This is a genomic window from Ectopseudomonas oleovorans, assembly GCF_029845265.1.
GTDB classification, from domain to species: Bacteria; Pseudomonadota; Gammaproteobacteria; order Pseudomonadales; family Pseudomonadaceae; genus Aquipseudomonas; species Aquipseudomonas oleovorans.
Map to the genome: position 1 here is coordinate 55,832 of NZ_JAOCLK010000001.1, position 54,111 is coordinate 109,942.

59 protein-coding genes, 2 pseudogenes and 1 CRISPR repeat array (1 of these 62 running past the window's edge) are annotated in these 54,111 nt (G+C 63.9%); of the genes and pseudogenes, 30 read left to right on the forward strand and 31 right to left on the reverse strand.

Going from position 1 to position 54,111, the window contains the following annotated elements:
* The first annotated feature begins 38 nt into the window (after positions 1 to 38).
* Positions 39 to 842: a SirB1 family protein gene (locus N5J71_RS00280; protein WP_147811803.1), complete on the forward strand. Its 804-nt coding sequence runs from the start codon at positions 39 to 41 to the stop codon at positions 840 to 842.
* 13 nt (positions 843 to 855) lie between these two features.
* Here N5J71_RS00280 and N5J71_RS00285 read toward each other — a convergent pair whose 3' ends face one another.
* The 3 genes from N5J71_RS00285 to N5J71_RS00295 form a co-directional block, all read right to left on the reverse strand.
* The gene (locus tag N5J71_RS00285; protein ID WP_279532474.1) at positions 856 to 1,212 is read right to left on the reverse strand and encodes a PilZ domain-containing protein; all 357 of its coding nucleotides are present in this window, start codon (positions 1,210 to 1,212) and stop codon (positions 856 to 858) included.
* A 203-nt stretch (positions 1,213 to 1,415) separates the two neighbouring features.
* On the reverse strand, positions 1,416 to 1,838 hold the full coding sequence (locus N5J71_RS00290) for a DUF4124 domain-containing protein (RefSeq protein ID WP_257597597.1): 423 nt from the start codon (positions 1,836 to 1,838) through the stop codon (positions 1,416 to 1,418).
* Between the two features lie 74 nt (positions 1,839 to 1,912).
* Positions 1,913 to 2,287 carry a tetratricopeptide repeat protein gene (locus tag N5J71_RS00295; protein WP_116618109.1) on the reverse strand — a complete coding sequence of 125 codons (375 nt, stop codon included), beginning with the start codon at positions 2,285 to 2,287 and terminating at the stop codon, positions 1,913 to 1,915.
* Positions 2,288 to 2,533: 246 nt separating this feature from the next.
* On the opposite strand from N5J71_RS00295, the gene N5J71_RS00300 reads away from it, so the two are divergent.
* Together N5J71_RS00300 and pyk are read left to right on the forward strand one after the other, a co-directional pair.
* Entirely contained in the window at positions 2,534 to 3,442 is a 909-nt protein-coding gene (locus tag N5J71_RS00300; RefSeq protein WP_279916041.1) for a universal stress protein, read from the forward strand.
* Between the two features lie 71 nt (positions 3,443 to 3,513).
* Entirely contained in the window at positions 3,514 to 4,965 is a 1,452-nt protein-coding gene (gene pyk / locus N5J71_RS00305; RefSeq protein ID WP_279916042.1) for a pyruvate kinase, read from the forward strand.
* Between the two features lie 63 nt (positions 4,966 to 5,028).
* Here the strand turns inward: pyk and N5J71_RS00310 are convergent, their stop codons facing one another.
* Genes N5J71_RS00310 through N5J71_RS00320 form a run of 3 tightly spaced genes read right to left on the reverse strand, consistent with a single transcriptional unit; the run spans position 5,029 to position 7,917 of the window.
* Positions 5,029 to 5,802 (reverse strand): enoyl-CoA hydratase, encoded by a 774-nt coding sequence (locus N5J71_RS00310; protein WP_279916043.1) that lies wholly within the window; start codon positions 5,800 to 5,802, stop codon positions 5,029 to 5,031.
* Positions 5,803 to 5,858: 56 nt separating this feature from the next.
* The gene (locus tag N5J71_RS00315) at positions 5,859 to 6,797 is read right to left on the reverse strand and encodes an iron-sulfur-binding ferredoxin reductase (RefSeq protein ID WP_279916044.1); all 939 of its coding nucleotides are present in this window, start codon (positions 6,795 to 6,797) and stop codon (positions 5,859 to 5,861) included.
* Entirely contained in the window at positions 6,790 to 7,917 is a 1,128-nt protein-coding gene (locus tag N5J71_RS00320) for a GGDEF domain-containing protein (protein WP_003462379.1), read from the reverse strand. Before N5J71_RS00320 ends, N5J71_RS00315 begins: the two co-directional genes overlap by 8 nt.
* A 263-nt stretch (positions 7,918 to 8,180) precedes the next feature.
* Between N5J71_RS00320 and N5J71_RS00325 the strand changes: the two genes are divergently transcribed.
* Positions 8,181 to 9,704, forward strand: a complete 1,524-nt coding sequence (locus N5J71_RS00325) for a fumarate hydratase (RefSeq protein ID WP_279916045.1) — start codon at positions 8,181 to 8,183, stop codon at positions 9,702 to 9,704.
* Positions 9,705 to 9,826: 122 nt separating this feature from the next.
* Positions 9,827 to 10,792, forward strand: coding sequence for a GlxA family transcriptional regulator (locus tag N5J71_RS00330; RefSeq protein ID WP_108234230.1), 966 nt, complete (start codon positions 9,827 to 9,829; stop codon positions 10,790 to 10,792).
* Between the two features lie 2 nt (positions 10,793 to 10,794).
* Here the strand turns inward: N5J71_RS00330 and N5J71_RS00335 are convergent, their stop codons facing one another.
* The 9 genes from N5J71_RS00335 to N5J71_RS00375 form a co-directional block, all read right to left on the reverse strand.
* Positions 10,795 to 11,751, reverse strand: a complete 957-nt coding sequence (locus N5J71_RS00335) for a dienelactone hydrolase family protein (protein WP_108234231.1) — start codon at positions 11,749 to 11,751, stop codon at positions 10,795 to 10,797.
* 33 nt (positions 11,752 to 11,784) lie between these two features.
* A complete protein-coding gene (locus N5J71_RS00340) occupies positions 11,785 to 12,018 on the reverse strand; it encodes a hypothetical protein (protein ID WP_108234232.1) in 234 nt (77 codons plus the stop codon).
* Positions 12,015 to 13,259 (reverse strand): trans-sulfuration enzyme family protein, encoded by a 1,245-nt coding sequence (locus N5J71_RS00345; protein ID WP_108234233.1) that lies wholly within the window; start codon positions 13,257 to 13,259, stop codon positions 12,015 to 12,017. Before N5J71_RS00345 ends, N5J71_RS00340 begins: the two co-directional genes overlap by 4 nt.
* A gap of 76 nt (positions 13,260 to 13,335) precedes the next feature.
* Entirely contained in the window at positions 13,336 to 14,559 is a 1,224-nt protein-coding gene (locus tag N5J71_RS00350; protein ID WP_108234234.1) for an MFS transporter, read from the reverse strand.
* 50 nt (positions 14,560 to 14,609) lie between these two features.
* Positions 14,610 to 15,335 carry an iron-containing redox enzyme family protein gene (locus tag N5J71_RS00355; RefSeq protein WP_108234235.1) on the reverse strand — a complete coding sequence of 242 codons (726 nt, stop codon included), beginning with the start codon at positions 15,333 to 15,335 and terminating at the stop codon, positions 14,610 to 14,612.
* Positions 15,336 to 15,377: 42 nt separating this feature from the next.
* Positions 15,378 to 15,971, reverse strand: a complete 594-nt coding sequence (locus N5J71_RS00360; protein ID WP_244185567.1) for a GNAT family N-acetyltransferase — start codon at positions 15,969 to 15,971, stop codon at positions 15,378 to 15,380.
* A gap of 341 nt (positions 15,972 to 16,312) precedes the next feature.
* Positions 16,313 to 16,507: a hypothetical protein gene (locus N5J71_RS00365; RefSeq protein ID WP_108234236.1), complete on the reverse strand. Its 195-nt coding sequence runs from the start codon at positions 16,505 to 16,507 to the stop codon at positions 16,313 to 16,315.
* A 467-nt stretch (positions 16,508 to 16,974) separates the two neighbouring features.
* Positions 16,975 to 19,154: direct repeats of the CRISPR family, unit length 29 nt; unit sequence GTGTTCCCCGCATACGCGGGGATGAACCG.
* Between the two features lie 57 nt (positions 19,155 to 19,211).
* Positions 19,212 to 20,081: a carbon-nitrogen hydrolase family protein gene (locus N5J71_RS00370; RefSeq protein ID WP_279916046.1), complete on the reverse strand. Its 870-nt coding sequence runs from the start codon at positions 20,079 to 20,081 to the stop codon at positions 19,212 to 19,214.
* Positions 20,078 to 20,668, reverse strand: a complete 591-nt coding sequence (locus tag N5J71_RS00375; protein WP_279916047.1) for a GNAT family N-acetyltransferase — start codon at positions 20,666 to 20,668, stop codon at positions 20,078 to 20,080. Before N5J71_RS00375 ends, N5J71_RS00370 begins: the two co-directional genes overlap by 4 nt.
* A gap of 111 nt (positions 20,669 to 20,779) precedes the next feature.
* On the opposite strand from N5J71_RS00375, the gene N5J71_RS00380 reads away from it, so the two are divergent.
* Positions 20,780 to 21,178 (forward strand): nuclear transport factor 2 family protein, encoded by a 399-nt coding sequence (locus N5J71_RS00380; RefSeq protein ID WP_104728951.1) that lies wholly within the window; start codon positions 20,780 to 20,782, stop codon positions 21,176 to 21,178.
* Positions 21,179 to 21,244: 66 nt separating this feature from the next.
* Here the strand turns inward: N5J71_RS00380 and N5J71_RS00385 are convergent, their stop codons facing one another.
* Entirely contained in the window at positions 21,245 to 22,291 is a 1,047-nt protein-coding gene (locus tag N5J71_RS00385) for a PDDEXK nuclease domain-containing protein (protein WP_279916048.1), read from the reverse strand.
* A gap of 227 nt (positions 22,292 to 22,518) precedes the next feature.
* On the opposite strand from N5J71_RS00385, the gene N5J71_RS00390 reads away from it, so the two are divergent.
* From N5J71_RS00390 to N5J71_RS00420, 7 genes are read left to right on the forward strand one after another with little or no spacing between them, the layout of a single operon-like run.
* Positions 22,519 to 23,208, forward strand: a complete 690-nt coding sequence (locus N5J71_RS00390; protein ID WP_084340580.1) for a thermostable hemolysin — start codon at positions 22,519 to 22,521, stop codon at positions 23,206 to 23,208.
* Positions 23,192 to 24,640 carry an AMP-binding protein gene (locus tag N5J71_RS00395; RefSeq protein WP_206407662.1) on the forward strand — a complete coding sequence of 483 codons (1,449 nt, stop codon included), beginning with the start codon at positions 23,192 to 23,194 and terminating at the stop codon, positions 24,638 to 24,640. Before N5J71_RS00390 ends, N5J71_RS00395 begins: the two co-directional genes overlap by 17 nt.
* The gene (locus tag N5J71_RS00400; protein WP_106734475.1) at positions 24,637 to 25,296 is read left to right on the forward strand and encodes an iron-containing redox enzyme family protein; all 660 of its coding nucleotides are present in this window, start codon (positions 24,637 to 24,639) and stop codon (positions 25,294 to 25,296) included. The genes N5J71_RS00395 and N5J71_RS00400 overlap by 4 nt, the downstream gene beginning before the upstream one ends.
* Before the next feature lie 4 nt (positions 25,297 to 25,300).
* Complete coding sequence (locus N5J71_RS00405; protein WP_206407661.1) at positions 25,301 to 26,092, forward strand: SDR family oxidoreductase; 792 nt, start codon at positions 25,301 to 25,303, stop codon at positions 26,090 to 26,092.
* Positions 26,093 to 26,103: 11 nt separating this feature from the next.
* Complete coding sequence (locus N5J71_RS00410; protein ID WP_279916049.1) at positions 26,104 to 26,754, forward strand: tetratricopeptide repeat protein; 651 nt, start codon at positions 26,104 to 26,106, stop codon at positions 26,752 to 26,754.
* 27 nt (positions 26,755 to 26,781) lie between these two features.
* Positions 26,782 to 27,438 (forward strand): response regulator transcription factor, encoded by a 657-nt coding sequence (locus tag N5J71_RS00415; protein WP_075749065.1) that lies wholly within the window; start codon positions 26,782 to 26,784, stop codon positions 27,436 to 27,438.
* The gene (locus N5J71_RS00420; protein WP_125835483.1) at positions 27,435 to 28,922 is read left to right on the forward strand and encodes an ATP-binding protein; all 1,488 of its coding nucleotides are present in this window, start codon (positions 27,435 to 27,437) and stop codon (positions 28,920 to 28,922) included. The genes N5J71_RS00415 and N5J71_RS00420 overlap by 4 nt, the downstream gene beginning before the upstream one ends.
* A 235-nt stretch (positions 28,923 to 29,157) precedes the next feature.
* Here the strand turns inward: N5J71_RS00420 and N5J71_RS00425 are convergent, their stop codons facing one another.
* The 8 genes from N5J71_RS00425 to N5J71_RS00460 form a co-directional block, all read right to left on the reverse strand.
* A complete protein-coding gene (locus N5J71_RS00425; protein ID WP_017675012.1) occupies positions 29,158 to 29,460 on the reverse strand; it encodes a ribbon-helix-helix domain-containing protein in 303 nt (100 codons plus the stop codon).
* Between the two features lie 154 nt (positions 29,461 to 29,614).
* Positions 29,615 to 30,196 (reverse strand): DJ-1/PfpI family protein, encoded by a 582-nt coding sequence (locus tag N5J71_RS00430; protein WP_125835482.1) that lies wholly within the window; start codon positions 30,194 to 30,196, stop codon positions 29,615 to 29,617.
* Between the two features lie 233 nt (positions 30,197 to 30,429).
* On the reverse strand, positions 30,430 to 31,341 hold the full coding sequence (locus N5J71_RS00435) for an SDR family oxidoreductase (protein WP_279916051.1): 912 nt from the start codon (positions 31,339 to 31,341) through the stop codon (positions 30,430 to 30,432).
* 111 nt (positions 31,342 to 31,452) lie between these two features.
* Positions 31,453 to 31,725, reverse strand: coding sequence for a hypothetical protein (locus tag N5J71_RS00440; protein ID WP_084340571.1), 273 nt, complete (start codon positions 31,723 to 31,725; stop codon positions 31,453 to 31,455).
* 106 nt (positions 31,726 to 31,831) lie between these two features.
* The gene (locus N5J71_RS00445; protein ID WP_125835480.1) at positions 31,832 to 32,362 is read right to left on the reverse strand and encodes a DUF1569 domain-containing protein; all 531 of its coding nucleotides are present in this window, start codon (positions 32,360 to 32,362) and stop codon (positions 31,832 to 31,834) included.
* A complete protein-coding gene (locus tag N5J71_RS00450; protein WP_279916052.1) occupies positions 32,355 to 33,248 on the reverse strand; it encodes an alpha/beta fold hydrolase in 894 nt (297 codons plus the stop codon). Before N5J71_RS00450 ends, N5J71_RS00445 begins: the two co-directional genes overlap by 8 nt.
* Positions 33,245 to 34,021, reverse strand: coding sequence for a class II aldolase/adducin family protein (locus N5J71_RS00455; RefSeq protein WP_003462432.1), 777 nt, complete (start codon positions 34,019 to 34,021; stop codon positions 33,245 to 33,247). The genes N5J71_RS00450 and N5J71_RS00455 overlap by 4 nt, the downstream gene beginning before the upstream one ends.
* A 187-nt stretch (positions 34,022 to 34,208) precedes the next feature.
* Positions 34,209 to 34,658: a flavodoxin gene (locus N5J71_RS00460; protein WP_003462436.1), complete on the reverse strand. Its 450-nt coding sequence runs from the start codon at positions 34,656 to 34,658 to the stop codon at positions 34,209 to 34,211.
* 102 nt (positions 34,659 to 34,760) lie between these two features.
* Between N5J71_RS00460 and N5J71_RS00465 the strand changes: the two genes are divergently transcribed.
* Both N5J71_RS00465 and N5J71_RS00470 read left to right on the forward strand, forming a co-directional pair.
* On the forward strand, positions 34,761 to 35,207 hold the full coding sequence (locus N5J71_RS00465; protein ID WP_003462439.1) for a PAS sensor domain-containing protein: 447 nt from the start codon (positions 34,761 to 34,763) through the stop codon (positions 35,205 to 35,207).
* 65 nt (positions 35,208 to 35,272) lie between these two features.
* Positions 35,273 to 35,881 (forward strand): hypothetical protein, encoded by a 609-nt coding sequence (locus N5J71_RS00470; RefSeq protein ID WP_279916053.1) that lies wholly within the window; start codon positions 35,273 to 35,275, stop codon positions 35,879 to 35,881.
* Between the two features lie 21 nt (positions 35,882 to 35,902).
* Here N5J71_RS00470 and N5J71_RS00475 read toward each other — a convergent pair whose 3' ends face one another.
* Positions 35,903 to 36,856 (reverse strand): MerR family transcriptional regulator, encoded by a 954-nt coding sequence (locus N5J71_RS00475; protein WP_075751177.1) that lies wholly within the window; start codon positions 36,854 to 36,856, stop codon positions 35,903 to 35,905.
* A gap of 367 nt (positions 36,857 to 37,223) precedes the next feature.
* Here N5J71_RS00475 and N5J71_RS00480 point away from each other — a divergent pair, with 367 nt between their 5' ends.
* The 7 genes from N5J71_RS00480 to N5J71_RS00510 all read left to right on the forward strand — a co-directional run bounded on the left by N5J71_RS00480 (position 37,224) and on the right by N5J71_RS00510 (position 41,118).
* Complete coding sequence (locus tag N5J71_RS00480) at positions 37,224 to 37,790, forward strand: antibiotic biosynthesis monooxygenase (RefSeq protein WP_075749080.1); 567 nt, start codon at positions 37,224 to 37,226, stop codon at positions 37,788 to 37,790.
* Positions 37,791 to 38,107: 317 nt separating this feature from the next.
* Positions 38,108 to 38,818, forward strand: a complete 711-nt coding sequence (gene folM, locus N5J71_RS00485; RefSeq protein WP_074856236.1) for a dihydromonapterin reductase — start codon at positions 38,108 to 38,110, stop codon at positions 38,816 to 38,818.
* Between the two features lie 22 nt (positions 38,819 to 38,840).
* Entirely contained in the window at positions 38,841 to 39,401 is a 561-nt protein-coding gene (gene folE / locus N5J71_RS00490; RefSeq protein ID WP_003462453.1) for a GTP cyclohydrolase I FolE, read from the forward strand.
* Positions 39,401 to 39,772, forward strand: coding sequence for a dihydroneopterin triphosphate 2'-epimerase (folX, locus tag N5J71_RS00495; RefSeq protein ID WP_003462464.1), 372 nt, complete (start codon positions 39,401 to 39,403; stop codon positions 39,770 to 39,772). The genes folE and folX overlap by 1 nt, the downstream gene beginning before the upstream one ends.
* A 65-nt stretch (positions 39,773 to 39,837) precedes the next feature.
* Positions 39,838 to 40,131, forward strand: coding sequence for a DUF1244 domain-containing protein (locus tag N5J71_RS00500; RefSeq protein ID WP_003462466.1), 294 nt, complete (start codon positions 39,838 to 39,840; stop codon positions 40,129 to 40,131).
* The gene (locus N5J71_RS00505; protein WP_074856232.1) at positions 40,128 to 40,469 is read left to right on the forward strand and encodes a HopJ type III effector protein; all 342 of its coding nucleotides are present in this window, start codon (positions 40,128 to 40,130) and stop codon (positions 40,467 to 40,469) included. The genes N5J71_RS00500 and N5J71_RS00505 overlap by 4 nt, the downstream gene beginning before the upstream one ends.
* Before the next feature lie 352 nt (positions 40,470 to 40,821).
* On the forward strand, positions 40,822 to 41,118 hold the full coding sequence (locus N5J71_RS00510; RefSeq protein WP_241197879.1) for a putative glycolipid-binding domain-containing protein: 297 nt from the start codon (positions 40,822 to 40,824) through the stop codon (positions 41,116 to 41,118).
* Positions 41,119 to 41,227: 109 nt separating this feature from the next.
* Here the strand turns inward: N5J71_RS00510 and N5J71_RS00515 are convergent, their stop codons facing one another.
* Both N5J71_RS00515 and N5J71_RS00520 read right to left on the reverse strand, forming a co-directional pair.
* On the reverse strand, positions 41,228 to 41,557 hold the full coding sequence (locus N5J71_RS00515; protein WP_084340564.1) for an AzlD domain-containing protein: 330 nt from the start codon (positions 41,555 to 41,557) through the stop codon (positions 41,228 to 41,230).
* The gene (locus tag N5J71_RS00520; protein ID WP_206407657.1) at positions 41,557 to 42,267 is read right to left on the reverse strand and encodes an AzlC family ABC transporter permease; all 711 of its coding nucleotides are present in this window, start codon (positions 42,265 to 42,267) and stop codon (positions 41,557 to 41,559) included. The genes N5J71_RS00515 and N5J71_RS00520 overlap by 1 nt, the downstream gene beginning before the upstream one ends.
* Before the next feature lie 255 nt (positions 42,268 to 42,522).
* Between N5J71_RS00520 and N5J71_RS00525 the strand changes: the two genes are divergently transcribed.
* Genes N5J71_RS00525 through N5J71_RS00535 form a run of 3 tightly spaced genes read left to right on the forward strand, consistent with a single transcriptional unit; the run spans position 42,523 to position 46,113 of the window.
* Complete coding sequence (locus N5J71_RS00525; protein ID WP_206407656.1) at positions 42,523 to 43,935, forward strand: di-heme oxidoreductase family protein; 1,413 nt, start codon at positions 42,523 to 42,525, stop codon at positions 43,933 to 43,935.
* A gap of 10 nt (positions 43,936 to 43,945) precedes the next feature.
* A complete protein-coding gene (locus tag N5J71_RS00530; RefSeq protein ID WP_279870270.1) occupies positions 43,946 to 45,007 on the forward strand; it encodes an imelysin family protein in 1,062 nt (353 codons plus the stop codon).
* A gap of 2 nt (positions 45,008 to 45,009) precedes the next feature.
* On the forward strand, positions 45,010 to 46,113 hold the full coding sequence (locus N5J71_RS00535) for a DUF1513 domain-containing protein (protein ID WP_279870271.1): 1,104 nt from the start codon (positions 45,010 to 45,012) through the stop codon (positions 46,111 to 46,113).
* A gap of 5 nt (positions 46,114 to 46,118) precedes the next feature.
* Here N5J71_RS00535 and N5J71_RS00540 read toward each other — a convergent pair.
* Positions 46,119 to 46,511, reverse strand: a pseudogene (locus N5J71_RS00540) (substrate-binding domain-containing protein); the annotation flags it as partial.
* Here N5J71_RS00540 and N5J71_RS00545 point away from each other — a divergent pair.
* Positions 46,474 to 47,230: pseudogene (locus N5J71_RS00545) on the forward strand (TRAP transporter large permease). The pseudogenes N5J71_RS00540 and N5J71_RS00545 sit on opposite strands and share 38 nt — an antisense overlap.
* Positions 47,231 to 47,445: 215 nt before the next feature.
* On the forward strand, positions 47,446 to 48,348 hold the full coding sequence (locus N5J71_RS00550; RefSeq protein WP_003462488.1) for an EamA family transporter: 903 nt from the start codon (positions 47,446 to 47,448) through the stop codon (positions 48,346 to 48,348).
* Between the two features lie 7 nt (positions 48,349 to 48,355).
* Here the strand turns inward: N5J71_RS00550 and N5J71_RS00555 are convergent, their stop codons facing one another.
* Positions 48,356 to 49,111, reverse strand: coding sequence for a FadR/GntR family transcriptional regulator (locus N5J71_RS00555; RefSeq protein ID WP_279916054.1), 756 nt, complete (start codon positions 49,109 to 49,111; stop codon positions 48,356 to 48,358).
* Positions 49,112 to 49,218: 107 nt separating this feature from the next.
* Between N5J71_RS00555 and N5J71_RS00560 the strand changes: the two genes are divergently transcribed.
* Together N5J71_RS00560 and N5J71_RS00565 are read left to right on the forward strand one after the other, a co-directional pair.
* Positions 49,219 to 49,725, forward strand: a complete 507-nt coding sequence (locus N5J71_RS00560; RefSeq protein ID WP_279916055.1) for an aldose epimerase family protein — start codon at positions 49,219 to 49,221, stop codon at positions 49,723 to 49,725.
* A gap of 421 nt (positions 49,726 to 50,146) precedes the next feature.
* On the forward strand, positions 50,147 to 50,371 hold the full coding sequence (locus N5J71_RS00565; RefSeq protein ID WP_042857343.1) for a hypothetical protein: 225 nt from the start codon (positions 50,147 to 50,149) through the stop codon (positions 50,369 to 50,371).
* Positions 50,372 to 50,496: 125 nt separating this feature from the next.
* On the opposite strand, the gene N5J71_RS00570 is transcribed toward N5J71_RS00565, so the two are convergent.
* Positions 50,497 to 51,972 carry a helicase HerA-like domain-containing protein gene (locus tag N5J71_RS00570; protein WP_279916056.1) on the reverse strand — a complete coding sequence of 492 codons (1,476 nt, stop codon included), beginning with the start codon at positions 51,970 to 51,972 and terminating at the stop codon, positions 50,497 to 50,499.
* A 155-nt stretch (positions 51,973 to 52,127) separates the two neighbouring features.
* On the opposite strand from N5J71_RS00570, the gene N5J71_RS00575 reads away from it, so the two are divergent.
* Entirely contained in the window at positions 52,128 to 54,005 is a 1,878-nt protein-coding gene (locus N5J71_RS00575; RefSeq protein ID WP_279916057.1) for a methyl-accepting chemotaxis protein, read from the forward strand.
* 51 nt (positions 54,006 to 54,056) lie between these two features.
* Here the strand turns inward: N5J71_RS00575 and N5J71_RS00580 are convergent, their stop codons facing one another.
* Positions 54,057 to 54,111, reverse strand: partial view of a hypothetical protein gene (locus N5J71_RS00580; RefSeq protein ID WP_003462503.1) — the final stretch only. The gene runs 116 nt beyond the window's last position; 55 of the gene's 171 nt are visible here — the last part of the coding sequence; its start codon lies beyond the right edge, outside the window — the gene reads right to left on this strand; the stop codon is at positions 54,057 to 54,059.

The following is a 54,111-nucleotide window of genomic DNA, read 5'->3' on the forward strand; positions in this document are numbered from 1 at the left end:
CCAGCGGCTAAAAACAGCACAAGTCTGTGGAGAATGCGATGAGCCCACGCCAAGCCTGCCTGCAGTGCCTGCAACGCGATCCTCCCGCTCTGTTCGAGGCGGCACTGTGGGTCGCCGCCGAACATGATCCCGAGCTTCAGCCCGCGCAGGTGCTGAATGATCTGCACGGTTTGCAGTTGCAGGTCAGCGCCGGATTACCCGTCCTGCCGGCTCGCGAACTGGCCCAGCCGCTGCTACGCCGGCTGGCCGAACTGGATTTTCAGGAGGACGACGCAGGCCTCTCCCGCCCACGCCATGCCCTGCTGCATGAAGTGCTGCGCCGCCGACGTGGCCAGCCGCTGGCGCTGGCGCTGATCGCCCTGGAGTTGGCGCGACGCCTGGAGATTCCTTTGCAGGGTGTGAACTTCCCCGGCCATTTCATGCTGCGCGTCCCCGGCGCCGACCACCTGCTCGACCCCTGCGGCGGGCGCCGCCTGTATACGCGCGATTGCCGTGATCAGCTCTATCGCCAGCTGGGCCCGGGCGCCGAACTCAGTGCCGAACATCTGCAAACGGCCGACGCCCAGGCCATGCTGCGGCGCCTGTCACGTAATCTGCGCATGCTGCACATGCAGCACGATGCCCCGGATGCGGCACTCAAGGACGCCGAGCGCGTCCTGCTGCTTGGCCCAGCGACGCTGGCCGACCATCTGGCCCGCGCCGACGTATATCGGCAACTCGACTGCCCGCAAGGCGAGCGCTACGACCTGGAGCACGCACTGTTATTCTGCGACGAAGACGGCTTGCGCCTGAAGCTGAGTGAGCGCCTGCGCAAGCTGGCACGCACGCCGGCGGTGCATTGAATCGCAGGGAAGGTCAGGCCGAAGCCGGCAGGCCGTGAAAACTGAAGTAGTAACGCAAGGCGTCGATCATCTCGACGTAATCGGCAGGCGGCGCCACCAGCGCGAAGCCGGAATCGTAGACACCGGGCGTGAGGTCTTCACGGCACCACTGGCAGTTGGCAGAAAAATCGATGAAGTGCATGCCTGGCTGGCCCGGAATCTTCAGACGCATGTCGAAACGCGCCCCCACCAGCATCGGCAACTGGCTGATGAGCATCAGACCGTCGAGCGAGACATTGCCGATGAAGCCCATCGGCTTGTCGGTGATGCGGTTGAACACCTTCAGGTAGTAGGGCAACTGGTGGCGTTCGATTCGGCGCTGGCTACGCATGATGGCATATCGCTACAAAAGGATTCGAGTATGGCCCCACTCTGGCCACTAACAGGCCGTTGAAAAACGTAGGCGAGGCAGCCAATGCAAGGCAAAAATAGGCGAAAAAGCGGAGTTTACGAGCTGTAAATGAGCATTTTGAGCCTGTTTTTAACGCAGCAGTGGCAACGCAGATAGTTTTTCAACAGCCTGCTAAACCACCCTCAAGCACAGCGCTGGGCTATCCGCTCGCGTAGCTGGCGACGAGCGGTGTCGGTTTCTTCATCACTGTAGTAGATGCGCTCGGCGCTGGCGCCTTCGCGATAGTAACGAAAGCCCTCCGGCATCTGTGCCAGGCGTGTGCGCAACTCGCGACATTCGCTGGCACGCGCTTCACGCTGCGATGCCGCTGCGGCGGTGGCCTGCTGCTGCTCTTCTCGGCGCGCCTCGTAGAAGCGTTGGCTGCGCGCCTCGCGCTCACGCGTATGCTCGTCGCGTTCGACCACCTGTGGCTTCACCTGCACGGGTTCAGCCCCGGCAACGGGTCTTTGGCCGAAATGCACCCGCCCCTGCTCGTCCGTCCAGCGATAGATTTCCGCCGTGGCCAGAGTGGGCAACAGTGCAGCGATCAACAGCAAGTGGCGCATGTTCATCCTCCATGAGAGACATACGCCAGCTTATACCGCACCGCGTCGCCGAGGAACGTCGGACGACCGAAGGCTCAGAGTGTGGCTGGACTGACCTTGGCCGCCGGCGCCGGGCTGTGATGCCCCAACTGCTCCAGCGTCTGCAGGCGCGCGCGGGCGCGGTAGGCGTACTCGCTGGCCGGATAGCGCGTGATGATGAACTGGTAGGTCTGCGCCGCATCGACGAACAGGCTCTCGCGCTCCAGGCATTGACCGCGCAGCAGGGAAATCTCCGGCTGCAGGTAATTGCGTGAGCGGCTCTTGCGCTCGGCCTGCGACAGCTCCAGCGCGACACGGGCGCAATCGCCTTCGTTGTAGGCGCGATAGGCGTTGTTCAGATGATGGTCGAGCGAGACACGGGTGCAACCCGCAGCAACCAGGGCCACGGCCAGAATGATCAGGTTACGCATGGGCAATTCCTCCAATGAGCAGTGTATCGACAGCCCAGGCAAAAACTGAACAGCGGCAAGCCGACGACGGTTTTTCTGGCGGCGCCTTGGCATGACGCCACTGCCTCTCATTTTATCAACGCCAGCGCCACGACCGCTCGTCCTCTCGAACCAGCGCTAAATCCCCTTCTGCGCTGACCCATATCAATGCCGTTCAGCGCAACAGGGTGTGTAATGTAGGTACAGACTCCAGGCGAGGACGCTGCCATGAAACTGCAACGACTGTTGGTCGTCATCGACGCCGAACACCAGCAACAACCCGCCCTGCAACGCGCAGCCGATGTGGCACGCAAGACCGGCGCCGAATTGCACCTGTTGCAGATCGAATACCACCCAAGCCTGGAAAGCGGCCTGCTGGACAGCCATCTGCTCAACCGCGCCCGTGAAACCATCCTGCGACAGAGCCACGAGGCCCTGCGTGCCAGCGTCGCTCACCTGAGCGATGAAGGATTCAAGATCGCAGTGGACGTGCGCTGGGGCAAACGTCGTCATGAAGAAATCCTCGCCCGCGTCGCGGTGTTGCAACCGGACATCCTGTTCAAGTCGACTCATCCCAGCAGTGCGCTGCGCCGCCTGTTGTTCAGTGATACCAGTTGGCAGCTGATTCGCCGCAGCCCGGTGCCGCTGTGGCTGGTACACGACGCCGAGCCCCATGGTCAGAGCCTGTGCGCTGCGCTCGACCCGCTGCACAGCGCGGACAAACCTGCCGCCCTCGATCATCAGTTGATTGATGCCAGCCAGACCCTGCAGGCCGAGCTCGGCTTACAGGCCCAATACCTGCATGCACAGGCGCCTCTGCCGCGGTCGCTGCTGTTCGACGCCGAGGTAGCGCAGGAATATGAAGACTACGTGACCCAGTGCAGCCGCGAGCACCGCGAAGCCTTCGACAAGCTGATCGCCCAGCACGCCATCGATAGAGCACAGGCCCACCTGTTGGACGGTTTTGCCGAGGAAGTCATCCCGCGTTTCGTGCGTGAGCACAATATAGGCCTGCTGGTGATGGGCGCCATCGCCCGCGGCCATCTGGACAGCCTGCTGATCGGCCACACCGCGGAGCGCGTGCTGGAACGTATCGAGTGCGATCTGCTGGTGATCAAACCGGACGGCAAAGGGTAGTGCACAGGAACAATGACTACAGCTGAATGGCGTAGTAGCCTCCCTGGCATAGTTCACTAGGGAGTTCGTGCATGACCTTTCGCCGCACCAAAATCGTCGCCACCCTGGGCCCGGCCAGCAGCTCGCCGGAAGTGCTGGAGCAACTGATCCTCGCCGGTCTCGACGTGGCCCGCCTGAACTTCTCCCACGGCACACCGGACGACCACAAGGCCCGCGCTGCCCTGGTCCGCGAACTGGCTGCCAAGCACGGCCGCCATGTCGCCCTGCTCGGCGACCTGCAAGGCCCGAAGATCCGTATCGCCAAGTTCGAGAACAAGCGCATCGAGCTCAAGGAAGGCGACCTGTTCCGTCTCTCCTCCAGCCACTCGCGCACCGCCGGCACCCAGGAAGTGGTCGGTATCGACTACCCGGCGCTGATTCAGGACTGCGATGTCGGTGACGAACTGCTGCTCGACGACGGCCGCGTGGTCATGCGCGTCGAGCTCAAGGGCGCCGACGAGCTGCACTGCCGCGTGATCATTGGCGGCCCGCTGTCGGACAACAAGGGCATCAACCGCCGCGGCGGCGGCCTGACCGCCCCAGCGCTGACCGACAAGGACAAGGCCGACATCAAGGTCGCCGCCGAGATGGATCTGGACTACCTGGCCGTGTCCTTCCCGCGCGATGCCGCCGACATGGACTACGCCCGTCGCCTGCTCACCGAAGCCGGCGGCACCGCCTGGCTGGTGGCCAAGATCGAACGCGCCGAAGCTGTGGCCGATGACGAAGCCCTCGACGGCCTGATTCGCGCCAGTGACGCAGTAATGGTCGCCCGTGGCGACCTGGCCGTGGAAATCGGCGACGCCGAGCTGGTCGGCATCCAGAAGAAGATCATCGCCCACGCCCGTCGCCTGAACAAAGCGGTGATCACCGCCACGCAGATGATGGAATCGATGATCCACAGCCCGATGCCGACCCGCGCCGAAGTCTCCGACGTGGCCAACGCCGCGCTGGACTACACCGATGCGGTGATGCTCTCGGCCGAAAGCGCCGCCGGTGAATACCCGGTCGAAGCCGTGCAGGCCATGGCCCGCGTGTGCCTGGGCGCCGAGAAGCACCCGACCAGCAAGCAGTCCAGCCACCGTCTGGGCCGCACCTTCGAGCGCTGCGACGAAAGCATCGCCCTGGCCACCATGTACACCGCCAACCACTTCCCGGGCGTCAAGGCCATCATCAGCCTGACCGAGAGTGGCTACAGCCCGCTGATCATGTCGCGCATCCGCTCGTCGATCCCGATCTTCGCCTTCACCCCGCACCGCGAAGCCCAGGCCCGCGTGGCGCTGTTCCGCGGCGTCTACACCGTGCCGTTCGACCCGGCCTCGCTGCCGGCGAACAAGGTCAGCCAGGCGGCGGTGGACGAGTTGCTCAAGCGCGGCGTGGTCGAGCCGGGTGACTGGGTCATCCTGACCAAGGGCGACAGCTACCACGGCACCGGCGGTACCAACACCATGAAGATCCTCCACGTCGGCGATCAAATGGTGTAAGCCACCTATGAACGCACAAGGCCGCTCGATGAGCGGCCTTGTGTTTTCTGAGGCGGGCGCAGCCTAGGCGAAGCGCGAGAAATCCGGCTTTCTGCGCTGCATGAATGCGGTCAACGCCTCGATGGCCTCGGGCGAACGCAGGCGTTGGCCGAACAGCGCGCCCTCCTCCTCGATCACCTTGCGCAACTCCTCGCGCCCCGGCGCGCGCATCAGGCGCTTGCTGTCGACAACCGCCGATGGCGCCAGCTCGAGAAAACGCTGCGCCATCTCACGCGCCTTGCTCAACGTCGCCGCACCGCCGTCCAGTGCCTGGTTGGCGATGCCCCAGGCTGCGGCCTGCTCGCCCGTGAACGCCTGCCCCAGCAACAGCAACTCGGCGGCGCGCGCGTGCCCGAGCAAGCACGGCAGAATCAGGCTGGAGCCATATTCGGGGCACAGACCAAGATTAACGAAGGGCATTTTCAACTGCGCATCACGGCTGACGTAGACCAGATCGCAATGCAGCAGCAAGGTCGTGCCGATGCCCACCGCCGGGCCGGCCACAGCCGCGACTACCGGCTTACTGAAGTCGAACAGCGCCCGCATGAACCGGAACACTTCGCTGTTCAGCCCGGTCGGCGGCGCCTGAATGAAGTCGGCGACATCGTTGCCGCTGGTGAAGCAGTCCTCGCCACCGGTCAGCAGCACCACGCGTACACTCGTATCGTGCTCGGCTTCGTCCAACACCTCGGCCATAGCGGCATACATGGCCCGGGTCAGCGCATTTTTCTTGTCCGGGCGATGCATGCGCAGGGTCAGCAGACCGCTGTCGCGTTGGATATGCAGGTGTTCGCTCATGCCTGGGCTCCACTGGGTGCGTCGCATGCACCGTCATCGAGCCTGACCGGCACAGCCTACGCGCGGGTGAGAAAGACGTCGGCCAGCATCTGGCTGCGCGGCAGCCCGGCCATGTACAGGCGCCGAGCGAAGCTGTCGACCGTGGAAGGATGGCCGCAGAGTAAGGCGAGGGTCTGCCGGGAAACAAGGCGCAGTTCGGCCAAAGCAGCCGGCAACTGCGCCGCCGTCACCAGCTCCACCTGCAGGTTGGCGTGCTGCGCCGCCAGCGCCTGCAGCTCGCTGGCCAGATAGTGCTCGGCCGCGTCATGCGCCACGTGCAGCAGACGAATGGCACCCTGATGTTCCTGGCGCAGCGCTTCACGCAAGACGCCATACAGCGGCGCGAGCCCGGTGCCGGCAGCCAGCAGCCAGAGTGGACGCGCCTGCCAATCGGCGTCGTAATGCAGCGCACCGCCGCGCAACTCACCCAGGCGCAGCCCATCGCCCGGTTGCAGGCGCCGCGCTGCGTCACAGAACGCCCCGGGCTTGCGGCAATCGATATGAAACTCCAGCCAGTCGTCTTCGCCCGGCACGCTGGCCAGCGAATAAGGCCTAGCGACTCCCCCTTCGCTCCACAGCAACACGTGCTGGCCGGGGCGATAGCGCAGTGGCCGCGCCGGCTGCAGGCGCAGACGCAAGACCTGCGGACTGGGCCAATCCACGGCGACCACTCGCGCGGCCAGGCCATCACGCTGTGGGTCGAAAGGCTCGACCTGCAGATCACCTACCACCTGACATTGGCAGGCCAGACGCCAGCCCTCGGCGCGCTTGTCGCTAGCCAGCGCCGAGGGTTGCAGATCCAGCGGCTCACCGTCCACGCAACGCACCAGACAGGCGTGGCAACTGCCGGCCCGGCAGCTGTAGGGCACAGCCACACCGCCGCTGAGCAACGCATCGAGCAGGTTGGTTTGCTGGGCGACTTGCAGTAGCTGGTCACCGACGCGCAGCTCAGGCACCCGCGTTCTCCCAGCTGGCGTCGCAACGATTGCGGCCGCCGCGCTTGGCCTGATAGAGCGCCTGATCGGCACGCTGCAGCGCTTCATCGAGATCGTCCCCGGCGACCAACAGTGTCATGCCGGCGGAGAGGCTCAGATTATCGACCTTCACGCCCACTGGCTCGGCCTTGGCGAAGGCTTCGCGCAAGCGCTCGCAGCAGGCGGTGAACTGATCAGCATCGGTATTGGGCAATAGCAGCACGAATTCCTCACCGCCATAGCGGGCAATGATGTCGCCGTCACGCAGACAGGCACGGGCCACAGCGGCGAAGGTTTGCAGCACCCGATCGCCCGCAGCATGGCCATGAGCATCGTTGATTCGCTTGAAATGGTCCAGGTCGATCAGCGCCAGACCGTGATGCCGCCCGTGCTCCAGATGCCCCAGTTCGCGGGTGGCCAGACGCAGGAAGTGACGACGATTGAACAGGCCGGTGAGCTCATCGGTAGCGACCAGGTCCTCGAGCTGGCGCATCATCCCACGCAGGGTATCCTGGTGCGCTTGCAGGGCGAAGCGGCGCTGGCGCATGCGTTTGCGCATGGCCTGCACGTAGCTGGAGAACAGACATAGCCAGACCAGCAGGATGAACAGCACCCACACCTGTAGCCAGGCCAGGCTCGGGTCTACCAACTGCATGCGGTAGGCCTCGACCAATATCATCGCAGTGAAACCGAAGAAAGCGAACGCGGCGCAACGCACGAACACCCGCGGCGGCAGCTGGAACACGCCGAACAGCAGGATCAGTACATAGAACACCATCATCACGCCGCGCGCGCTGTCGAACAGCGCCAGCAACGGCGGCTGCCACGCCAGTGCCACCAGCACCTGAGCTTCGGTCAGGCTGGGATCGTCACAACGCAGGTTGCGGCCGGACAGAAACAGCCAGAGAAATACCAATTGGCTGCCGAACACGCCCAGGGTCAGCCAGGCAGCGGTGCTGATAGAACCGAGGAAAAGGCCATTGAACACAGCAAACCAGCAGACGAGCGCCATCATCGCGTAAGTAGCGAAGGCCATGGCGAAGCGTTTGAGCAGGAGGCTCTGCAGGCTGCGTTGCGTTCCCCGGCGAGTCGTTGAGCTCATGGGCTCCATCCCATACTGGCATCTTGCCGTACTCTACCCGTATGCCCACAAAAAACCTAGGACATCGATAACCGAACACTGCCTCAGGCATCGACCTTCGGCTGCTGTGCCCGCTGCGGGCGGGTGCGCTATACTGCCGCGCCTTTTTGGGCGGCTGCGGGAAATATCGCCGAGATGGTATTGCGCAGACGTCCCAATCGTCATTGCGCCGGGTCGTTGTCCGGCGCTTCCTTGTAGATGTTCCCTGATAGAGGAGCGCGCCAATGACCGTGATCAAGCAGGACGACCTGATTCAGAGCGTCGCCGACGCCCTGCAGTTCATCTCCTATTACCACCCCGTCGACTTCATCCAGGCGATGCACGAGGCCTATCTGAAGGAAGAGTCGCCGGCCGCCAAGGACTCCATGGCGCAGATCCTGATCAACTCGCGCATGTGTGCCACCGGCCACCGCCCGATCTGCCAGGACACCGGCATCGTCACCGTGTTCATCAAGGTCGGCATGGACGTGCGCTGGGACGGCGCCACCATGAGCGTCGACGACATGATCAACGAGGGCGTGCGTCGCGCCTACAACCTGCCGGAAAACGTCCTGCGCGCCTCGATCCTGGCCGACCCGGCAGGTGCCCGCAAGAACACCAAGGACAACACCCCGGCGGTCATCCACTACTCCATCGTCCCCGGCGACAAGGTGGAAGTGGACGTGGCGGCCAAGGGCGGCGGCTCCGAGAACAAGTCGAAGATGGCCATGCTCAACCCCTCCGACTCCATCGTCGACTGGGTGCTGAAGACCGTGCCGACCATGGGCGCCGGCTGGTGCCCGCCGGGCATGCTGGGCATCGGCATCGGCGGCACCGCCGAGAAGGCCGCGGTGATGGCCAAGGAAGTGCTGATGGAGCCCATCGATATCCACGAGCTGAAGGCCCGGGGACCTGCGAACCGCATCGAGGAACTGCGCCTGGAGCTGTTCGAGAAGGTCAACCAGTTGGGCATCGGCGCCCAGGGCCTGGGCGGCCTGACCACCGTGCTCGACGTGAAGATCATGGACTACCCGACCCACGCCGCCTCCCTGCCGGTGTGCATGATCCCCAACTGCGCAGCCACCCGTCATGCGCACTTCATCCTCGACGGCTCCGGCCCCGCCGCGCTGGAGGCCCCGCCGCTCGACGCCTACCCGGAAATCGTCTGGGAAGCCGGCCCCTCGGCGCGCCGCGTCGATCTGGATACCGTCACCCCGGAAGAGGTGCAGAGCTGGAAGCCGGGCGAGACCCTGCTGCTCAACGGCAAGATGCTCACCGGCCGCGACGCCGCCCACAAGCGCATGGTGGACATGCTCAACAAGGGCGAGGAACTGCCAGTGGACCTGAAGGGCCGCTTCATCTACTACGTCGGCCCGGTCGACCCGGTGGGTGACGAAGTGGTCGGCCCGGCCGGCCCCACCACCGCCACCCGCATGGACAAGTTCACTCGCCAGATCCTGGAGGCCACCGGCCTTCTGGGCATGATCGGCAAGTCCGAGCGCGGCCCCATCGCCATCGAGGCGATCAAGGACAACAAGGCGGTGTACCTGATGGCCGTGGGCGGCGCCGCCTACCTGGTCGCCCAGGCGATCAAGGCGTCCAAGACCGTCGCCTTCCCGGAACTGGGCATGGAAGCCATCTACGAGTTCGAGGTGAAGGACATGCCGGTCACCGTGGCGGTCGACACCAACGGCGAATCGGTGCACAACACGGGACCTGCGATCTGGCAGAAGAAGATCGCCGACAGCCTGGCGGTGGAAGTGCAGTAAGCGCACGACGTGAAGAAAAGGCCCGGTCCAAGGACCGGGCCTTTTCATTGGCCCGACGCGGCTATTGCCGGCGGGCGTCGAAGCGGAGTATCTAGATACGCCCCGCCCACAGGGATGCTCCGATGCGGACCGCCTGGTTTCTCCTACTCCCCCAAACCCACATCCTGGACCTCGCGGGCCCGCTGCAGGCGCTGGGCAGCTGCGCCGAGCTGGACCTGGCGCCGGTCGAGGTACGCTGCACGGCCCCCCAGCCCGAGATACACAGTTTCCAGGGCGTGACCCTCACCGGGCTCGAGCCGCTGCCCGAGCGGTTGGACGAGGACGACGTGCTCTTCGTGGTCGGCAACAAGATGATGCTGTCCGATCAGGAGCGCAAGGCGCTGGACAGCGCCGCGACCTGGCTGGAGCGAACCATGGCCAAGAGCGGCGGCCTCGATCTCTGCTCGATCTGCACCGGCGCCTTCCTGCTCGGTCGCGCCGGCCTGCTCGACGGGCGCGACTGCACCACCCACCATCGCTACGTGCCGTTGCTCCAGGAGCTGTATCCGCAGGCCCGGGTGCTGAGCAACCGCCTGTTCGTCGAGGACGGCCCGCTGTGCACCTCGGCCGGGGTCTCCGCCGGGGCCGACCTGGCCCTGCATGTCATCGGCCGTCGCCTCGGCCGTGAGGTGGCCAGCCAGGTCGCCCAGGAACTGGTGATCTATCGCCGGCGCGCCGGCGAGGACCCCCAACTGGGCATACAGGAGCTGACCCGCAACCATATCCATCCCCTGGTGCATGCCGTCCAGGACTACCTGGAGGAGAATGCCAGCGCGGCGCTGAACTTCGAGCACCTGGCCATACGCTTCAACGTCAGCTACCGCCACCTGGCGCGGCTGTTCCGGGAGAACACCGGGCTGACGCTGCAGACCTTCCTGCGCAGGCAGCGCATCGAACGGGCCAGGCGCCTGCTGCGCGAGAGCCGGATGAATGTCGAACAGGTGGCCGAACGCTGTGGTTTCGGCAGTGCCCACGCCTTCCGCGTGGCCTGGAACAAGGAGGTGGCGGAAACGCCGCTGCAGTTCCGCAAGGCGGCGCTGAACCGCTAGCCTCAGCCGCCCTGCGCCACGCCGGCCGTAGCGCTGCGCTCGCTCGAAACGGCCTCGAGCCGGCCGAAGACCTCCCGAAAGAGGGCCACCACCGCCGCCTGCGAAGCCGCCCGCGCCTCCGGGTCCGGCGCCGACAGCCCGAGGCCGCCCTTGCCGCGGTGCAGGAACGGGTCCTCGTACTGCTGGGCCGGCTCCAGCCCGTTGAAGCCGTGCTGGGCCCCTGCGAAGACCTTCACCGTCACCCGCTCCCGCGCCGCTGGCGAAAGCGCCGCGAGCAGCGACGGGCAGGCCTGCGGATCATCGTCGTACTGATCCTCACTGCCAGTCAGCACCAGCAGGCGCACCGGCGCCAGTTCCCTGAAGTCATAGCCGGGCACCCGGTTGTAACCCCAGCACACCGGGTAGAAGGCCGCCAGCGCTCCGAGCCGGACCCCGCTGGCCCGCTGCAGATCGGCATGGATCGGGGCGGTCGCGGCGAGCATCGCCTGCACACCGCCCCAGGAGAAGCCGATCGCGCCTATGCGCCCGGCATCGATGTCCGGATGCTGCGCGAGAAAGGCCAGCGCGCCGGCCAGGTCGGGCAGCGTGTCGTGGACGCGCGTCGGTCGTTGCGCCGCTCCGCCGGCCAGGCCGCGGGCGCCCCACATGTCCAGCTCCAGGGTAGCGATGCCCTGTGCGTTGAGGTCGGCGCCGTGCAGGACGCCACGGGAATCCATGCCGGCCGAGCCATGCAGGATGACCACCGCCGGCACCTTGCCGGCCGCTCGCGCCGGCACGGAGAGCACCGCGGACACCCGCAGCGCCGGCAGATCGCCGAACGAGGGCAGCGGCCGCGTCTCGAAGGCCACCAGGCGCTTGGTCACGGGCACCGCCTCCGGCGGCGTGGCCCAGGCCAGCCAGGGGGCCAGCAGCAAGGCCGCCGCCAGTGTCTTGATGGATGTTCGGATCCGTACCGCCATGTTCCCTCCCATGTCCTTTCTTCGTTCCCGCGCTCAGCCGCACATCGACATCGCCAGCGGTAGCTGCAGATGCAGCAGCACCGAGGCCAGCGGCGAACGGCTCACCACATACAGCAGCAGTGCCAGCGCCAGCGCGACAGGCAGTCCCAGCCAGGCGCCGCCGCGCCCCGGCCTGTCCGTCGTCCGCAGGCCGAACAGCGCCAGGGCCTGGATGGCCATCGCGCACAGCCCGACGGCGGCACTGATCACCAGCAGCGACGCGCTCATGAGCGGCACTCCGCGACGGCGCGCACCGGCTCGCACCACGCCGCCCCGCGCTCGATGACGTCAAAGGCGCGGCCCAGATCCACCTTGAGGTCGTCCAAGGCCTCCAGGCCGACGGACAGCCGCAGCAAGCCGTCGGCGATCCCCGCCGTGTGCCGTTCCGCCTCGCTCAGCCGGCAATGGGTGGTGGTCGCAGGATGCGTGGCCATGCTGCGCGTGTCGCCGATGTTGGTGCAGCGCGCCACCAGTTGCAGCGCATCGATCCACTGCCAGGCCGCGCTCTGGCCGCCCCGCACGCAGAAGCTCAGCAGGCCGCCATGGCCATGCTGCTGGCGGCAGGCGAGATCGCGCTGCGGATGACTCTCCAGGCCGGTGTAGTGCACTTGGAGCACCGATTCGCGGCGACCGATCCAGTCGGCCAGCGCCAGGGCGCTGTCCTGCACGCGCTGCATCCTCACGTCCAGCGTTTCCAGGCTCTTGAGCAGCAGCCAGGCGTTGAACGGGCTGCAGGAAGTGCCCAGGGTGCGCAGCACGCCGCGCAGCTCCTTCATCAGCTCCGGGGAACCGGTCACCACGCCGGCCAGGGCCCGCCCCTGACCATCGATGTACTTGCCCGCCGAATGGATCACCAGGTCGGCGCCCAGGCGGTGGGGGCGCTGGAACACCGGCGTCAGTAGGGTGTTGTCCACCGCCACCAGTGCGCCCCTGGCATGGGCCAGCCGGCAGATGGCGCGGATGTCCCCTACTTTCAGCGTCGGGTTGGACGGCGACTCCAGCACCACCAGCCGTGTCCGCTCGTCGATGGCCTCGGCCCAGCTCGACAGGTCGGTCAGCTCGGCGAACCTGGAGCGGATGCCGAAGCGTCCCATGTAGTGGCGGAAGGCGCTGACCGTGGTGCCGAACACGTCGCGGCTGCAGACGATGCCGTCGCCCTGCTGCAGCAGGGCGTGGCAGAGGCTGGCGATGGCGCCCATGCCGGAGGCGAAGGCGACCGCGTCGTCCGCGCCCTCGAGGTGGGCGATGCGCCTCTCGAAGGCGCGCACCGTGGGATTGGTGAATCGCGTGTACACGTTCCCCTCCTTCTGCCCGCTGAAACGCTCCCACGCGTCCCGGGCGGACGCGAAGGTGTAGGCGGAGGTCATCGCCAACGGCTCGCAGAAGACATCCGTCATGTCGCAGTCGCGGCCGACATGAACGGCCGAGCTGGCGTCGAAGTCGTGCGGGTCCACCGGTTTCGCATGCATGGGTGCCTTCCTCTGGGTCTGTTGACTCACCAATGAGCGGAGCGCTGCCGAGCCCGGCAACCACTCCGTAGCCGGTTCACTCGGTCCGTGCCGCCAGCCTGGGATAGCCCGCCCCTGCGGGGATCAGGAAGAAGGACAGGACAGCGGCGGAAAGGGTCGCGGCGAGCAGCGCCATGACCGTGATCTGGTAGCTCTGGTTGCGGTCGAAATCCAGCGCGCCCAGTTGGGTGACGGCCAGGGCGCCCAGCTGGTGCACCAAAAATAGGATGCCGAACACCTTGCCCTTGATCCGATCCCCGTACAGGGAGAAGCAGAAGGCCGAGGTCAGCACCACGGTTCCCAGGTAGCTGGCGCCGAACAGCGCTGCGAAGAGATAGACCGACAGCGGGCCGGGCTCGAGCAGCAGCACCGCCACCGCGGCGCAGCGCAGCAGGTAGAAGGCGCCCAGCAGCGCGCCCTTGTTGTGGCGCGTGGCCAGCCAGCCGGCGAGCAGGCCGCTGCCCAGCTCCAGCACGCCCAGCAGGCTCAGGCCGCTGGCCTGTATCGAGGCGGGCACCTTCTCGCCCTGCCAGTAGGGCACCAGGTGCACGTCGATGAAGGCCATGGTGGCGCCGCAGCTGGCGAAGCTCAGGGCGAGGATGAAGAAGCGCGGGTCCTTGAGGAGGAACCCCAAAGAGCCGCCCGCATCCCCGTCCCGAGGCGCTTCGGGCATCAGCGGAACCGCCCGCGAGACCCAGTACAGCGCCAGGCTCATGGGCAACGCGAAGAGCAGCCCCACCCAGAGGAACACCCGCTGCCAGGCCACGTCCTGCTCCAGCCAGATCCACAGCGGCGACAGCACGATGAAACCGATGGCGGTCCCGTTGGTGACGATGGCGAAGGCGAAGGCCTTGGAGCGCTCGCCGACCAGGCGGTCCACCAGGATGCCCATGGGCACGTAGGTCATCGCCGCCAGGGCGAAAGCGCCGAACAGCCCGTAGAGCAGCACGAAGAAGCTCAGACTGCCATCGAACAGGGCCACCCCGAGCAGCACCGCGCCGCCGCACAGGCTGCCCAGGGCCACCGTGCGCAACGGCCCGAGGCTGTCGCTCAGCCAGCCCACCAGCGGCGAGGCCAGGCCGATGGTCAGCACGAACAGCGCGCCGGCCAGGGCCAGGCCGGCGCGCCCCTCGCCGAAATGGGTCGCCAGGTCGACGAAATAGACCTGGTAGAGCCCTTTCATGGCGCTGGAAAGGAACATCACCATAAAGCCCACGGCCAGCACCGCAGCCACCAGCGTGGCGTTCAGCTCTCTGCTCATAACCCCCTCCTCTTCGACGGGCGGGCTCGCGACGATGAAATGAAGGGGCTTCAGGCGGGTATCGCGCTCGGCTTGCCGCAATAGACCTGGTACATGTTGTCGTACATCTCGTAGAACAGCCGGCAGGTGGTATCGACCGCCTCAAGCGCCTCCTCCTGCATCCGCTGCGTGGTGCACAGCTCGGAGACGAGATTCAGACCCTCGTTGACATGGCCCACGTCCTCCTTCTGATGCACCGAGAAGAACAGCAGGTCGCGCTCCTGCAGCCCGTAGGCGCGCCCCAGCAGCACATGGCGGGCGTCACCGGCCATCGTCTCGAGGTTCTGCCCCTCGCTGGCGATCATCACCGCCGCAGCGCCGATGTGGTAGCGGGCGGGATCGCTCACCGCTTCCAGGCGGTATCGGATCAACTGGCGGGTGGCGGGCAAGGGCGTCTCGGCCTCGCGCTGCTCGTCGGTGATGCCCAGTGCGCGCAGGAAGTTCTGCATCAGGACCACATGGTTGTCGGTCCTGGACAGGCGCCCGGTCGATTCCTCGTAGCAGTTGATCAGTAGTGCGCGCTTGTGGGAGGGCAGCGGGCAATAGAAGAAGAGATATTCGACGTAGGTCAGAAAGTGCTTGGTCAACTGGTAGCCCTGCAGGGCCACCTTGCGCAGCAGTTCGATGTCCCGGGCCCCGGGCGCCAGCAGCTCCTCGAAGATCGGATGCGACAGGGTCAGGTGCCGATGCAGGCTTTTCTCCAGCACATCGCGGAATTCCCTTTGCGGCAGGATCATGGCTTGTCTCCGTTGGTCTTTCGCTGTTCGTCGGTCGGTACTTCAGAGGGCGTTCAGCCTGGCCGCCAGGTCGTCCACCCGCTGCACCATGTAGTGGCCACGGTGGCTGACGCCATTGACTCGCGCGTAGTCGTTGAGCACCCCGAACGAAGCGAAGCCCAGGGTCGACCAGAGACGATGCGCCCGCGAGCCCTCGCGGACATCCAGGGTCAGCAGCTCGATACCCAGCGTGCGGGCCATCACGACGATCTCCCGGAACGCCCGCGGCACCACCCCGTGCCCCCGGTGGCGCGGATGCACCACACCCTTGCTCAGATTGCCGATATGCCGGCAGTTGGGCATTCCGCTCTGGCTCAGCATCACGAAGCAGACCGGCTCATAGCCATTGCTGCCCAGCAGGGCGTGGGTGCCCCCCTCCTGCAGCCGGGACTGCAGGGACAGGCTGAATTCGACGCCCTGCTCGGGAGTCATCACCCGCTCGTAGCCAAGGGTGCCACCGTCCTCGACGGTGCTGTTGATCAGCTCCACGATCTGCTGCGCCGTATCCGCATCGATCTGGCGCAGCCAGCGCAGGCTGACCGGTAACGCCCTGGCGGGCGGCGTTTCACGCTGCTTGGTCTGGTTCATCGAAGACATTCCCCGCTCCGTACTCGAGGGTGATTAGGCCTGGCGAGCGAAGCGAAAAACAGGCGCAAAGCGGACAGAAAGGGGTCTAATGCTGCCGAGCCGTCCTCGCTCGAAATTCGCCATGCCGTGCCGCGCCATGGACGGCTGAGCAGAGACTGGAATAGTCATGGAGAGAGGCCGTCTGCCGGAATGCGCGGCGAGGTAACGCCCCGCTGCCGCCAGTCGCTGCACGGCACCGCCCTGTGATCTGGCAGAAGCTCACCGCCAGCCTGGCGGGGGACATGCGGTAAGCCATCGGCTTGCAGAGAATGCCCGACTCCTGGAGCGAGCCTTTCCGGGTTCGCTCCGCCTCAGTGGCGCCGCACCAGCAACTGCCCCAGCATGCTCAACAGAACCGCCACGCCGGTGATGGTGGCAAACAACTCGGCGGCGCTCACCGGCAGGTTGTCGGGCAGCTCCACGGCGGTGACGATGCCGAACGCCGAAGCGATACCAACCACCAGACCGGTGACCGCCCCGCCCACCGGCCACCTGGGCCGCCACATAGCCCGGCACCAGCCAGATCAGCCCATAGGCGAGCAGCGCGGCCCCCGACAGATCCCGATGCAGGGTATTGAGCAGGAGGGTCACCAAGGTGAACAACAATGCAAAGCTGAGCATGCCAGCCAGGATCGCGGTCGAGCGCATGCAGGTAGGTCTCCGTTCGCCATCGACATGCCCACCAGGCCCATGCGACGCCCCGTACGCGCCTTCGCCACAATGCAGCGGCTCGCCGGGCCATCCCGCACGATAAGGCAGCGCCCGTCCGAAGGAGTTGCGAGCCGCCTGGCAGGTGCCGAACAGTTCGGCTACGAACCCAAACCCTCGCCCCATCCACCGCATCCGAATCGATTTCGACGGCTGCGCTTGATCGCCTTCCAACCCTAGGGAAATTCGATCCTTAACAAGGAAAAAATCCGGTGGATTTTTAGCGCCCGATTTTTCCTTTCTGGAACAATTGATTACGCTAAGGGTGTTCCCCGCATACGCGGGGATGAACCGGGCATCTTCCACACGATGGAGTGTGCCGGGTGGTGTTCCCCGCATACGCGGGGATGAACCGGCCGCGCTGCTGCTCGTTCGGCTGGTTGTTGCGTGTTCCCCGCATACGCGGGGATGAACCGGCGTGGGCGGCGTGGTCATAGCTGCTTTCGGTGTGTTCCCCGCATACGCGGGGATGAACCGGCGTCGGCCTGTTCCTTGGCATGGGTGGCCAGGTGTTCCCCGCATACGCGGGGATGAACCGACGATGACGGCCAGCGGGAAGAGCTTCACCTAGTGTTCCCCGCATACGCGGGGATGAACCGCTGATCGACAACGCGTCGGCCTGCCATCGGTTGTGTTCCCCGCATACGCGGGGATGAACCGGGAGAGGGGAGGTGAAGGGCGGTTATGCGGGTGTTCCCCGCATACGCGGGGATGAACCGAAAGGCCCCGGTGAGCGGCAACTCACCAGGGCGTGTTCCCCGCATACGCGGGGATGAACCGTACTCGGCCGCATCATACGGCCCATCGACGCCGTGTTCCCCGCATACGCGGGGATGAACCGCCTCGGGCGATCATGTGGGGCTGAGTGCGGGCGTGTTCCCCGCATACGCGGGGATGAACCGTACTCGGCCGCATCATACGGCCCATCGACGCCACCCCGGACCCGGGTGTTCCCCGCATACGCGGGGATGAACCGTGCCGTCAATTTCCGGCCTTATCCAGCGTATCGTGTTCCCCGCATACGCGGGGATGAACCGCACCTGGGGCGCGCAGTGCAGCGGGGAGGGAGGTGTTCCCCGCATACGCGGGGATGAACCGATCCGGCTGATCCTGGCTGCCCAACTGATCAGGTGTTCCCCGCATACGCGGGGATGAACCTTGCCCACGCCCACGGACGGCTCCAGCACGCGCGTGTTCCCCGCATACGCGGGGATGAACCGGCGCGGGATACGTCGTGCTCGGTGCGGTTCACGTGTTCCCCGCATACGCGGGGATGAACCGGTGGATGCTGCCCTTGGCGAAATCCGCCGGCTGTGTTCCCCGCATACGCGGGGATGAACCGCCGATCCTCGGGGCTGTTGCGGATCACGCGCGGTGTTCCCCGCATACGCGGGGATGAACCGAATGGTGCCCATTTGACGACCTTTGGTGATCGGTGTTCCCCGCATACGCGGGGATGAACCGCCCCGGCCGGATTTCGTGACGCCGAGTGAGCGGTGTTCCCCGCATACGCGGGGATGAACCGCCCGGACCCTGCAGTGTCGGCGGCACGCGCTCGTGTTCCCCGCATACGCGGGGATGAACCGGCCGATCAGTGCCGGGCGAGGCTGACAGCGCTGTGTTCCCCGCATACGCGGGGATGAACCGCCCTGCAGGCGCTCCGTCTCCCTGGGCGTCAGTGTGTTCCCCGCATACGCGGGGATGAACCGACGCGAGACTGGGCGAGGTGTCGTCCAGGTCAGTGTTCCCCGCATACGCGGGGATGAACCGACAGTCATCCAGTTGGAGACCGTCCGCCTGGCGTGTTCCCCGCATACGCGGGGATGAACCGTTCTCACCCTGCTGGGACGCCTGGGCGAACGAGTGTTCCCCGCATACGCGGGGATGAACCGGAAACAAGCCCGCCTCCGTCTTGCCCTTGCCGGTGTTCCCCGCATACGCGGGGATGAACCGCGGAGAACACCTCCGCACTGTCACAGCTGGCTCCGTGTTCCCCGCATACGCGGGGATGAACCGCGTGGTTGCCGGGGAGTTCTCGGATAGAGATGGTGTTCCCCGCATACGCGGGGATGAACCGGGTATCTGGCTTAGCCATAGGCGCTGGCAGGTGTGTTCCCCGCATACGCGGGGATGAACCGCCGCCATGGAGGCGAGGGCTTTCTTGCGATATGTGTTCCCCGCATACGCGGGGATGAACCGCGCATGCTGGACGTCCAGAACAAACATACGGCGTGTCCCCCGCATACGCGGGGATGAACCGGAGCCAACTTCGAGCTGAAGATGGCGAATCCGGTGTTCCCCGCATACGCGGGGATGAACCGCTCGACATGAACAGCATGGCGCGGCTGTTTACGTGTTCCCCCGCATACGCGGGGATGAACCGTGGGCGCTGGGCTGGTCTGACGGCACCGCAGCCGTGTTCCCCGCATACGCGGGGATGAACCACAATTGGCCGAGCATTGCGCGGGCGTATCCCTCGCGTCCGCAGAGGAACCGACCTTACTACCCTGCTCCGAACTGCTCCGGCCAATCCCGTCGGGTGAACACCTGCCCCTGCTCACGTACGCGACGGACCTCGTCCAGGTCCAGGTCGGCGATCAGCCAGCGGCTTTGCGCCGGGCAGAGTTCCGGGCTTTCGGCGAGCACGCCGCTGGGCGGCATGCCGTAGTCGGAGGGGACGTAGAGGGCGGCGCGGCCGTAGTTCTCGTCCAGCGCCGGCGACCAGGGCGCGAGGCCGACGGTCGAGGCGTGCAGCACGGCAAGCTGGTTCTCCAGGGCGCGGGCCTGACAGCCGATGCGCACCCGGTAGAAGCCGGCCTCGGTGTCGGTACAGCTGGGCGCGAGGATCAGGTCGGCGCCGTCTTCGGCCAGCCGGCGCGCCAGCAGGGGGAATTCATTGTCGTAGCAGATCAGGATGCCCAGCCGCCCCAGGGGCGTGTCGAATACCCGCAGGCCCTGCCCGCCCTGAATGCTCCACTGCTCGCGCTCGAAGCGGGTCATGATCAGCTTGTCCTGGTGTCCCAGGCAGCCGTCCGGTCCGAACAGCCAGGCACGGTTGCGGTAGGCGCCGTCGGCGTCGCGCACCGGCATGGAACCGGGCTGCAGATGGATGCGCCAGCGCCTCGCCAGTTCCTCGCAGAGCGCCAGCCAGGCCGGGATCAGCGGCTGCACGCCGGCGATGGAGCCGTGCAGGTCGCTGCGCCGGGCCGCATCGAGCTGGCCGCTGAGCACCAGCCCGGCGTATTCGGGCAACAGCAGCAGCTGGGCGCCCTGCTCCACCGCCTCGCGACACAGCGTCTCCAGGTGCCGGGCGTAGGCGTCGAAGGTCTCGTGCAGTTCGATGGCGTACTGGCAGGCGGCGAGGCGGATCATGCACCCAGCTCCTTCAGCCAGAAGGACATGGCCTTGGCGCTTTCCTGGGCTTCGTCCAGGTCCTTCCAGTGGAACTCGGTGCGCAGCGCCGGCTGGTGGCGATAGCCGCGCCGCGCCCAGAAGGCGTCCAGCGGTTGATAGTCGGCTGGCCGCCGCGGATGATCGACGGGGCGCTGCACGGCGCAGAAGGCGCACCAGTCGAAACCGCCCAACGCGCGTGCATGGCCCTCGCGCTCGACGAAGAAGCGCATGCCCAGGCCACGCCCGCGCCAGGCCGGCAGGACCACCGATTCGGCGCAGTAGAAAATCCGCGCCGGATTCCAGCCCGCGGCGGTGAATGGCTGCTGAAATTCCTCGGTTTCATCAGCCAGCGGCAGTGCCGTGGACGCGCCGACCACACGCCCCTCGTCACGTACCAGCACGCACAGGCTATCGGCACTGCGCACGTAGGTGGCCAGGTATTCGGCCTCGTAGTCGAGGTTGCCGTCGTAGAGGTAGGGAAACTCGCGGAACACCTGGATGCGCAGGCGCGCCAGGTCGTCGATATGGGGTTCGATCTCCGCGCCCCGGAGCAGTCGGATATCCATTGCAGTCGCTCGCCAGCAACAGGGTGACGCCAGCAGCTATACCAGCGGTAAACGGTGAACTTATCATGCGGGCCAACGAACCACTAACCACGCCACGAAAGGAACTTAGCCATGACCGCCACCGAACTGGTTCAGGCCTACTACGCTGCCTTCAACGCCGGCGACATGCCCGCCTTCCTCGACCTGTTGGCAGACGACGTGGTGCACGACATCAACCAGGGTGAACGTCAGGTCGGCAAGGCCACCTTCGCCGCTTTCATGAACAAGATGAACCGTTGCTACCGCGAGCGCCTGGATGACATCGTGGTCATGCAGAACGCTGCAGGCGACCGCGCCGCTGCCGAGTTCGTGGTACACGGCGAATACCTGGCCAACGACGAGGGCCTGCCGCCGGCCAATGGCCAGACCTATGTGCTGCCGGCCGGCGCCTTCTTCGAGATCAAAAACGGCAAGGTCGCGCGCATCAGCAACTACTATAACCTCAATGACTGGGTTGCGCAGGTCGGCTGAATATCCTCAGGCCCGGGGCCGAGCCTGGCAGCCGCTCGGTGCCCTGATGCACAACCCCCTCCCAGCTCAGTGAACCCAGTACAGCCCACGTTGCTCGGCCAGCCGCGCTCGCTCCCGATCCAGCTCGGCCCGTAGCTCTTCTTCGCTGGGCAACACCAGCTTGTATTTGCTGGCGAACAGTTGCTCATTGCCCTGCAGCACCGAATAACGCACCACTGACGCATCCCTCTGCGCACAGAGTATGATGCCCACGGTCGGGCCATCTTCCGGGCCGCGCCTGAGGTCATCGAACATGCGCACGTACATGTCCATCTGGCCGATGTCCTGATGGGTCAGCTCGCCGCGCTTGAGGTCAAAAATGACGAAGCACTTGAGCAGGTAGTTGTAGAACACCAGGTCGATATAGAAATCCTTGCTCTCGGTGCTGATGCGCTGCTGCCGGCCGACGAAGGCGAAACCCTTGCCCAGTTCCAGCAAAAAGCTCTGCAACTGGTCGATCAGCGCCTGCTCCAGCTCGCCCTCCAGCATGGTGCCGGCATTGGGCAGGCCGAGGAACTCCAGCAGCACAGGATCGCGCACGAACTCACGCGGGCTCTTGCCCAGGGCCTGCAGCTTGCTCGCCGCCTCCTGCTCGACCGCCGCGCGATCCTGGCTGGCCAGCAGGCGCTCGTAATACAGCGTACCGATCTGCCGCGCCAACGCACGGGTACTCCAGTTCTGCGTCGCGGCCTCGTTCATGTACCACTGCCGTGCACTGTCGCTGTCCAGCTTGAGCAGGATGCGATAGTGCGTCCAGCTCAATTCGTGACGCAGTGCGTCACGAATCGGAAAAGCTTGGTAGAACAGACGCATGTAGCGCAGGTTAGAGGCATCGAAGCCCTTACCGAACTCAGCCGTCAGCTCACTGGCCAGCGTCGGCAGCAGCTTCTTGCCGTAGGCGGCACGCGCCTGCCCAGCCTGCTCGAACTCGACGATATGCCGGCCCACTTCCCAGCAGGTTTGCACCTGAATCGTATCCACGGCCCGCACTGCCTGCTGCCGTGCCTGGCGAATCAGCTCGGCCAGTTCGGTGAGCAGAGGTTGCAGCTTGGGGTCAGCATTGAGTGACGCCATCTTTCCTCCCTGAATGCTCGGTGTTGATCCTGCCAGCGATGGCCCATTCAGTCCGAAACTTACCCACTCAACCGGCCAAGTGCCAGTGTTCGAGCCCTTTGTGAGCGGATTCATCTGCGATGGCCAACGCCGAGACCATAAGCCTGAAACATTTTGCAAAGTCTTAATACAGCGTTAAGCCAGCCCCTCACACAATCGCCCCCAGGTTCATCACCGAGGTTCCGAGCATGGAACTACCCTGGGCGCAGCATGATCGTCCCGTTGCCCGTATCGGGCGCGGCGATAGTTACGAACTCCACCTGGCCTCCCCTGGCAGCGCACGTCGCGTTGCCCTGGAGCAGTTCATCCGCCAACGCTTCGAACTGCAGCACGGCGCACGCATCCGTCACTTCATGCCCTGCCTGTTCGGCCTGGAAAACCAGATCGGGCAGTTGCTCGGCGCAGTCGGCGTGCGCAGCGGCAACAGCGGCCCGCTGTTCCTCGAACGCTACCTGAACGAACCGATCCAGACCGCCATCGGGTCGCGCCTGGGCAATACCGAACCCGGTCGTGGCGAACTGGTGGAAGTCGGCAACCTGGCCGCCGACAGCCCCGGCGCCGCGCGCCTGCTGATCGTCGCACTGACCGACCTGCTGGTGGCTCTGGGTTTTCGCTGGGTCACCTTCACCGGTACCCCGACCCTGCTCAACAGTTTCCAGCGCCTGGGCCTGACTCCAATCGCCCTCGGCGAAGCCGATCCGGCGCGCATGGGCGAGGAGCTGGCCGACTGGGGCAGCTACTACGACAACCGCCCGCTGGTGATGGCCGGCGACATCCACGGCGGCCATCAGCGCCTACTGCAGCTGGGTGCCTATCCGCGTCTCGGTCATCAACCGCTGTATGCCCTGGAGGACATGCCCGATGTGGTCTGCAGCTGAATCCTTCTTCGCCCGCCTCGGCGAGTTCGGTACGCACATCGCCCTGGCCGAAGGCGAACGCACCCTCACCTACGCCGAGCTGCTCGGTGCGGTCGCCGCACGAGGCAGGCACCTGCGGGCCCTCGGCGCCCACCGCGTGGCACTGGCCCTGGACAACGGTATCGACTGGGTGCTGTGGGACCTGGCTGTGCTGCACGCAGGCCTGGTCTGCGTACCGGTGCCGGCGTTCTTCTCTGCCGATCAGCAGCGTCACGTGCTCGACAGTGCCGGCATCGACTGCCTGATCGGCAACGGCGCTCCTGGTTTCGCTACCGTCGAGAACGACATTCATCGACGCATGGTGGCGCAACCGGCCGAGCTGCACGCCGGCACCTGCAAGATCACCTACACCTCCGGCACCACCGGTCAACCCAAGGGCGTGTGCCTGGACCTGGACACGCAACTGGCGGTGGCCGACAGCCTGGTCAAGGCCAGCGCCAGCCGCGAGGTGCAGCGGCACCTGTGCATCCTGCCGCTGGCCACCCTGCTGGAGAACATCGCCGGGGTCTACGCGCCGCTGCTGGCCGGCGCCCGGATCGAACTGATGCCCATGGCCCAGATCGGCCTGACCGGTGCCAGTGGCTTCGACCTGGCGCGCTTTCTCCAGGCGCTGCACGCCGCTCAACCGCACAGTCTGATCCTGTTGCCACAACTGCTGCTGGCGCTGGTCAGCGCCAGCGAGCGCAAGTTGCCGGTACCGCATTCGCTGCGTTTCGTCGCCGTCGGTGGTGGCCGGGTTTCCGCGCAGTTGCTGGAGCGCGCCGACGCGTTGAGTCTGCCAATCTTCGAAGGTTACGGACTGTCCGAATGTGCCTCGGTGGTGTGCCTGAACACGCCCGAACAGCGCCGCATCGGCAGCACCGGCCAGCCGCTTGGCCACCTGCAGGTGAGCCTGGCAACTGACGGCGAAGTGTTGGTCAAGGGCGCCCGCATGCTCGGCTACCTCGGTGAGCCGGCGCCGCAAGGCGAATGGTTGGGCACCGGCGATCTCGGTCATTTCGAGCACGGTTTTCTGGTGCTGCACGGGCGCAAAAAACATCAGTTCATCACCGCCTTCGGGCGCAACGTCAATCCGGAATGGGTCGAGTCCGAGCTGATGCAACAGTTGCCCATCGCCCAGGCCTGGCTGCACGGCGAGGCGCTGCCAGCCAACGTCGCAGTGCTGGTGCCGCGCTTCGCCAATACCCCTGATGCGCAGTTGCAGGAAGCCGTGGACGCCGTCAATCACGGCCTCCCGGACTACGCCCGCGTGCACCACTGGTTGCGCGCCGATGCCCCTTTCAGCGCGAGCAATGACCTGGCTACAGCGAATGGTCGTCTGCGCCGCGCCGCCCTGTTCAACCATTACCAAAGCGCCATCCATGACCTGGTGGCAGAAGGAGTACACGCATGAGCTTCTATGAATCCCTGCTGGCCCAGACCCAGGCCGAGCGCGACTACCTGCTCGGCGCACCGATCATCCAGCAGGCCATGACCGGCCAGGTCGCCCTGCGCAGCTACATTGCCTTCCTTACCGAGGCCTACCACCACGTCAAGCACACCGTACCGCTGCTGATGGCCTGTGGCGCACGCCTGCCGGAACGCCTGGAATGGCTGCGCGAGGCCATCGCCGAGTACATCGAGGAGGAAACCGGCCACCAGGAGTGGATCCTCAATGACATCGCCGCCTGTGGTGCCGATAAAGAAGCGGTGCGCCATGGCACTCCGCAGTTGCCGACCGAGTTGATGGTGGCCTACGTCTACGACCGTATCGCCCGGCACAATCCGGTGAGTTTCTTCGGCATGGTCAATGTACTCGAAGGCACCAGCATCGCCCTGGCCACCCAGGCCGCCGGCATCATCCAGGACAAGCTGCAGTTGCCGAACAAGGCCTTCAGCTACCTCAACTCCCACGGCAGTCTGGACCTGGAGCACATCGAATTCTTCAAGAAGCTGATGAACCAACTGGACAACGACGATGACAAGGCCGCCGTGGTGCACACCGCCAAGGTCGTCTACCGCCTGTACGGCGACATGTTCCGCAGCCTGCCGCTGTCGAGCGAGGAGTAAGGTCATGCAACCGACGGATTGCCGTGCCCTGCTCACCGGTGCCAGTGGTGGTATCGGTCTGGCCCTGGCGTATCGTCTGGCCAGCGAAGGCGCCCATCTACTGCTGGTGGGCCGTCGCCTGGAGCCCCTGCAAGCGCTCCTCAAGCGCTATCCGCAACAGATTCAGCTGGTCCAGGCCGATATCGGCACCCGCGCCGGGCGCGATGCGCTGGTGGCGGCGGCGCAGAACTTCGGTGGGCTGAACTGCCTGATCAACGCGGCCGGAGTCAACCGCTTCGGCCTGCTCGACCAGCAGGACGAGCAGCAGATCGCCGAGCTGATCGGCCTCAACGTCACCGCCACGCTGCAACTGACCCAACGCCTGCTGCCATTGCTGCGCGCGCAACGGCGTGCCCTGGTGATCAACGTCGGCTCCACCTTCGGCGCCATCGGCTACCCCGGCTTTGCCGCCTACTGTGCCAGCAAGTTCGCCGTGCGCGGCTTCTCCGAGGCCCTGCGCCGCGAACTGGCCGACACTCACGTACGCGTCCTCTACTTCGCACCGCGCGCCACCCGCACGTCGATGAACGCCCCTAGCGTGGTGGCGATGAACGATGAGCTTGGCGTGGCCATGGACGACCCCGCGCAGGTGGCCGAGGAACTGCTCGACACCATCCGCCGCGAGCAGGAGGAACGTCACCTGGGCTGGCCGGAACGCCTGTTCGTGCGCCTCAACGGCCTGCTGCCACGCGTGGTCGACCAGGCCCTGCGCAAGCAGTTGCCGATCATTCAACGCTTTGCCCGCCACAAGCACTGAGGAGATTTCCCGTGAACGCATTTCGCACCCTGATCATCGCCGCCCTCGGTTTCACCGCCCTGCCCGCCTTCGCCCTCAGTGACAACGGCCAAGCTCAGTTGCATCAGTTGCAGACACGTTGGGCAGAGATCAACTACCAGACGCCGGAGAAGCAGCGTGAAGAGGCCTTCGCCAAGCTCGTCACGCAAGCCGACGCGGCCCTGGTCAGCGAGCCCAAGGCAGTTGAGCTGCTGATCTGGCGCGGCATCATCCTCAGCACCGAGGCCGGTGCCAAGGGTGGCCTCGGCGCCCTGGGCCTGGTCAAGGAAGCCAAGGCCAGCCTGGAACAGGCGCTGGTCATCGACCCGCAAGCCCTGGCCGGTTCGGCCTACACCAGCCTCGGCAGCCTGTACTATCAAGTACCGGGCTGGCCGATCGGCTTCGGCGATGACGAGAAGGCCGAGCAGATGCTCCAGCAGGCACTGGCGATCAACCCGGAAGGCCTCGACCCCAACTACTTCTACGGCGACTACCTGCAACGGCAGAAACGCTACGAGGAATCCCGCGCCGCACTGGAGAAAGCCCTGGCCGCCAAGGATCGCCCAGGCCGCGAACTGGCCGACAAGGGCCGCCGCGCAGAAGCCACAGCGCTTTTGCGGCAAGTCGAGAGTAAACTCCAGTAACTCGGACGCCCCCCTACAGGAGTTGCCATGCGCATTCTTCTCGTCGAAGACGATCAGGCCCTGGGCGAAGGCATTCGCACCGCGCTGAAACCCGAAGGCTATACCGTGGACTGGCTGCAGGATGGCGCCAGCGCGCTGCACGCCCTGAGCCACGAGAGCTTCGAGCTGGCCATTCTCGACCTCGGCCTGCCGCGCATGGATGGCCTGCAGGTGCTCAAGCACCTGCGCGCCAATGCCAACCCGGTGCCGGTGCTGGTACTCACCGCCCGTGACGCCACCAGCGACCGCATCGCCGGCCTCGATGCCGGCGCCGACGACTACCTGATCAAGCCCTTCGACGTAGCCGAACTCAAGGCGCGTCTGCGCGCCTTGCTGCGCCGCAGTTTCCAGCGCCCGCAACCGGCGCTGGAGTACCGCGGTATCAGCCTCGACCCGGCCAGCCAGGTGGTCGAATACCAGGGCCAGACCATCAACCTGCCGCGCAAGGAGTTCCTCCTGCTGCATGAGCTGCTGATCCAGCCCGGTCGCGTACTGACTCGCGACAAACTGCAACAGGCGCTCTATGGCTGGGACGAGGAAGTGGAGAGCAACGCCCTGGAAGTGCACGTGCACCACCTGCGCAAGAAATTCTTCCCGGAGCTGATCCGCACCGTGCGCGGCGTCGGTTATCTGGTGGACAAATGAGGTTGCTGAAAACCTTCGGCTCCATCCGCACCCGTCTGCTCGCCCTGCTCCTGCTGCTGGTTGCCGGCAGCTTCGGGCTGATCAGTCACAAGATCTACAACGACTCGGTGCATGAAGTACGCGAGCTATTCGACGCCCAGCTGTCGCAGACCGCGCGCCTGCTCATGGGGCTGGTACGCCACGACCTCACCGAGAACGAGCGCCGCGAGATGCAGGCGGTGCTCGACGAAGCGTTGCTGCTGCACAGCTCGCGCAACCCGGACAACCTGCTCGGCCACGAATACGAAGGCAAGCTGGCCTTCCAGATGCTCGACGACGATGGCGAGCTGCTGTTCCAGTCGGCCAGCGCCCCGCCGGGGCTGCTCAACGACATGATCAAGCAGCTCGGCCTGGTATTGCCGGACAACGACCAGCCGATGCAGCAGCGCCTGGCGCAATTGGCCCGCTACCTGATCGGCTACCACACCCTGACCATCGGGGAGCACAACTGGCGCGTGTTCGTGCTGCATGACAGCCGCGATTACCACTGGGTACTGGCCGGAGAGCGCGAGGACGTGCGCGGCGAGCTGATCGACAAGATTGCCAAACGCAGCCTGCAGCCGCTGCTGATCGGCCTGCCCATCGTCGGTCTGCTGCTGTGGCTGACCGTGGGCTGGGGTTTGTATCCGCTCAAGCGCATGGCCGATGCCATTCGCGGCCGCGCCCCGGATAATCTGGCGCCTCTGGTCTTCCCGCCATTACCCAATGAACTGGAACCGATGGCGGCCGCGCTCAACCGCCTGCTGATGCAGGTCAACCAACTGCTGGAACAGGAAAAACGCTTTATCGCCGATGCTGCCCACGAATTGCGTACGCCCTTGGCGGTGCTGCGTATCCACGCCCAGAACGCACTGGAAGCGCCAGACGCAAGCGACCGCGAAGGGGCGCTAAAACAGCTGGGTAGCGGTGTCGACCGAGCGACCCGTGTGGTCGCGCAGCTGCTGACCCTGGCGCGGCTGGATCCCAATGGCGTGCGCCTGAACATGAGTGACCTCGACCTGCTGGCCTTCCTGCGCAGTGAACTGGCCGAGCTGACGCCACTGGCGCTCAATCGCCAGCAAGAACTGATTCTCGACGCCCAGGAGCCCGCCGACTACCAGCTACCAGCCGATGCCCCGAGCCTGGGCATCCTGCTGCAGAATCTGGTGAGCAATGCCGTGCAGTACACCCCGGCAGGTGGCTGCATTCAGGTGCAACTCCAGGCCACGCCGCAAGAGCTGGTGCTACAAGTGCTCGACAGCGGCCCAGGCGTGCCGGTGGAATTGCGCGAGCGCTTGTTCGAGCGATTCTTCCGCGTTGGCGAAGGCCAGGGCGCTGGCCTGGGGCTGTCCATCGTGCGCCGCGTGGTGGAATTGCATCAGGGCAGCATCGCCCTGGACGAGTCACCGCTTGGCGGCCTGCGCGTCAGCGTGCGCCTGCCCCGGCGTCCCGGCGACCATGCTTGAGTGATCGCGACGGCACGTATAAAGATCAGGTATAGCCATACCCAATCGTCAAGATAGAGACAATCCGTTTTATCAATCGAAGCGCATCTCCGATCATGCACACCTGTTCAACAACCCCTACAGGAGTAACGTCGCATGAGCCTGATCAAACGCTTCTTCCAACCCTCCCAGCCTAGCCAGCAACCGAACACCCCGAACGCGCAGGAACATCCGAACTTCTGGATGTACCAGTGACTCAGCCGCTCGCCCCAACCACCCTCAGCGGCACCTGACGCCCGGCCTTCTGTGCCAGGTAGCGGGTGCAACTGACGCGCAGGAACGAGGCGAAATTGACCACTTCGCCGCGAAAATCCATGACTTCGTCATGCAGCTTGGCGATCAGCTGGTTGGTGGTCATGCCATCGACTTCGGCGATTTCGCGCAGGATGTCCCAGAACTGATTTTCCAGACGCAACGTGGTGACCACACCGCGGATGCGCAATGAGCGTGAGCGCGATTCGTAGAGGATCGGGTCGGCCTTTACATAGAGTTCGCACATCGGTCGTGCTCCTGAAAGGTAGGGCGGGTGCAACCCGCCACGTATGGACTGGCGGGTTGCACCCGCCCTACGTCTTGCTCGCGCCATAGCCCGGTGCAGTCAATGCGTGAATGCCGGCGATGATGCGCCCGGATTGCATCCGGGCTCCGGCTGCTCACAAGCGGATTTCAGTCCCCAGCACCTTGAGAAACGCCGCCAGCCATGCCGGATGCGCGGGCCAAGCCGGCGCGCTGACCAGCTTGCCCTGTACGTGCGCCTGGTCCACCGGGATTTCCACGTACTTGCCACCGGCCAGCGCCACTTCCGGCGCACAAGCAGGATAGGCGCTGCATTCACGTCCCTCCAGCACTCCTGCTGCCGACAGCAGCTGGGCACCGTGGCAAACGGCAGCGATGGGCTTGTCAGCCGCCGCGAACGCCTTGACCAAGGCAATGACATCGGCGTTCAGGCGCAGGTACTCGGGGGCGCGGCCACCGGGTACCAGCAGCGCGTCGTAGTCGTCAGCACGCACCTTGGCGAAGTCATAGTTGAGGGCGAAGTTGTGGCCGGGCTTTTCGCTGTAGGTCTGGTCGCCCTCGAAATCGTGGATGGCGGTGCGTACCGTCTGCCCGGTCACCTTGTCCGGGCAGACCGCATGCACGGTATGGCCAACCATCTGCAGTGCCTGGAACGGCACCATGGTTTCGTAGTCCTCGGCGTAGTCGCCGACCAGCATGAGAATCTTCTTGGCAGCCATGATCGTCTCCTGAAAGTAGGTGGAACGAACGCCATTATTCGCCCCTATTTCTTCCGACAGGTAACAGCCGGGTACTACTCAGCAAACAGTCAAGCGTCGATATACCGACTGTGTAGGAGCGGCGCCCCGCCGCGAACCAGAGCTGCATGGCCTGGCCAAGCCTCGCCCCGGAGCCGGACCACGAAACACCGCGTTGCCTGATCGCTACCGGCCTTTCAGTGATGGCCTGCGGCCTAGAGCGCGTACTTCTGCAGGTTCGCCATCATTTCCTTGAGCGCCTCGACGTTGTCGGCCGGGTGCGCAGCACCCTCAAAATCGCAGATACGTTGCCACTGCGCCGCGACATCCTCGGGACTGAAACCGGCCTTGGGATCAAAGCCTGCGCCAAGGCTGCGCTCCCAGCGCACCTTGCCAACCCAACCACCACCGACCTCGTACAGACCACCGGTGTCCTGGCAGGCGGCGCTGCCGAGGTACACCACCAGTGGGCTGACCAACTCGGGCTTGAGCTGTTCGAACACCTGCGGCGGGATCAATCCTTCGGTCATGCGCGTGGCACCGGTGGGGGCGATGGCATTGACCAGGATGTTGTTCTTGCGCCCTTCGATGGCCAGGGTGCGCGTCAGCCCGTACAGGCCAAGCTTGGCCATGCCGTAGTTGCTCTGACCGAAGTTGCCGTAGATACCAGATGTGGACGAGGTGAAGATGACCCGGCCGAAGTTCTGCTCGCGCAAGTGAGGCCAGGCAGCGTGAGTGGTCTTGTAGGCGCCTTCGACATGGACCTTGTAAACCAGATCCCAGTCGGCATCTTCCATCTTGTGGAAGCTCTTGTCGCGCAGGATACCGGCGTTGTTGACCAGCACATCGATACGGCCGAAATGATCCAGCGCGGTCTGCACGATCTTGTCGCCGTCAGTCACCGAGTCATGGTTGGCCACCGCGGTCCCACCGAAGGCGCGAATCTCTTCCACTACCTTGTCGGCAGCAGAGACGTTGGCTCCTTCACCGTGAGTGCTACCACCGAGATCATTGACCACCACCTTGGCACCGTGGCGGGCGAACAACAGTGCATGGGCACGGCCCAGGCCACCTCCGGCACCGGTGACTATGACTACTTGATCTTCGAAACGGATGGCATCGCTCATCGACAGCGTCCTCGGGGCAGGTTGTGATGCGCCGAGTGTCAAACAGCCCCACGCGCTTCACAAGGCGCGCGGGGCTGCTGAATGACGGCCGATAATGCGACCTTATGCGGCTCAGTTACCGGCGCCGGAACCCGAGCCGTCGCCGCCGCTGCCATCACCCGAACCAGCCCCATCACCACCGGGGTTGCCATCGGTGTTGGGCCCCTGAACAGGCGGGATACCCTCACCGTCATCGCCCGGGTTCATCGGATTGGTGTCGCCCGGAGTGGTCGGCGTGGTAGTCCCCGGAGTTCCCGGAGCATTGGTGTCGCTGCTAGCGAAGGCAGGCAAAGCCATCGCGCCCAGAATCCCGCTCAGCAGCAGTGCAGATAACTTCTTGTTCATGGTTAACCTCTACTTTCCTGTGAGTGACAGAGTTACTGAGTCATTCTCGGCGGCAGAGGTTCGACAAAAATTGTTTCAGCGCCAACTGGTTCAAATTCACGCGTGATCAAGCAATGCGGATCAAGCTCAGGTGGTTGTAAAGGTGCAGCACGTGCGCCTCGGCATACTCGGCATGATCGAGCGCACCGTAGGCAAAGTGCGGTTGTAACTCGCCTTCATGACCGGCAAAGCGTTCGAACGCCGCCTGCAAGCGCTGCAACGCCAACGCCTGACTGGCCGGCTCACTGAGCGTGGCGGCGCCGGGAATCGCTTCATCCAGCGGATGACGCATGGCGCCACGGGCGCTGAACACGGCGAATGCGGCTGGCCCGACACTGTGACGAAACCAGGCCGGCTTCAGCTCGGGATAACCGTCGATTGAATAGTCGATGCTCTGCGCGCAGTGATTGAACACCTCGGCCGGACTCCAGCCACGCATACTTTGCAGCGTCTTGCCGTGCAGGTCCGCCAACACTTGGCGCGCGCCCTCCAGGCTGACAGCCGCCGGTCGCAGCCCCGCAGGCAACGCCCAGTAACCGACTCCGAGCGCTGCGACGCCACCGAGCGCAGCGCCTTTCAACAGGGTACGTCTACGCATGCAAGCTCCTTGCGTGGCGAAATTGCAGGTAATGATCGAGCACCGCAGCCGGCGCTTCCAGCTGCGGATAGTGGCCGATGCCGTCGAGCAGCACCGTGTCGGCGTCCGCGATCAACTCACGGTAACGCGCCACCATGTGCGCTCCTGAAATGGGATCGAAGGCGCCATCTATCACCCGCATCGGCAGGGTCGTCGCCTGCATCGCTGCCACCCAGCGTTGCCGCTGCTGGCGGCGCTCGGGCATGTAGCGAATCAGACGATGCATCACCGCCGGGCCGTTGTTGTAGGCCACCAGTTGCCACAGGGCATCCAGTTCGGCCTCACTGGCCTGGGTGTGCGGGCCGAAGATGCGGGCAAAACTCTGTGCCAGCTTGCGTCGTGAGAACAGGCGCCCGAGCAGCGGACCAAGCGGCCCGAGCAGCAACTTCTGCACCCGCACCGGATGATGGGTTTCGGGGAACAGACCGCCGTTGAGGAACACACAACCCGCCAGCTGCAGTTGCCCCTCCTGATGCCGCGCGATCAGCTCCTGGGTAACGCTGTCACCATAGTCGTGAGCCAGCACATGCAGCGGGCGCCGCTCGCCGAGATGGGCCAGCAGTGCCTGCTGCAGATCGGCCTGTTCCAGCAGGCTGTAGGCATGCCCGCGCGGCTTGGCCGAGTAACCGAAGCCCAGCATGTCGCAGGCGATCAGCCGGTAACGCTCGGCCAGCGGCGCCCACAGGCGATGCCAGTCCCAGCTGGCGCTGGGAAAGCCGTGAATCAGCAGTAGCGGCTGGGCTTGCGTGTCTCCAGCGGTCCAGTAACGAATCGTGTGACCACGAAAGTGAAAAGCCTGGCTTTGCGCGCGCCAATCATCCAGGGCGATGCCTGGCAGCCCGTTCACTGATCGTAACCCGGCATCTGCTGGTCCAGCTTGCGCAGCAGCGCCGGCCAAGGCAGCGAGCCCCCCATGCCCTGTGGCGTTTTCATCACACCGGCGATCATCGCCCGCGCACCGTCGAGAATCTGCTGCGGAATATGGATCAGCTCGGCACCGCCGCTCTGCGCCATGACCTGGATCTCACAGGCACGCTGCAGGATGAACATGCCGAGGAAGGCGTCGGCGATGCCGCCGAAAGCAGTGAGCAACCCATGGTTGGGCAGGATCATGAAGTTCTTGTCGCCCAGGTCCGCCTGCAGCCGCGCTTTCTCGTCATGATTCAGCGCCACCCCTTCATAGCCGTGATAGGCCAGGCTGGCGAGGACGAACAGCGATTGCTGCGACAGGGGCAGCAAGCCCTGCTTCTGCGCCGACACGGCGATGCCCGCCGGGGTGTGAATGTGCAGCACGCAGCCGACATCGTGGCGCACCTCGTGCACGGCGCTGTGAATGGTGTAACCGGCCGGGTTGATGTCGAACGGGCTGTCCATCAGCTTGTTGCCCGCCAGGTCGACCTTGACCAGGCTCGACGCCGTGATTTCGTGGAACATCAGGCCATAGGGGTTGATCAGGAAATCTTCCGTACCCGGTACCTTGGCAGAGATATGGGTGAAGATCAGATCATCCCAGCCATAGAGGGCGATCAGCCGGTAGCAGGCGGCGAGGTCGACGCGTGCACGCCATTCGGCCTCGGAAACCAGATTCTTCACGGCAGGGAGTTTCAGCGGAGCATTCACGGCGGTCACCTCGATATTCTTGTTGGTCGGTGGTGTCCGCAGTCTAGCCAGGCGCGTCGCTGGCGGTAGTTGCCCTGGCAGCCATCTTGATGGCTTTGCGGGTCACGGCGCTGACGCGCCGCGGTGCGATAGGCAGGTATTCGCCGCTTTTATCGCCGGTCAAACCAGCTCGGGGTATTGGGGCACGTCAGGCCTTCAGCGCCGCCACGAAGGCTTGCAGCCAGGGTTCGGCATCGGTTTCAGGCGTGACGGTTTCGCTGGAGTCCAGGCGCAGCATTTCCACCACTTCGCGCAGGCCCAGCTCGGCATACAACTCACGCATCAGTTCACCGCCGCCACAGAAGGTGTCATAGCTGGAGTCGCCCAGCGCCAGCACCGCAGCCGGTTTGCCGCTCCAGGCCGGCAAACGGTCTCTGATTTCGCTGTACAGCGGCAGCAGGTTGTCCGGCAGCTCACCCATGCCAGTGGTGGACGTGACGGTAAGGAAGGCGTCCGGCGCGAAGGCCAGCAGCTCCTCGAGGCTCACGTTCGCTTTGTGCCAGGCATCCAGCCCGGCGGCCTTGAGCTGGCGCTCGGCGTGGCGAGCGACTTCCTCGGCCGTACCGTAGACCGAGCCCGAGAGAATGGCGACTTTCATGACAACTCCGGAAACAGGAAAAACGCCGCGCATTATGCCGCAAGTGGACAGCCCGACCCGATGTTTTAGAATGCAGCCCATAACCATCGCGGAACCGGACTCATGATCAATGCCAAACTGCTGCAACTGGTAGTCGACGCCTCCAACGATGGGATCGTGGTGGCCGAGCAGGAGGGCGAAGACAATATTCTGATCTACGCCAACGCGGCATTCGAGCGCCTGACCGGCTACCCCTGCGATGACATCCTCTATCAGGATTGCCGTTTCCTGCAGGGCACTGACCGTGCACAGCTCGGCCTGCAGGCCATTCGCGAAGCGGTCAAGGCGAACAAGCCCTGCCGACAGATCATTCGTAACTACCGCAAGGATGGCAGCGCGTTCTGGAACGAGCTATCGATCACTCCGGTGCTGAACGAAAGCGACCAGCTGACCTACTACATCGGTATCCAGAAGGATGTTACCGAACAGGTCGAAGCCAAGCAGCGGGTGCGTGAGCTGGAGGCAGAGGTCGCCGAGTTGAAGGCCGAGCTGGCGCGCCTGAAAAGCTGACGAACGGATAAAACTATCCTTCGTCAGCGCAGTCAGATGGGTTTGAACCCGTGCAGTATCATCCCATGCAAAGCGATCCGCTGCTGACTCAGGACGAACTGGATTTCATCCAGAAGATCCTCTTCAAACCTCCGCAAAAGCGGCGCCCTGACGCAGCGCCGTCATTGGCTCTGGGCAAACGACTCAGTGAGCTGCTGGCTCGCCTGGGCAACGAAGAACAGCTAAGCCTGGATACGCATACCGACAATCAGCATCTGAGCTTCCCCCTGCACCTGATCCAAGACGACCACAGTCAGTCACGCCTGGAGCTGGGCGCCCCGCTGATCTTCGAACAAGGGGTAAGCGAACGCCCATGGCGTCTTGTCCTGCCCACGGCATTAGCACTGCTGGACGACAGCGACCAGCCCAGTGGCCTGAAGGCGCTGGAGCTATCGAACAATGGAATCCTGGTGGAATACAGCAAAACAGGCACGCCGGCCAAGGATCAGTTGCTGCAACTGCTTTTGCCCCAGGAGCGTCGCGTTCAACTGCGCGCGCGGCTCGCAAGACGCGTCAGCCAGAAGCGTTACGCTTACAGCCTGCAGACGCTACATACGGAAGATGAGCAAACTCTGCGTCAGTACCTGTTCGAACAGCACAGCGGACAACAGTCGCAGACCGCAGCAGTCTGCTGACGCTCAGTAGCCTGGACCACCTCAGGTATCGAGATGGCCAGCCAGAAACTGCTGCATACGACGTTGCATCAGGCGTCCCTCATTACCCAGGCAGGCAATGGCCGAACCGGCCAGACTTTCCTCCGCCAGATCGGCACTGTCACCGGCCAGCAGCAGCGGACACTCCAAGCCCAGCGCCAGGCGCGCCAGTTGCCGCGGGAACTCCTCGCCTGGCGGCTGGTTGCTGAAGACCACCAGCGCCTGGGGCTGCATGCGTTCACAGACCAGGGCCAGATCGGTCATGGGTACGCCTGGCCCCATCACCGACACGTCGACGTCCTGATTGCCCAGCAGCAACGCTGCAACCAGCAACTCCAGTTCCCGGCAGTGGCCAGGTAGCGCCACCAGCAGCACGCGCTCACGCGAATCATCACGCCCCAATTGCAGACGCTGCCAGCAGCGCCCACGCAGGAAGCCGTCGAGCATCAGCCACTCGCCGCGCAGGCCGACTTCGTCCTGACGCAGCAGCAGTTCCTGCCAAACCGGCATGAAAATATCCTGGAACACCACCGGCAGCGGATAGCAGGAGAAGATCTGCCCATACAAGCGCTCCAGACTAGGCTCATCGAAGTTCTGCAGCGCGCTACGCACCTGGCCCTGCCACTGATTCCAGTCGTCACTGCTGACTTCGTTGTAGGCCGGCGTGGCGACGCTGCGACTGCTGGCGCTCTTGGCCAGGATCGAGCCGACCTTGCTGACTGCGACGCCACGTTCGATCCAGGCGAGGATGCTGCGCACCGCATCGATATCGGCCTGCGAGTAGAGACGATGGCCGCTATCGGTACGCGTCGGTTGAATCAGGCCGTAACGCCGCTCCCAGGCACGCAGGGTGACCGGATTGACGCCGGTAAGGCGAGAAACTTCGCGGATGGGGAACAGCTCTTCCTGCTTCAAAGCGCTGGACGCGAGCGATGTGACGGAGGCGAGTTCGGGCATGGCTTCGGGCATCACGGCAACGAATATTGGGCAATTGTAACCCAGCAACTGCTCACTGGCATTGTGCAAGATATGTACAAAACCATACCAAGCACAACAACAAGGATAACGGCAGCCTCAAGCGCGATGTTTATCCATGCCTGACGCCCTTCACCGAACCATCGCACACAGCCCATGCCCTTGAATGGTGCAAATCCCGATCAAGGTTTCTCCTTTAACCCGTCTGGAGCCCCTTGTCAGGCGGGGCTGGCTAATTTTCACGAAACGGGAATAATCCTTGCTGCAATTTTCGTCGAGCACACCACCCCGTGCTTGATCGCGCCCTACGCCACACCCCGGCTGACGGCAATACTCGAGGAGATACACAATGTCCCCCGTAACCCTGATGGTGGCGCGCCGCGTCGCCAATGGTCGTTATCACGACTTCATCGCCTGGCTGCGTGAAGGCGAACACCTGGCCACCGACTTCCCTGGCTACCTCGGCTCCGGCGTACTGGCACCGCCTGCCGGCGATGATGAGTTCCAGATCGTTTTCCGTTTCAGCGACGAACAGACCATGGCCTCCTGGGAGCATTCCGCTTCGCGCCAGGCGTGGCTGCAGCGTGGTGCGGGACTTTTCGCCCAACCGCAGGAAAAGCGCGCAGTCGGCCTCGATGCCTGGTTCGGTAGCGCCCACCGCCAGGCTCCGCGCTGGAAGCAGAGCGTGGCGATCTGGCTGGCGTTCTTTCCGGTGTCCCTGGCCTTCAACCTGCTGTTCGGCCCCTGGCTCGCCGACCTTTCGCTGGTCACCCGCGTGCTGCTGTCGACGCTGGCCTTGACGCCACTGATGACCTACTGGTTCATCCCGCTTTCCACTCGCCTGCTGGAACCCTGGCTACAAGATAACCATCCGCAGCGCCTGAGCAGGCGAGCCGCCAGCATCGGCAAGCCCTGAAAGCATCCACTTCTACCAATCGGCCAGCCTCGTGCTGGCCGATTTCGTTGTACAAGCAGCCAATATCTGTACAAAAACAGTAATTCGTACAGGTAAAGTACAAAAACCCCTTCCCCACCTCCTCAGTAAAAACCCTTAAAACTCAGCAAAATAGGCAAATCCACTCAGCCTGATAGCAAAACCACATGTCGCACAGGGTTGTACAACCTGCAGCTCTGGTATAGCTTTATCCACGGTCTGGTGAGTAGCGCCTGCCACTGGTCAGGTATCCCGAGGCGGTACGAGCCAGGCCTTCATTTCTTTCTCACGAGTTGCACATGAGCGCTGCCAGCTTCCCCATCCTGATCACCGGCGCCGGCCAGAGGGTCGGCCTCTACTGCGCCGAACGCCTGCTCGACGAAGGCCAGCCGGTGATCATCAGCTACCGCCAGAACCGCGACGACATTGCGCGGCTGCGTGAGCGCGGTGCCATCGCTCTGCAGGCGGATTTCAGCAATGAGAGCGGCATCATGGCGTTCATCGAACAGGTCAAGTTGCAGTGCAATGGCCTGCGCGCGATCGTGCACAACGCCTCGCAGTGGCAGGCCGAAACACCCGGCGAAGAAGCCGATGCCTTTCGCCAGCTGTTCAGCGTGCACATGCTCGCGCCGTATCTGATCAACCTGCATTGCAGCGAGCTGTTGCTGCAGTCGAATCACGCCGACATCGTGCATGTGAGTGACGACGTGGTCCGCAAGGGCAGCGCCAATCGCCCCGCCTACTGCGCCAGCAAGGCGGGCCTGGAAAGCCTGACACTGTCGTTCGCCGCGCGTTTTGCTCCACGCATCAAGGTCAACACCATCGCGCCAGCACTGCTGATGTTCAACGATGGTGATGACGACGCCTACCGCACCAAGACCTTGGCCAAATCGGCGCTGGGCATAGAACCCGGCCCGCAGCCCTTCTACCAGACACTGCGCTATTTGCTGGACAACTCCTACGTAACCGGAACGACCCTTACCCTCAACGGCGGCCGCCACCTCAAGTGAAGCGGCTGCTCAGGACACTGCCATGAGCCAACCTCTTTCCCAGCAATACCGCGAGATTCTCGTAGGCCTCGGTGAAAACCCGGAGCGCGAGGGTCTGCTCGATACGCCCAAACGCGCGGCCAAGGCCATGCAGTATCTGTGTCATGGCTACCAGCAGTCACTGGACGAGATCGTCAACGGCGCACTGTTCGAGTCCGACAATGACGAGATGGTGATCGTCAAGGACATCGAGCTGTACTCGCTGTGCGAACACCACCTGCTGCCCTTCATCGGCAAGGCGCATGTCGCCTACATCCCCACCGGCAAGGTGCTCGGGCTGTCCAAGGTGGCGCGCATCGTCGACATGTACGCGCGGCGCCTGCAGATCCAGGAAAACCTCACCAAGCAGATCGCCGATGCGATCCAGCAGGTGACCAACGCCGCTGGCGTCGCGGTGGTGATCGAGGCCAAGCACATGTGCATGATGATGCGTGGCGTGGAGAAGCAGAATTCGGTGATGAGCAGCTCGGTGATGCTTGGCGCCTTCCGCGAGTCCTGCAACACTCGCCACGAATTCCTGCAACTGATCGGACGGAACAACTAATGCCGCGACTGGAACCCGGAATGGCGCGCATCCGCGTCAAGGACCTGCGCCTGCGCACCTACATCGGCATCAAGGAAGAAGAGATCAACAACAAGCAGGACGTGTTGATCAACCTAACCATCCTCTACCCCGCCGTCGATGCGGTAGAGGTCAACGACATCGAGCATGCGCTGAACTACCGCACCATCACCAAGGCGATCATCGCCCATGTCGAAGGCAATCGCTTCGCCCTGCTCGAGCGCCTGACCCAGGAAATCCTCGACCTGGTGATGACCCATCAGGCCGTGCGTTATGCCGAAGTGGAAGTGGACAAACCGCATGCCCTGCGCTTCGCCGAGTCGGTATCCATCACCCTGGCCGGCCATCGCTGACAGCGGCTTGTCGCTCTCCAGCAAGGCTCTTATCATCGCCGCCACCTAATACCGGAGAGCCCACCATGACCGAGCAAGAACGCCTCGAACTGGAAGCTGCAGCCTTTCGCGCACTGGTGCAGCATCTGCGCAGCCGTCCTGACGTGCAGAACATCGACCTGATGAACCTGGCCGGTTTCTGCCGCAACTGCCTGTCCAAATGGTACAAGGCCGCTGCCGACGACCTCGGTATCGAGGTCAGCGCCGACCAGGCTCGCGAGACCGTATACGGCATGCCCTATGCCGACTGGAAAGCCAAATATCAGAAAGAAGCCTCCGCCGAACAGCAAGCCGCCTTTGCAAAAGGAAAGCATGAATGACCGCCCTGAGAGAACTGCGCAGCCGCCTGCAGCAGGACGACTACGCCTTCAGTGAAACCCTGGCCTTCGTCGCCGCGCACTATGACTATCAGCCCAGCGCCTTCCGCAATGGCGACGTGGAAAACGCCGCGGGCCAGAACGAAGGCTCCTGCAAGACTCTGGGTCTGGCCCTGTTGGAAGGCTTGAGCAAGGACGAAGCGCTGCGTGCCTTCGGCGAGCACTACCGCAGCGTGCTGGCCACGCCGCAAGGCAGCGACCACGGCAACATCCGCGCGCTGATGGTGCATGGCCTGGACGGCGTGAAGTTCGAACAGCAACCGCTGAAGCCGAAAGCCTGAATCTATAGCGCAAAAACCTGCGCAACTGTCAGCAAAAGCTGACAGACATCACATCGCTGTCGCTTTATGCTGCGCGCCACAACAAACATGGAGCACGAGGGAATGTGCTCTGCGCGCAAGCGCCCTTCCCTCCTGTTTCGCGCTCGGCATGGAGTCGACCGATGCAGCAAACCTTGGTCTGGAAACCCAGGCACACCCCCGGCGTGGAAACGCTGCGTCTGAGTCAGGATGCCAATGGCATTCACGCCACCAGCCACCTCATGCAGGTCATCAAGGGCAACAGCATCATCTGTGCGGCAACTGGCTGCTCGATGGCGTACCGCGTCCCGATCTGCAGCAATGCCAACATGTCATGCTCTCGGCCTCGCCCTTCATCCACACCCCAGCCCTGCAACGCAGTGCGCTGGAGACCGGGCAGAGTGATGAGATGCAGGTCGCCTATATCGACATGCTCAGCTTCAAGGTGGAACCACGCCAGCAGCGCTACCAATGCCTGCGCCGCCGCCCCGGTGAAAGCCTCTACCGCAGCCAGGCCGAAGGTCATGCTCATGAAGAACTGAGCGTCGACGACCAGGCGCTGCTGCTCAAGGCAGACGAACAGTACCTGCGCCTGAGCCAGCGCGAGCTCAAGGTCAGCGCGCTGGTGTAGCGGGCTTCCAGCGATCCTCCCCGGTAGGGTGCGCCACGCACACTGTGAATACGGCGGTATTTGTCTGGTGCGCGCAACGCACCCTACGCAAAGCCAAGGCACGCGCCACTCAGATCGGTAACTGCCCGAACGCCCAGCGCAGCAGAAAGAACACCAGCAATCCCCCACCGATGGTCGCCAGCAAGTGCCGCGTGAACGCCGCGATAGCAATGGCCGCCACACCTGCCAGCAGGTAGGCGTTGCTCCAGCTGAGCATCCAGGACTGTCCGTCCGGCATCAGCATGCCGGGCACCACAATGGCCGTCAGCACTGCAGTCGGCACGTAATGCAGCCCCTGCCTGATCAGCGGCGGAAAGCGCAGATCAGGGAAGGCAAACAGGCTGTAGCGGGTGATGAAGGTGATCGCCAGCATGCCCAGAATCAGCAACCAGATATCCATCAGACCAACTCCTCCTGCAACGCCGGATTACGCCGCTCCAACCACACGCCGACGACGATGCCACTGGCCGCAGCAGCCATCAGCCCAAGCTTGTAGGGCAAGGCATGGCACAGCAGCGCCACGGCGCCCGCCACCAGGGCGGCCGCCACTTGTGGTTGGTTACGTAACATCGGCACGACGATGCCGATGAAGGTCGCCAGCATGGCGAAATCCAGCCCCCACTCACCGATATTTGGCACCGCCTGGCCGAACAGCACGCCGACCAGCGTGCACAGCTGCCAGTTGCAGTACATGGCCAGGGCCGCGCCGAGAAAGTACCAATGGCGGTAGGTGCCCTGGTCACCCCGCGCATAGCGCTGCACCACCACCGCATAGGCCTCATCGGTCAGGCCGAAGGCCAACGGCACGCGCCAGCGCTTGGGCAGATGGCGGACGTGGGGCTGCATGCTGGCGCTGTACAAGGCATGGCGCAGATTGACCACCAGAGTGGTCAGCAGAACCACGGCGATACCGGCGCCACCAGCCAACAGGCTGATGGCGATGAACTGTGCAGAGCCGGCGAACACCAGCGCGGACATACCCAGTGTTTGCCAGACATCGAGCCCTGCAGCACCAGCCAGGCTGCCGAAGATGATGCCGAAGGGAATGGCGCCGAGCAGCATCGGCAGCATATCGCGGGCGCCTTGGGTGAATTCGTGATGACGGGACATGGAACCTCCTTGGGCAGGCGATCTTAGCCAAACGCCCCAGGGAGGTCTTGAACGTTCTTGCTCTCAATCAGCACCACTCTCTGAAGCCGCAGCCACTGCATAGATAATCGAAGAAGCTGATGGCAGGGAAGGAATGATGCCGGCATACCCCGCGACCTCTGGCCGCGTCTAGATAACGCTAATCCATCTTATTTAAATTCCGTTAGCCTGCTAATCTTGGCGCCCCGCTTCCCTGCCAGTTCGGATTGTTCCTCGATGTCGCCGCTCCAGCGCTGCCTGCTGCCCTTTCTGACCCTGTCTTTGATCGCTTGCGAACAGCAGCCTGAATTCACCCTGGCAGAGCCTGGCGAACATCTCTCGGCCGGTGCGGCGACGGTACGCAAGTTCGATCAAAACGCCTTCTCCCTGCCTTCGGCGAACCTCGCACCCAGCCGTCGCCTGGATTTCGCCGTGGGCAACAGCTTCTTCCGTAATCCCTGGGTCACGGCGCCAGCCACCACCACAGCGCGCGATGGCCTGGGCCCGCTGTTCAATACCAATGCCTGCCAGAACTGCCATATCAAGGACGGTCGCGGCCATCCACCGGGGCCAGATGCGGTCAGCGCCACTTCGATGCTGGTGCGTCTGTCGATACCGGCCGGCCCGGAGCATGCCGAGGTGCTGATCCAACAGGGCGTGGTCGCCGAGCCCACCTACGGCACCCAGATGCAGGACATGGCCAACCCCGGTGTTACCCCCGAAGGCAAGGTACGCGTGATCTACAGCAGCGTGCCGGTGCGCTTCGCCGACGGCACGCAGGTGGAGCTGCGCAAGCCGCAGTTGGTCATCAGCCAGCTCGGTTACGGCGACATGCACCCCGACACCCGGTTCTCGGCACGCATCGCCCCGCCGATGATCGGCCTCGGCCTGCTCGAAGCCATCACCGAAGAAGACATCCTGGCCGGCGCCGATCCGGATGACGCCGATGGCGATGGTATTTCCGGTCGTCCCAATATGGTCTGGGATCGCGCCCAGCAGCGCAGCGTGCTCGGCCGCTTCGGCTGGAAGGCTGGCCAACCCAACCTCAATCAGCAAAATGCCGAAGCCTTCGCCAATGACATGGGCCTGACCAGCTCGCTGATCCCTCACGACAACTGCACCACGGCGCAAACCGATTGCCTGGCCGCGCCCCATGGCGGCGAACCGGAAGTCAGCGACAACATCCTCGCCAGCGTGCTGTTCTACAGCCGTAACCTGGGCGTGCCGGCACGGCGTGACGTCGACTCGCCTGACGTGCTCAAGGGCAAGAGCCTGTTCCACCAGGCCGGTTGCCAGAAGTGCCACACCCCCAGTTTCACCACATCGGCCGATGCGGCGGAGCCGGAACTGGCCAGCCAATTGATCCGGCCGTATACGGACCTGCTGCTGCATGACATGGGCGACGGGTTGGCCGATGGCCGCGAGGAGTTTCTCGCCAGCGGTCGCGAATGGCGCACGGCGCCGCTGTGGGGCATTGGTTTGACGCAAACGGTCAATGGCCATACTCAGTTCCTGCATGACGGCCGTGCCCGTAACCTGCTGGAAGCCATTCTCTGGCACGGTGGCGAGGCCGAAGCGGCCAAGCAGCAGGTGCTGCGTTTCGATAGCGATGAGCGAGCAGCGCTGCTCGCCTTCCTGAATTCTCTTTAAGGAGCCTGCGATGTTGCACAAAACCCTGATCGCCTCTCTGCTCGGCCTGGCCCTGGTCGGCTGCGGCCAGCAGGACCCGAAAGCCAAGGTCAGCGCAGCGCTGACCGATGGCGTGCTGCTGCCGGCCTACAGCAGCTGGCAGGAAGCCGATCGCCAGTTGGCCGTGAATGCCGAAGCCTTCTGCGCCGGTAACGTCGATCTGAGCACTGCTCGCCAGGCCTTTCTCGGCGCCCAGAGTGCCTGGGCCGGCTTGCAGCCGTTGCTGGTCGGGCCGCTGGCCGAAGGCAACCGCGCCTGGCAGATTCAGTTCTGGCCGGACAAGAAGAACCTGGTGCAGCGCCAGGTCGAAGCCCTGCTGAAGAACAAGCCGCAGCTGAGCGCGGATGACCTGTCCAATGCCAGCGTGGTGGTTCAGGGCCTGACCGCCTACGAATACATTCTTTTCGACCCCAATCTGGACCTCGCCCAGGCCGAACAGAAAGCGCGCTATTGCCCACTGCTGCAAGCCATCGGCAAACACCAGCAGGCACTGGCGGCGCAGATCGTCGGCGAATGGCAGGCCAAATCTGGCATGGCCGAACAGCTTAAGACATTCCCCAACGAGCGCTACGCCGACGCCAACGAAGCGATCGCCGAACTGTTGCGCGTACAGGTCAGCGCCCTGGATGGCCTGAAGAAGAAACTCGGCGCGCCGATGGGCCGCCAGAGCAAGGGCATCGCCCAGCCTTACCAGGCCGAAGCCTGGCGCAGTGCCGCCAGCCTGGCCAACCAGGGTGCGGCGCTGGCCAATGCCGAACTGCTGTGGCACGGCAGCAACCGTGATGGCATTCAATCGCTACTGGGCGACGACCAGGCCGACCTGGCAAAACGCATCGACGCCGCTTACCAGGACACCCGTCAGCGCCTGGCCGCACTCGACAGTCCCCTGGGTGAGCTGCTCGCCGATGAAGCTGGGCGCACCGCCCTGAACGAGCTGTACGACAGCCTCAATCGCCTGCACCGCCTGCAGGAAAGCGAACTGGCCAAGGCGCTCGACGTGCAGATCGGCTTCAATGCCCACGACGGGGATTGAGCATGCAACGCAGAGCCTTCCTCGGCCTCAGTGCAGCCGCTGCCAGCCTGGCGGCGGCGGGCGCCTTCGGTGGCTGGACGCTGTTCGGCCCATCCGGCCAGCCGTTGCTCTTGTCAGCCCGTGACGACGGCGACGGCAACCACTACGCCGTCGGCTATCGCCTCGATGGTCAGCGCGCCTTCGCCACACCAGTGAACGAACGCTGCCACGATGTGGTGCCGCACCCCGCCCTGCCGATGGCCCTGTTCGTCGGTCGCCGGCCGAGCACCGAGAGCTACCTGATCGACACCCGCGACGGCCGCCTGCTGCATACGCTGAGCTCGCCGGCCGGGCGTCATTTCAACGGCCACGCGGTATTCCACAAGGGCGGCGAGTGGCTGTACGCCACCGAGAACGACACCACCGAGCCAGGCCGTGGCGTCATTGGCGTTTATCGCCTGCAGGGTGAGCAGTTGCTGCGCGCGGCTGAACACAGCAGCCACGGCGTAGGCCCGCACCAACTGCTGTGGATGCCCGATGGCGAAACCCTGGTGGTGGCCAACGGCGGCATCCGCACCGAAGCGGAAAGTCGCGTCGACATGAATCTCGATGCCATGCAGGCCAGCCTGGTGCTGATGCAGCGCGACGGCAGCCTGGTCAGCCAGGAGTATCTGGCCGACCAGCAGAACAGCATCCGCCACCTCGCTGTCGCGCGCGACGGCACGGTGGTCAGCGGCCAGCAGTACATGGGCGACCTGCACGATCAAGTGCCGCTACTGGCGATCAAACGCCCCGGTCAGCCCTTCCAGCCGTTCGCCCTGGGCGAGCCGCAGCGTGCGGCGATGAACCAGTACACCGCCAGCGTGGCGATCCATGACGAGCTGCGCCTGCTGGCGATGACCGCACCGCGCGGCAACCGCTTCTTCATCTGGGATCTGGACAGTGCACAGGTGCGCCTGGACGTGCCGCTGCCGGACTGCGCAGGTGTCGGTGCGGTGGCCGATGGTTTCGTGGTGACCTCGGGCCAAGGCCGTTGTCGCCTGTACGATTGCCGCGGCGAGCGCATCGTCACCAACGCCCTGCAGCTACCGGCCGGCTTGTGGGACAACCACCTGCGCCTGGCCTGAAAGGCTCAGGCGCTGCCGCGCTCGATCAGTTCGAACCCCACGTCCAGGCGCAGCGGCTGGCGCGCCGCTGCAGGCTCGGCAATACGCGCCAGCAGCGCATCGACGATGGCGCAGCCGATACGCGGCCCATCCACCCGCACGGTGGAAAACGGCGGGTAAGTGTGCGCCGCGCTGGACAGGTCGCCGAACCCCATCACGGCAAGATCTTGTGGAATGCGCAGGCCACGGCTGAGCGCCTCGGCCAACACGCCTTGCGCCACCGTATCGGAACTGCAGACCACCACTTCGCCGGCCACATCTTCCTGCAGCAGACGCGCAAGACCTTCGCGGCCGACCGCCAAGGTCGCCGGTGCAGGCAGGATCTGCGCTGCCACGGGAGCTCTCACATGGCCCTGCAGCGCCTGCCTGTGGTTCGCCAAGAAGCGCAACTACCCCAAGGGCGAAGTGATTCCGCTGCGCCAGGCGCTGAAGATCTGCGTGGAAGCACTGTGGGGCCTGATGACCATGGTCATCATCCTCGGCGGCATTCTCTCAGGCAGTGTTCACTGCCACCGAGTCGGCTGCCGTCGCGGTGATCTGGGCCTTCTTCGTGACCATGTTCATCTACCGCGACTACAAGTGGAGTGAACTGCCGAAGATGCTGCACCGCACGGTGCGCACGCTGTCGATCGTGATGATCCTCATCGCCTTCGCTGCCGCGTTCGGCTACATCATGACCCTGATGCAGATCCCATCGAAGATCACCACCGCGTTCCTGACCTTCTCGGACAACCGCTACGTGATCCTGATGTGCGTCAACTTCATGCTGCTGGCCCTGGGCACGCTGATGGACATGGCGCCGCTGATCCTGATCCTCACCCCGATCCTGTTGCCGGTGGTGACCTCCTTCGGTGTAGACCCGGTACACTTCGGCATGATCATGCTGGTCAACCTAGGTATTGGACTGATCACGCCACCGGTAGGTGCGGTACTCTTCGTTGGCGCTGCAATCGGCAAGGTCACCATCGAGAACACCGTGAAGGCACTGCTGCCCTTCTACGCCGCGCTGTTCATGGTGCTGATGGCCGTGACCTACATTCCAGCCATCTCGCTGTGGCTGCCGAGCGTCGTGCTCTGATTTACGATCTGCTGCGTGTCGGCCCTGCTGCGTAAAAACAGGCTTGGAATGCTCATGTACAAAAGTACACTCCGCTTCCTCGCCTGTTTTTGCCTTGTAGGGCTCTAGCTCGCGAGATCGCACCTTATGATTCACCGCCCCGCGTGCGGGGCCGCTTCATTCACCCCGAGCCGCCGCCTGACGGCTCTCGCTTTATAAGGACGTATCGCCCTGCCATGTCAGCAACCCCGTTCCCCCGGCATATCGCCGCGCTGATCCTCGCCACCCTGGCCTGCTCCTTCGCTGGCAACCACATCGCCGCGCGCATCGCCTTCGACCACGACACCGGTCTGCTGATGGCCATGCTCTTCCGCTCCGGGGGCACCCTGCTGGTACTCGCGGCGCTGGTGCTGTGGCAACGTGACTCGCTGCGCCTGAGCCGCACCACATGGGGCTGGCAGTTGCTGCTGGGGCTGCTGATCGCGGTGCAAAGCTTTTGCATCTACTCGGCAGTGGTACGCATCCCGGTAGGCCTGGCATTGCTGGTGGTGAACCTCTCGCCGATTCTGCTGGCTCTGCTCACCTGGGCACTCGGTGGCGCGGCGCCAACCGGCCGCGCCGCGATGATCATGGGCCTGATCCTGTTCGGTCTGGTGCTGGTGCTGGATGTGCCGGCGCGCCTGTCCGGCGAGGCTCAGCTCGACGCGCGCTGGGTCGAAGGGGTACTGTTCAGCCTGACTGCTGCGGGGGTCTTCGCCGTTGCGCTGTGGATTACCGAACATCGACTGTCAGCCATGCCCGGACGGGTGCGCAGCATGCTGACCATGGCGGTGGTCTTCAGTGCCTCGGCCCTGGCCGGTGCCAGCGGTGCACTGCCCGGCGGCCTGGGTCTGCCCAACGCGGCGGCCGGCTGGATCGCCCTGGCCTGCCTGGTACTGCTCTATGGCACGGCGTTCTCGATGCTGTTCATCCTGATGCCGCGCCTGGACATTGCCCGCAACGCGCCGGTGATGAACATGGAACCAGTAGCCGGCATGCTGCTGGGTTGGCTGGTGCTCGGCCAGTTGCTCGGCCCGCTGCAGGTGCTCGGCGGGCTGATCGTGGTGGGCGGGATTGTCTTGCTGGCTTACCGCCGCTAGCGGCTGCTCAGCCGTGCAGCGCTTCAGCCTCGGCCGCTTCGTGCGCCTGACGCAAGCGCTCGCGGCTGTTGGTCAGGTGCAGACGCATGGCCGCACGCGCCGCTTCGGCATCCTGACGCGCAATGGCCTCGAAGATCTGCTCGTGCTCACGCTCCAGGCGCGCCATGTAATGGCTCTGGTCATCACGCGCCAGGCTGGCGGAATTGACCCGGGTCCGCGGGATGATACTGGTGCCCAGATGGCTGAGGATATCGGTGAAATAACGGTTACCGGCGGCCTCGGCAATGCGTAGGTGAAACTGGAAGTCCGAGGACACTGCATCACTGGCATGCGCGGCACTTTCGTTGATGGCATCCAGTGCCTCACGGATGGCCTTGAGCTGTGCATCGGTACGACGCGCCGCCGCCATGCCCGCAGACTCGACCTCGAGGCTGATACGCAGCTCGAGAATGGCCAGCACGTCGTGCAGGGTGACGATGGTCGCCGGGTCGATGCGAAAACCACTGGCACTGGGCGTGTCCAGCACGAAGGTGCCAATGCCGTGACGCGTTTCCACCAGGCCAGCAGCCTGCAAACGCGACAAGGCCTCGCGTACCACCGTACGGCTGACACCCTGTTCCTCCATGATCGCCGATTCGGTCGGCAGCTTCTCACCGCGCTTGATCAGCCCATCACGAATGCGCTGCGACAGCTCGGCCACCAATTCCTGAGCCAGGCTGCGGTGTTTGCGACGAGCACGAGGTTGAGCGTTTTGCGTATCCATGGTGGACGAATTCTCGAATTTAGACGCGTGGCTTTGCCGCCATGATAGCCCAGCAGTTGTACGATGACGCTATGAATTCCCGACATTTATAGCCCCAGGAGCGCCACATGCCAACGACCCTGCTGACCCTGCGCGATAGCCTGAAACAACTGACCCTCGCCCCAGAACTGGGCGCCAGCCTGGTCAACAGGACTCGCCTGAGCGATGGCCGAGCGCTGCTGCGACACAGCGACGAGCAGGCGCTAGCCGCCGGGCTGTGGTTATGCGCTGAAGACAAACTGTCCAGTCAGTGGGTCGAGTTGCCGCCGGCATGGAACTTCGAAGAGCCGACCCTGCTGCCGCAGCAACTCGTCGACAATGCCTTTACCCAATGGCCGGGCATGGCGCGCATCATTCAAGCGGATGCCGATTATCAACTGGTCTGCGAGGCCGAAGGCAGCGATGTATTTCTGTTGTTCTGTCCACAGGCGCAGAACTTCTTCTGCTTCGAGCCCGCCACTCATCCGGTCAATGCGCATCACCTGCCAACGCGCCCGGGCTTGCAGTTACTGGCTCACAGACAAAGTTGCCAACTGCACTTGCGCTTGCATTACCAGGCGCTAGCAGGCCGTTGAAAAACGTAGGCGAGGCAGCCAATGCAATACCGATGGCGGCCCCACAAAAACAGGCGAAAAACGGTCGGAGTCGCGCTCGACTTTACGAGCTGCAAATGAGCATTTTGATCGGACTCGCGCACGAGCCTGTTTTTAACGCAGCAGTGGCAACGCAGATAGTTTTTCAACAGCCTGCTAAGAGGCTGATTGCTGGACATTGGCCGGGCGTTGGTGATAATACGAGATAGTTGCTGCATGCAACTTTTCTCGTAATAAAGTTACAAACAGTCAAGTAGCGAAGAACACGGAGAAGATTGCGCACGCTTTGCACGATCATCTCCTTGCCACTCAAGGCAAAGCCCCTGATCGATTCCTGACCGCTGCAGTGAAGCCTGGTGCTTCACGTGTCGTGTGGATCGCTCATAACAGACAGGTAAAACACGTGACGAAAGACGAACTGCGCGCCGAACTTGAGCGCCAGGCGCAGCGTTACAAGGATGTTTACGGCGGAGAAGTCATTACCTACGCCGCTCAACCGGATCCTGACCGTAAACCCTGGCGCAAGAAACCCAGCCTGCTCGATCAGGCCTTCGAGAAGGAAATCGAGAAGATCGAGAAAGAACGCCAGGACAAGCAGGAAGCCGCTGGCGAAGCTGCCGGCCAGTAACAGCCTGCCGTACCAAGTTCATCTGACCGGCCACAGTGGACGCGCTGACAACGACATTTAGCATCACACCCGCGAACCTGACCGCACAGCACTGGATGCTCGCCTTCGCGGGGTGACGACCGTTTCTAGCGCTTCTTGCCCCCCATCAACGACCCCATCAGTCCGCGCACCAGTTGCCGGCCTAGCTGGTTGGCCGCCTGACGCAAGGCACTTTTCATGGCGCTGCCCAGTAGATCGCTGGCCATATCGCCCAACCCTGGCTCTACCCGCTGTTTTCCTGCTGCCTTGGCGGGCGCGGCATCACGAGCCTGTTCGGCACGAGCGTTGAGCAGCTCGTAGGCCGACTCGCGGTCGACAGGCTTGTCATAGCGCCCCGCCAGCGATGACTGGCGCACCAGCGCGGCACGTTCGGCATCGCTCAGCGGGCCGATACGCGACTGCGGCGGCGCGATGGCCACACGCTGGACCATGGCCGGCGTGCCCTTTTCCTCCAGCGTGCCAACCAGCGCTTCGCCGATACCCAACTCGGTGAGTACGCTGAGCGTGTTGAACGCCGGGTTCGGGCGAAAGCCATCAGCCACGGCGCGCAGAGCCTTCTGCTCCTTGGCCGTGAAGGCGCGCAGACCATGCTGAATGCGCAGGCCGAGCTGGGCCAGCACATCATCAGGTAAATCACCCGGCGACTGGGTGACGAAATACACGCCGACCCCTTTGGAGCGAATCAGCCGCACCACCTGCTCCAGACGTTCCTGCAGCGCCTTGGGCGTACCCTGAAAGAGCAGATGCGCCTCATCGAAGAACAGCGCCAGCAGCGGCTTGTCGGCATCGCCACGCTCCGGCAACTGCTCGAACAACTCGGCCAGCAGCCATAACAGAAAGGTTGCGTAGACCTTGGGCGCCTCATGCACCAGGCGCGAGGCATCGAGCAGATGCACGCGGCCTCGGCCATCACGATCCGGGTGCAACAGGTCTTCGAGCTGCAACGCCGGCTCACCGAACAGGGCTTCGGCACCCTGCTGCTCCAGACCGGCCAAACGGCGCAACAACGCCTGCGCCGAGGTGCTGGTAAACAACGCAGCGTCTTCCCCGAGCACCTGCGGGTTGTCCTTGAGATGGCCAAGCAGCGCTTTCAGGTCCTTCAGGTCGAGCAGCAGCAATCCTTCGCGATCCGCCACCTTGAAGGCAGCATAGAGTGCAGCCTGCTGACTGTCGGTCAACTCCAGCAGCGCACCAAGCAACAGGGGGCCCATCTCGCTGAGCGTGGTGCGCAAAGGGTGGCCGCTCAGTCCATGCACATCCCACAGGGTCACCGGGTAGGCCTGTGGCTGGTGATTCAGCCAGGGCATGCTGGCAATACGCTCGGCGACCTTGCCCTGCGGCGCACCGGCGGCGCCGAGGCCACACAGGTCACCTTTGACATCGGCCGCGAATACCGCCACACCGGCATCGCTGAAAGTCTCGATCAGACGCTGCAGGGTCACCGTTTTGCCGGTACCGGTTGCGCCCGCGATCAGCCCGTGACGGTTGGCCAGGCGCAACGGTTGCCCCACCGCCTGCCCATCACTGCCAGCACCCAATACAAACTGCGAAATCAAAGGCATCTTGCCATCCTCTGGGTTAAAGCTTTACTGCAGGTATGCCGACATAAAATAGAACGAAACGTCACCCTGCCTGCTGCAACAGCCCACCACAGCGCCCCAAGAACGCCATGGTGGAACACAAGACTGGTTCCAGAGCCATCCGGATACAACACAACATGAACAAAAACCTGCAGTTCAGCCACAAGATTTTGCTCGCCGCATCCCTTGTGGTCATCGCCGCCTTTTCCCTGTTCACTCTCTACAACGATTACCTGCAACGCAATGCCATCCGCGAAGACCTGGAGAACTACCTGCATGAAATGGGCAATGTAACGGCCAGCAATATTCAAAACTGGTTGTCCGGGCGCATCCTGCTGGTGGAAAGCGCCGCCCAGTCGATCAGCAATGACAGCGAGCAGGAGCGCGTGATCAAACTGCTGGAACAGAAGGCGCTGACCTCTTCCTTCGCATTTACCTACCTGGGCACCGAGAGCGGCGGTTTCACCATGCGCCCGGATGAGCAGATGCCCGCCGACTACGACCCGCGCAGCCGCCCCTGGTACAAGGACGCCATGGCTGCCGGCAACACGACCTTGACCGAACCTTACATGGATGCAGCAACCAGCGAGCTGATCATCACCGTTGCCACCCCGGCCAGGCCCGCTGGCGTGGTCGGCGGCGATCTGAGCCTGCAAACCCTGGTCGATATCATCAATGCCCTGGATTTCGACGGCATCGGCTATGCCTTCCTGGTCAGTGCCGACGGTAAGGTTCTGGTGCACCCGGACAAAGACCTGGTCATGAAGAACCTCAAGGAGATCTATCCACAGGACACCCCGCGCATCAGCAGCGAATTCAGCGAAGCGCAGCTCGACGGCGACACCCGCATCCTCACCTTCACCCCGGTCAAGGGCCTGCCCTCGGTCAACTGGCATATCGGCCTGTCGATCGACAAGGCCAAAGCCTACGCGATGCTCAGCGAGTTCCGCGCCTCAGCCATCGTCGCCACGGTGATTGCCGTGGTACTGATCATTGCCCTGCTCGGCTTGCTGATCCGCGTGCTGATGCAGCCGCTGACCGCCATGGGCAAGGCCATGGAGGACATTGCCCAGGGTGAAGGAGACCTGACCAAGCGTCTGACGATCCAGTCCAACGATGAATTTGGCGCGCTGGCGCGCTCTTTCAACCAGTTCGTCGAACGTATCCACAGCTCCATCCGCGAGGTGTCTTCGGCGACCGTCCAGGTCAACGAAGTCGCGAAACTGGTGGTCAATGCCTCCAACTCATCGATGGCCAACTCCGACGAACAGTCCAGCCGCACCAACAGCGTGGCTGCGGCAATCAACCAACTCGGCGCCGCCGCGCAGGAAATCGCCCGCAACGCCGCTGACGCCTCAAGCCGGGCCTCGGATGCACGGCATCAGGCCGAGGACGGCGGCAAGGTGGTGCAGCAGGCGATCCGCTCGATGAGCGAACTCTCCGACAAGATCAGCGACGCCTGCGCCAAGATCGAGATGCTCAACAGCAAGACTGTGGATATCGGTCAGATTCTCGAAGTGATCAAAAGCATCTCCCAGCAGACCAACCTGCTGGCACTCAACGCCGCCATTGAAGCAGCCCGTGCCGGCGAGGCGGGACGCGGTTTCGCCGTGGTCGCCGACGAGGTGCGCAACCTGGCGCACCGCACCCAGGAGTCGGCACAGGAAATCGAGAAGATGATCGAGGAACTGCAGGTCGGTTCACGCGAATCGGTCACCACCATGACCGAAAGCCAGCGCCACAGTGAAGACAGCGTGCAAATTGCCAATCAGGCCGGTGAGCGCCTGGAGACTGTGACGGCCCGCATCGGCGAGATCGACGGCATGAACCAGTCGGTAGCGACTGCGACCGAAGAACAAACCTCGGTGATCGAATCACTGAACATGGACATCATCGAGATCAATACCCTGAATCAGGAAGGCGTGGAAAACCTGCAAGCGACATTGCGCGCCTGCGACGACCTGGAACAACAGGCCGTACGCCTCAAGCACCTGGTCGACAGCTTCCGTATCTAGGCAGTCAGCCGCATGAAGAAAGGGCGTCTGCAGGACGCCCTTCGTATTGCATCACGCGCCAGAATTGTCCCGCTGCTCCTGCAACTGTCGCCAGAGCTCGGCCGCC

Excerpts from the sequence above, each read along its gene's own strand:
- N5J71_RS00280 (WP_147811803.1), top strand. The coding sequence starts at position 39 with ATGAGCCCACGCCAAGCCTGCCTGCAGTGCCTGCAACGCGATCCTCCC.
- N5J71_RS00285 (WP_279532474.1), bottom strand. The coding sequence starts at position 1,212 with ATGCGTAGCCAGCGCCGAATCGAACGCCACCAGTTGCCCTACTACCTG.
- N5J71_RS00290 (WP_257597597.1), bottom strand. The coding sequence starts at position 1,838 with ATGCGCCACTTGCTGTTGATCGCTGCACTGTTGCCCACTCTGGCCACG.
- N5J71_RS00295 (WP_116618109.1), bottom strand. The coding sequence starts at position 2,287 with ATGCGTAACCTGATCATTCTGGCCGTGGCCCTGGTTGCTGCGGGTTGC.
- N5J71_RS00300 (WP_279916041.1), top strand. The coding sequence starts at position 2,534 with ATGAAACTGCAACGACTGTTGGTCGTCATCGACGCCGAACACCAGCAA.
- pyk (WP_279916042.1), top strand. The coding sequence starts at position 3,514 with ATGACCTTTCGCCGCACCAAAATCGTCGCCACCCTGGGCCCGGCCAGC.
- N5J71_RS00310 (WP_279916043.1), bottom strand. The coding sequence starts at position 5,802 with ATGAGCGAACACCTGCATATCCAACGCGACAGCGGTCTGCTGACCCTG.
- N5J71_RS00320 (WP_003462379.1), bottom strand. The coding sequence starts at position 7,917 with ATGAGCTCAACGACTCGCCGGGGAACGCAACGCAGCCTGCAGAGCCTC.
- N5J71_RS00325 (WP_279916045.1), top strand. The coding sequence starts at position 8,181 with ATGACCGTGATCAAGCAGGACGACCTGATTCAGAGCGTCGCCGACGCC.
- N5J71_RS00330 (WP_108234230.1), top strand. The coding sequence starts at position 9,827 with ATGCGGACCGCCTGGTTTCTCCTACTCCCCCAAACCCACATCCTGGAC.
- N5J71_RS00335 (WP_108234231.1), bottom strand. The coding sequence starts at position 11,751 with ATGGCGGTACGGATCCGAACATCCATCAAGACACTGGCGGCGGCCTTG.
- N5J71_RS00340 (WP_108234232.1), bottom strand. The coding sequence starts at position 12,018 with ATGAGCGCGTCGCTGCTGGTGATCAGTGCCGCCGTCGGGCTGTGCGCG.
- N5J71_RS00345 (WP_108234233.1), bottom strand. The coding sequence starts at position 13,259 with ATGCATGCGAAACCGGTGGACCCGCACGACTTCGACGCCAGCTCGGCC.
- N5J71_RS00350 (WP_108234234.1), bottom strand. The coding sequence starts at position 14,559 with ATGAGCAGAGAGCTGAACGCCACGCTGGTGGCTGCGGTGCTGGCCGTG.
- N5J71_RS00355 (WP_108234235.1), bottom strand. The coding sequence starts at position 15,335 with ATGATCCTGCCGCAAAGGGAATTCCGCGATGTGCTGGAGAAAAGCCTG.
- N5J71_RS00360 (WP_244185567.1), bottom strand. The coding sequence starts at position 15,971 with ATGTCTTCGATGAACCAGACCAAGCAGCGTGAAACGCCGCCCGCCAGG.
- N5J71_RS00365 (WP_108234236.1), bottom strand. The coding sequence starts at position 16,507 with ATGTGGCGGCCCAGGTGGCCGGTGGGCGGGGCGGTCACCGGTCTGGTG.
- N5J71_RS00370 (WP_279916046.1), bottom strand. The coding sequence starts at position 20,081 with ATGATCCGCCTCGCCGCCTGCCAGTACGCCATCGAACTGCACGAGACC.
- N5J71_RS00375 (WP_279916047.1), bottom strand. The coding sequence starts at position 20,668 with ATGGATATCCGACTGCTCCGGGGCGCGGAGATCGAACCCCATATCGAC.
- N5J71_RS00380 (WP_104728951.1), top strand. The coding sequence starts at position 20,780 with ATGACCGCCACCGAACTGGTTCAGGCCTACTACGCTGCCTTCAACGCC.
- N5J71_RS00385 (WP_279916048.1), bottom strand. The coding sequence starts at position 22,291 with ATGGCGTCACTCAATGCTGACCCCAAGCTGCAACCTCTGCTCACCGAA.
- N5J71_RS00390 (WP_084340580.1), top strand. The coding sequence starts at position 22,519 with ATGGAACTACCCTGGGCGCAGCATGATCGTCCCGTTGCCCGTATCGGG.
- N5J71_RS00395 (WP_206407662.1), top strand. The coding sequence starts at position 23,192 with ATGTGGTCTGCAGCTGAATCCTTCTTCGCCCGCCTCGGCGAGTTCGGT.
- N5J71_RS00400 (WP_106734475.1), top strand. The coding sequence starts at position 24,637 with ATGAGCTTCTATGAATCCCTGCTGGCCCAGACCCAGGCCGAGCGCGAC.
- N5J71_RS00405 (WP_206407661.1), top strand. The coding sequence starts at position 25,301 with ATGCAACCGACGGATTGCCGTGCCCTGCTCACCGGTGCCAGTGGTGGT.
- N5J71_RS00415 (WP_075749065.1), top strand. The coding sequence starts at position 26,782 with ATGCGCATTCTTCTCGTCGAAGACGATCAGGCCCTGGGCGAAGGCATT.
- N5J71_RS00420 (WP_125835483.1), top strand. The coding sequence starts at position 27,435 with ATGAGGTTGCTGAAAACCTTCGGCTCCATCCGCACCCGTCTGCTCGCC.
- N5J71_RS00425 (WP_017675012.1), bottom strand. The coding sequence starts at position 29,460 with ATGTGCGAACTCTATGTAAAGGCCGACCCGATCCTCTACGAATCGCGC.
- N5J71_RS00430 (WP_125835482.1), bottom strand. The coding sequence starts at position 30,196 with ATGGCTGCCAAGAAGATTCTCATGCTGGTCGGCGACTACGCCGAGGAC.
- N5J71_RS00435 (WP_279916051.1), bottom strand. The coding sequence starts at position 31,341 with ATGAGCGATGCCATCCGTTTCGAAGATCAAGTAGTCATAGTCACCGGT.
- N5J71_RS00440 (WP_084340571.1), bottom strand. The coding sequence starts at position 31,725 with ATGAACAAGAAGTTATCTGCACTGCTGCTGAGCGGGATTCTGGGCGCG.
- N5J71_RS00445 (WP_125835480.1), bottom strand. The coding sequence starts at position 32,362 with ATGCGTAGACGTACCCTGTTGAAAGGCGCTGCGCTCGGTGGCGTCGCA.
- N5J71_RS00460 (WP_003462436.1), bottom strand. The coding sequence starts at position 34,658 with ATGAAAGTCGCCATTCTCTCGGGCTCGGTCTACGGTACGGCCGAGGAA.
- N5J71_RS00465 (WP_003462439.1), top strand. The coding sequence starts at position 34,761 with ATGATCAATGCCAAACTGCTGCAACTGGTAGTCGACGCCTCCAACGAT.
- N5J71_RS00470 (WP_279916053.1), top strand. The coding sequence starts at position 35,273 with ATGCAAAGCGATCCGCTGCTGACTCAGGACGAACTGGATTTCATCCAG.
- N5J71_RS00475 (WP_075751177.1), bottom strand. The coding sequence starts at position 36,856 with ATGCCCGAACTCGCCTCCGTCACATCGCTCGCGTCCAGCGCTTTGAAG.
- N5J71_RS00480 (WP_075749080.1), top strand. The coding sequence starts at position 37,224 with ATGTCCCCCGTAACCCTGATGGTGGCGCGCCGCGTCGCCAATGGTCGT.
- folM (WP_074856236.1), top strand. The coding sequence starts at position 38,108 with ATGAGCGCTGCCAGCTTCCCCATCCTGATCACCGGCGCCGGCCAGAGG.
- folE (WP_003462453.1), top strand. The coding sequence starts at position 38,841 with ATGAGCCAACCTCTTTCCCAGCAATACCGCGAGATTCTCGTAGGCCTC.
- folX (WP_003462464.1), top strand. The coding sequence starts at position 39,401 with ATGCCGCGACTGGAACCCGGAATGGCGCGCATCCGCGTCAAGGACCTG.
- N5J71_RS00500 (WP_003462466.1), top strand. The coding sequence starts at position 39,838 with ATGACCGAGCAAGAACGCCTCGAACTGGAAGCTGCAGCCTTTCGCGCA.
- N5J71_RS00505 (WP_074856232.1), top strand. The coding sequence starts at position 40,128 with ATGACCGCCCTGAGAGAACTGCGCAGCCGCCTGCAGCAGGACGACTAC.
- N5J71_RS00510 (WP_241197879.1), top strand. The coding sequence starts at position 40,822 with ATGCTCTCGGCCTCGCCCTTCATCCACACCCCAGCCCTGCAACGCAGT.
- N5J71_RS00515 (WP_084340564.1), bottom strand. The coding sequence starts at position 41,557 with ATGGATATCTGGTTGCTGATTCTGGGCATGCTGGCGATCACCTTCATC.
- N5J71_RS00520 (WP_206407657.1), bottom strand. The coding sequence starts at position 42,267 with ATGTCCCGTCATCACGAATTCACCCAAGGCGCCCGCGATATGCTGCCG.
- N5J71_RS00525 (WP_206407656.1), top strand. The coding sequence starts at position 42,523 with ATGTCGCCGCTCCAGCGCTGCCTGCTGCCCTTTCTGACCCTGTCTTTG.
- N5J71_RS00530 (WP_279870270.1), top strand. The coding sequence starts at position 43,946 with ATGTTGCACAAAACCCTGATCGCCTCTCTGCTCGGCCTGGCCCTGGTC.
- N5J71_RS00535 (WP_279870271.1), top strand. The coding sequence starts at position 45,010 with ATGCAACGCAGAGCCTTCCTCGGCCTCAGTGCAGCCGCTGCCAGCCTG.
- N5J71_RS00550 (WP_003462488.1), top strand. The coding sequence starts at position 47,446 with ATGTCAGCAACCCCGTTCCCCCGGCATATCGCCGCGCTGATCCTCGCC.
- N5J71_RS00555 (WP_279916054.1), bottom strand. The coding sequence starts at position 49,111 with ATGGATACGCAAAACGCTCAACCTCGTGCTCGTCGCAAACACCGCAGC.
- N5J71_RS00560 (WP_279916055.1), top strand. The coding sequence starts at position 49,219 with ATGCCAACGACCCTGCTGACCCTGCGCGATAGCCTGAAACAACTGACC.
- N5J71_RS00570 (WP_279916056.1), bottom strand. The coding sequence starts at position 51,972 with ATGCCTTTGATTTCGCAGTTTGTATTGGGTGCTGGCAGTGATGGGCAG.
- N5J71_RS00575 (WP_279916057.1), top strand. The coding sequence starts at position 52,128 with ATGAACAAAAACCTGCAGTTCAGCCACAAGATTTTGCTCGCCGCATCC.